At 53.5% G+C, this 56284-nt stretch carries 57 protein-coding genes, 1 pseudogene and 1 riboswitch (2 of these 59 running past the window's edge); of the genes and pseudogenes, 40 read left to right on the top strand and 18 right to left on the bottom strand.

Going from position 1 to position 56284, the window contains the following annotated elements; translation table 11 throughout:
• From addA to purU, 11 genes are all read left to right on the top strand, one after another.
• Positions 1-2086, top strand: partial view of a helicase-exonuclease AddAB subunit AddA gene (gene addA, locus HP435_RS24300; RefSeq protein ID WP_173596766.1) — the 3' portion only. It extends 1727 nt beyond the left edge of the window; only the last 2086 of its 3813 coding nucleotides appear in the window; its start codon lies off the left edge, out of view; the stop codon is at positions 2084-2086.
• Positions 2087-2264: 178 nt separating this feature from the next.
• Positions 2265-2738: a DinB family protein gene (locus HP435_RS24295; protein WP_173598544.1), complete on the top strand. Its 474-nt coding sequence runs from the start codon at positions 2265-2267 to the stop codon at positions 2736-2738.
• 110 nt (positions 2739-2848) lie between these two features.
• Positions 2849-4255 (top strand): branched-chain amino acid transporter BcaP, encoded by a 1407-nt coding sequence (locus HP435_RS24290; protein ID WP_122964341.1) that lies wholly within the window; start codon positions 2849-2851, stop codon positions 4253-4255.
• A gap of 107 nt (positions 4256-4362) precedes the next feature.
• On the top strand, positions 4363-4881 hold the full coding sequence (locus HP435_RS24285) for a ribonuclease FAU-1 family protein (RefSeq protein WP_122964342.1): 519 nt from the start codon (positions 4363-4365) through the stop codon (positions 4879-4881).
• A 249-nt stretch (positions 4882-5130) separates the two neighbouring features.
• Complete coding sequence (gene pyrH / locus HP435_RS24280; RefSeq protein ID WP_122964343.1) at positions 5131-5865, top strand: UMP kinase; 735 nt, start codon at positions 5131-5133, stop codon at positions 5863-5865.
• Positions 5866-6151: 286 nt separating this feature from the next.
• Positions 6152-8350, top strand: a complete 2199-nt coding sequence (locus HP435_RS24275) for a DNA topoisomerase III (RefSeq protein WP_122964344.1) — start codon at positions 6152-6154, stop codon at positions 8348-8350.
• Positions 8351-8624: 274 nt separating this feature from the next.
• A complete protein-coding gene (locus tag HP435_RS24270; protein ID WP_173598543.1) occupies positions 8625-9815 on the top strand; it encodes an HlyD family secretion protein in 1191 nt (396 codons plus the stop codon).
• Positions 9812-10570: an ABC transporter ATP-binding protein gene (locus tag HP435_RS24265; RefSeq protein ID WP_122964346.1), complete on the top strand. Its 759-nt coding sequence runs from the start codon at positions 9812-9814 to the stop codon at positions 10568-10570. Before HP435_RS24270 ends, HP435_RS24265 begins: the two co-directional genes overlap by 4 nt.
• Positions 10567-11706 (top strand): ABC transporter permease, encoded by a 1140-nt coding sequence (locus HP435_RS24260; protein WP_122964347.1) that lies wholly within the window; start codon positions 10567-10569, stop codon positions 11704-11706. Before HP435_RS24265 ends, HP435_RS24260 begins: the two co-directional genes overlap by 4 nt.
• A 17-nt stretch (positions 11707-11723) precedes the next feature.
• Complete coding sequence (locus tag HP435_RS24255; RefSeq protein WP_173598542.1) at positions 11724-12395, top strand: TetR/AcrR family transcriptional regulator; 672 nt, start codon at positions 11724-11726, stop codon at positions 12393-12395.
• 112 nt (positions 12396-12507) lie between these two features.
• Positions 12508-13404 (top strand): formyltetrahydrofolate deformylase, encoded by an 897-nt coding sequence (gene purU, locus HP435_RS24250; RefSeq protein WP_122964349.1) that lies wholly within the window; start codon positions 12508-12510, stop codon positions 13402-13404.
• 149 nt (positions 13405-13553) lie between these two features.
• Here purU and HP435_RS24245 read toward each other — a convergent pair whose 3' ends face one another.
• The 3 genes from HP435_RS24245 to HP435_RS24235 form a co-directional block, all read right to left on the bottom strand.
• Positions 13554-13868 carry a DMT family transporter gene (locus HP435_RS24245; protein ID WP_122964350.1) on the bottom strand — a complete coding sequence of 105 codons (315 nt, stop codon included), beginning with the start codon at positions 13866-13868 and terminating at the stop codon, positions 13554-13556.
• Complete coding sequence (locus HP435_RS24240; RefSeq protein WP_063230881.1) at positions 13868-14206, bottom strand: DMT family transporter; 339 nt, start codon at positions 14204-14206, stop codon at positions 13868-13870. The genes HP435_RS24245 and HP435_RS24240 overlap by 1 nt, the downstream gene beginning before the upstream one ends.
• A 61-nt stretch (positions 14207-14267) precedes the next feature.
• Complete coding sequence (locus HP435_RS24235) at positions 14268-14837, bottom strand: TetR/AcrR family transcriptional regulator (RefSeq protein ID WP_122964351.1); 570 nt, start codon at positions 14835-14837, stop codon at positions 14268-14270.
• A gap of 321 nt (positions 14838-15158) precedes the next feature.
• Here HP435_RS24235 and HP435_RS24230 point away from each other — a divergent pair, with 321 nt between their 5' ends.
• Positions 15159-15548: a hypothetical protein gene (locus tag HP435_RS24230; RefSeq protein WP_122964352.1), complete on the top strand. Its 390-nt coding sequence runs from the start codon at positions 15159-15161 to the stop codon at positions 15546-15548.
• Positions 15549-15578: 30 nt separating this feature from the next.
• Positions 15579-16091, top strand: coding sequence for a hypothetical protein (locus HP435_RS24225; RefSeq protein WP_173598541.1), 513 nt, complete (start codon positions 15579-15581; stop codon positions 16089-16091).
• A gap of 81 nt (positions 16092-16172) precedes the next feature.
• Here the strand turns inward: HP435_RS24225 and HP435_RS24220 are convergent, their stop codons facing one another.
• Positions 16173-17093, bottom strand: a complete 921-nt coding sequence (locus tag HP435_RS24220; RefSeq protein WP_173598540.1) for a LysR family transcriptional regulator — start codon at positions 17091-17093, stop codon at positions 16173-16175.
• Between the two features lie 125 nt (positions 17094-17218).
• On the opposite strand from HP435_RS24220, the gene HP435_RS24215 reads away from it, so the two are divergent.
• Positions 17219-18439, top strand: a complete 1221-nt coding sequence (locus HP435_RS24215; RefSeq protein WP_173598539.1) for an MFS transporter — start codon at positions 17219-17221, stop codon at positions 18437-18439.
• On the opposite strand, the gene HP435_RS24210 is transcribed toward HP435_RS24215, so the two are convergent.
• From HP435_RS24210 to HP435_RS24200, 3 genes are all read right to left on the bottom strand, one after another.
• Positions 18402-19097, bottom strand: coding sequence for an alpha/beta hydrolase (locus HP435_RS24210; RefSeq protein ID WP_122964356.1), 696 nt, complete (start codon positions 19095-19097; stop codon positions 18402-18404). The genes HP435_RS24215 and HP435_RS24210 overlap by 38 nt on opposite strands.
• Positions 19098-19287: 190 nt before the next feature.
• On the bottom strand, positions 19288-19944 hold the full coding sequence (locus tag HP435_RS24205; RefSeq protein ID WP_173598538.1) for a CoA transferase subunit B: 657 nt from the start codon (positions 19942-19944) through the stop codon (positions 19288-19290).
• A gap of 48 nt (positions 19945-19992) precedes the next feature.
• Positions 19993-20685, bottom strand: a complete 693-nt coding sequence (locus tag HP435_RS24200) for a CoA transferase subunit A (RefSeq protein WP_122964357.1) — start codon at positions 20683-20685, stop codon at positions 19993-19995.
• Between the two features lie 326 nt (positions 20686-21011).
• Here HP435_RS24200 and HP435_RS24195 point away from each other — a divergent pair, with 326 nt between their 5' ends.
• The 5 genes from HP435_RS24195 to HP435_RS24175 all read left to right on the top strand — a co-directional run bounded on the left by HP435_RS24195 (position 21012) and on the right by HP435_RS24175 (position 27973).
• A complete protein-coding gene (locus tag HP435_RS24195; protein WP_173598537.1) occupies positions 21012-22250 on the top strand; it encodes an efflux RND transporter periplasmic adaptor subunit in 1239 nt (412 codons plus the stop codon).
• Positions 22243-25500 (top strand): efflux RND transporter permease subunit, encoded by a 3258-nt coding sequence (locus tag HP435_RS24190; protein ID WP_173598536.1) that lies wholly within the window; start codon positions 22243-22245, stop codon positions 25498-25500. The genes HP435_RS24195 and HP435_RS24190 overlap by 8 nt, the downstream gene beginning before the upstream one ends.
• 245 nt (positions 25501-25745) lie before the next feature.
• Entirely contained in the window at positions 25746-26252 is a 507-nt protein-coding gene (locus tag HP435_RS24185) for a VanZ family protein (RefSeq protein WP_173598535.1), read from the top strand.
• 60 nt (positions 26253-26312) lie between these two features.
• Positions 26313-27431 carry an acetate/propionate family kinase gene (locus HP435_RS24180; RefSeq protein ID WP_122964361.1) on the top strand — a complete coding sequence of 373 codons (1119 nt, stop codon included), beginning with the start codon at positions 26313-26315 and terminating at the stop codon, positions 27429-27431.
• 128 nt (positions 27432-27559) lie between these two features.
• Positions 27560-27973, top strand: coding sequence for a S1 RNA-binding domain-containing protein (locus HP435_RS24175; protein WP_063230894.1), 414 nt, complete (start codon positions 27560-27562; stop codon positions 27971-27973).
• Between the two features lie 265 nt (positions 27974-28238).
• Here HP435_RS24175 and HP435_RS24170 read toward each other — a convergent pair whose 3' ends face one another.
• Complete coding sequence (locus tag HP435_RS24170) at positions 28239-29285, bottom strand: aliphatic sulfonate ABC transporter substrate-binding protein (RefSeq protein WP_173598534.1); 1047 nt, start codon at positions 29283-29285, stop codon at positions 28239-28241.
• Positions 29286-29314: 29 nt separating this feature from the next.
• A pseudogene (locus HP435_RS24165) lies at positions 29315-30658 on the bottom strand (LLM class flavin-dependent oxidoreductase).
• Between the two features lie 391 nt (positions 30659-31049).
• Between HP435_RS24165 and HP435_RS24160 the strand changes: the two are divergent.
• From HP435_RS24160 to ssuE, 5 genes are read left to right on the top strand one after another with little or no spacing between them, the layout of a single operon-like run.
• Positions 31050-32228 (top strand): LLM class flavin-dependent oxidoreductase, encoded by a 1179-nt coding sequence (locus HP435_RS24160; RefSeq protein ID WP_173598533.1) that lies wholly within the window; start codon positions 31050-31052, stop codon positions 32226-32228.
• Positions 32225-32998 carry an ABC transporter ATP-binding protein gene (locus tag HP435_RS24155; RefSeq protein ID WP_173598532.1) on the top strand — a complete coding sequence of 258 codons (774 nt, stop codon included), beginning with the start codon at positions 32225-32227 and terminating at the stop codon, positions 32996-32998. Before HP435_RS24160 ends, HP435_RS24155 begins: the two co-directional genes overlap by 4 nt.
• A 15-nt stretch (positions 32999-33013) precedes the next feature.
• Positions 33014-33868: an ABC transporter permease gene (locus HP435_RS24150; RefSeq protein WP_173596678.1), complete on the top strand. Its 855-nt coding sequence runs from the start codon at positions 33014-33016 to the stop codon at positions 33866-33868.
• Positions 33869-33885: 17 nt separating this feature from the next.
• A complete protein-coding gene (locus tag HP435_RS24145) occupies positions 33886-34044 on the top strand; it encodes a hypothetical protein (RefSeq protein WP_173598531.1) in 159 nt (52 codons plus the stop codon).
• Positions 34029-34601 (top strand): NADPH-dependent FMN reductase, encoded by a 573-nt coding sequence (gene ssuE / locus HP435_RS24140; protein ID WP_173598530.1) that lies wholly within the window; start codon positions 34029-34031, stop codon positions 34599-34601. Before HP435_RS24145 ends, ssuE begins: the two co-directional genes overlap by 16 nt.
• Before the next feature lie 155 nt (positions 34602-34756).
• On the opposite strand, the gene HP435_RS24135 is transcribed toward ssuE, so the two are convergent.
• Positions 34757-35191 (bottom strand): rhodanese-like domain-containing protein, encoded by a 435-nt coding sequence (locus HP435_RS24135; RefSeq protein ID WP_173598529.1) that lies wholly within the window; start codon positions 35189-35191, stop codon positions 34757-34759.
• A gap of 118 nt (positions 35192-35309) precedes the next feature.
• Here HP435_RS24135 and HP435_RS24130 point away from each other — a divergent pair, with 118 nt between their 5' ends.
• Together HP435_RS24130 and HP435_RS24125 are read left to right on the top strand one after the other, a co-directional pair.
• Complete coding sequence (locus HP435_RS24130; protein WP_173598528.1) at positions 35310-36200, top strand: LysR family transcriptional regulator; 891 nt, start codon at positions 35310-35312, stop codon at positions 36198-36200.
• Positions 36201-36205: 5 nt separating this feature from the next.
• Complete coding sequence (locus HP435_RS24125; protein ID WP_173596768.1) at positions 36206-37033, top strand: alpha/beta hydrolase family protein; 828 nt, start codon at positions 36206-36208, stop codon at positions 37031-37033.
• Positions 37034-37043: 10 nt separating this feature from the next.
• Here the strand turns inward: HP435_RS24125 and HP435_RS24120 are convergent, their stop codons facing one another.
• Both HP435_RS24120 and HP435_RS24115 read right to left on the bottom strand, forming a co-directional pair.
• Positions 37044-38867: a sensor histidine kinase gene (locus tag HP435_RS24120; RefSeq protein ID WP_122964372.1), complete on the bottom strand. Its 1824-nt coding sequence runs from the start codon at positions 38865-38867 to the stop codon at positions 37044-37046.
• Between the two features lie 5 nt (positions 38868-38872).
• The gene (locus HP435_RS24115) at positions 38873-39883 is read right to left on the bottom strand and encodes a BMP family ABC transporter substrate-binding protein (protein WP_173596683.1); all 1011 of its coding nucleotides are present in this window, start codon (positions 39881-39883) and stop codon (positions 38873-38875) included.
• A 189-nt stretch (positions 39884-40072) separates the two neighbouring features.
• Here HP435_RS24115 and HP435_RS24110 point away from each other — a divergent pair, with 189 nt between their 5' ends.
• Positions 40073-40267: a hypothetical protein gene (locus HP435_RS24110; protein WP_122964374.1), complete on the top strand. Its 195-nt coding sequence runs from the start codon at positions 40073-40075 to the stop codon at positions 40265-40267.
• A gap of 122 nt (positions 40268-40389) precedes the next feature.
• On the top strand, positions 40390-40743 hold the full coding sequence (locus HP435_RS24105; RefSeq protein WP_122964375.1) for a response regulator: 354 nt from the start codon (positions 40390-40392) through the stop codon (positions 40741-40743).
• A 48-nt stretch (positions 40744-40791) separates the two neighbouring features.
• Here HP435_RS24105 and HP435_RS24100 read toward each other — a convergent pair whose 3' ends face one another.
• Complete coding sequence (locus HP435_RS24100; RefSeq protein ID WP_122964376.1) at positions 40792-41778, bottom strand: ornithine cyclodeaminase family protein; 987 nt, start codon at positions 41776-41778, stop codon at positions 40792-40794.
• 505 nt (positions 41779-42283) lie between these two features.
• On the opposite strand from HP435_RS24100, the gene HP435_RS24095 reads away from it, so the two are divergent.
• The 3 genes from HP435_RS24095 (at position 42284) to ald (ending at position 45431) form a co-directional block, all read left to right on the top strand.
• The gene (locus HP435_RS24095) at positions 42284-42838 is read left to right on the top strand and encodes a helix-turn-helix domain-containing protein (RefSeq protein WP_173596684.1); all 555 of its coding nucleotides are present in this window, start codon (positions 42284-42286) and stop codon (positions 42836-42838) included.
• A 94-nt stretch (positions 42839-42932) separates the two neighbouring features.
• A complete protein-coding gene (locus tag HP435_RS24090; protein WP_173596685.1) occupies positions 42933-44177 on the top strand; it encodes a PucR family transcriptional regulator in 1245 nt (414 codons plus the stop codon).
• Positions 44178-44306: 129 nt separating this feature from the next.
• The gene (gene ald / locus HP435_RS24085) at positions 44307-45431 is read left to right on the top strand and encodes an alanine dehydrogenase (RefSeq protein ID WP_122964379.1); all 1125 of its coding nucleotides are present in this window, start codon (positions 44307-44309) and stop codon (positions 45429-45431) included.
• Positions 45432-45501: 70 nt separating this feature from the next.
• Here the strand turns inward: ald and HP435_RS24080 are convergent, their stop codons facing one another.
• Genes HP435_RS24080 through HP435_RS24070 form a run of 3 tightly spaced genes read right to left on the bottom strand, consistent with a single transcriptional unit; the run spans position 45502 to position 49146 of the window.
• Complete coding sequence (locus HP435_RS24080) at positions 45502-46677, bottom strand: Ger(x)C family spore germination protein (protein WP_122964380.1); 1176 nt, start codon at positions 46675-46677, stop codon at positions 45502-45504.
• Positions 46674-48056: a spore germination protein gene (locus HP435_RS24075; RefSeq protein ID WP_173598527.1), complete on the bottom strand. Its 1383-nt coding sequence runs from the start codon at positions 48054-48056 to the stop codon at positions 46674-46676. The genes HP435_RS24080 and HP435_RS24075 overlap by 4 nt, the downstream gene beginning before the upstream one ends.
• Entirely contained in the window at positions 48046-49146 is a 1101-nt protein-coding gene (locus tag HP435_RS24070; protein WP_173596688.1) for a GerAB/ArcD/ProY family transporter, read from the bottom strand. The genes HP435_RS24075 and HP435_RS24070 overlap by 11 nt, the downstream gene beginning before the upstream one ends.
• Positions 49147-49293: 147 nt before the next feature.
• Between HP435_RS24070 and HP435_RS24065 the strand changes: the two genes are divergently transcribed.
• The 6 genes from HP435_RS24065 (at position 49294) to HP435_RS24040 (ending at position 53852) form a co-directional block, all read left to right on the top strand.
• The gene (locus tag HP435_RS24065) at positions 49294-50385 is read left to right on the top strand and encodes a quinone-dependent dihydroorotate dehydrogenase (RefSeq protein ID WP_173598526.1); all 1092 of its coding nucleotides are present in this window, start codon (positions 49294-49296) and stop codon (positions 50383-50385) included.
• A 151-nt stretch (positions 50386-50536) separates the two neighbouring features.
• A riboswitch (cobalamin riboswitch) is annotated at positions 50537-50733 on the top strand.
• Positions 50734-50880: 147 nt separating this feature from the next.
• Positions 50881-51645: an energy-coupling factor ABC transporter permease gene (locus tag HP435_RS24060; protein ID WP_063230911.1), complete on the top strand. Its 765-nt coding sequence runs from the start codon at positions 50881-50883 to the stop codon at positions 51643-51645.
• On the top strand, positions 51642-51926 hold the full coding sequence (locus HP435_RS24055) for an energy-coupling factor ABC transporter substrate-binding protein (protein ID WP_063230912.1): 285 nt from the start codon (positions 51642-51644) through the stop codon (positions 51924-51926). Before HP435_RS24060 ends, HP435_RS24055 begins: the two co-directional genes overlap by 4 nt.
• Complete coding sequence (gene cbiQ, locus HP435_RS24050; RefSeq protein WP_173596690.1) at positions 51923-52714, top strand: cobalt ECF transporter T component CbiQ; 792 nt, start codon at positions 51923-51925, stop codon at positions 52712-52714. The genes HP435_RS24055 and cbiQ overlap by 4 nt, the downstream gene beginning before the upstream one ends.
• 4 nt (positions 52715-52718) lie before the next feature.
• Positions 52719-53573, top strand: coding sequence for an energy-coupling factor ABC transporter ATP-binding protein (locus HP435_RS24045; protein ID WP_122964385.1), 855 nt, complete (start codon positions 52719-52721; stop codon positions 53571-53573).
• Between the two features lie 114 nt (positions 53574-53687).
• Positions 53688-53852: a hypothetical protein gene (locus HP435_RS24040; protein ID WP_167470292.1), complete on the top strand. Its 165-nt coding sequence runs from the start codon at positions 53688-53690 to the stop codon at positions 53850-53852.
• 52 nt (positions 53853-53904) lie between these two features.
• Here HP435_RS24040 and HP435_RS24035 read toward each other — a convergent pair whose 3' ends face one another.
• A complete protein-coding gene (locus HP435_RS24035) occupies positions 53905-54042 on the bottom strand; it encodes a hypothetical protein (protein ID WP_167470293.1) in 138 nt (45 codons plus the stop codon).
• A 183-nt stretch (positions 54043-54225) separates the two neighbouring features.
• On the opposite strand from HP435_RS24035, the gene HP435_RS24030 reads away from it, so the two are divergent.
• Positions 54226-54720, top strand: a complete 495-nt coding sequence (locus tag HP435_RS24030) for a hypothetical protein (RefSeq protein WP_122964386.1) — start codon at positions 54226-54228, stop codon at positions 54718-54720.
• Positions 54721-54738: 18 nt separating this feature from the next.
• Complete coding sequence (locus tag HP435_RS24025) at positions 54739-54915, top strand: hypothetical protein (protein WP_173596692.1); 177 nt, start codon at positions 54739-54741, stop codon at positions 54913-54915.
• A 424-nt stretch (positions 54916-55339) separates the two neighbouring features.
• On the opposite strand, the gene HP435_RS24020 is transcribed toward HP435_RS24025, so the two are convergent.
• Positions 55340-55540 carry a hypothetical protein gene (locus tag HP435_RS24020; RefSeq protein WP_122964387.1) on the bottom strand — a complete coding sequence of 67 codons (201 nt, stop codon included), beginning with the start codon at positions 55538-55540 and terminating at the stop codon, positions 55340-55342.
• Positions 55541-55875: 335 nt separating this feature from the next.
• Between HP435_RS24020 and HP435_RS24015 the strand changes: the two genes are divergently transcribed.
• Positions 55876-56284: the 5' portion of a helix-turn-helix domain-containing protein gene (locus tag HP435_RS24015; RefSeq protein WP_122964388.1), read on the top strand. It continues 320 nt past the right edge of the window; only the first 409 of its 729 coding nucleotides appear in the window; the start codon lies at positions 55876-55878; its stop codon lies off the right edge, out of view.

The following is a 56284-nucleotide window of genomic DNA, read 5'->3' as shown; positions in this document are numbered from 1 at the left end:
ACTGGAGGCGCGGCTGATCGCCAGCCGCATTCGCCGCTGGATGGAACCGGGAGAGGGAGAGTCTCCCCTGCTTGTCTTTGATAAAAAAGCAGGCGGAATGCGTCCGCTTGCGTACCGGGATATCGTCATCCTGCTGCGTGCGACCTCTGGCTGGGGGCAGACGATGCAGGATGAGTTGCACGCTGCGGGGATTCCTGTCTACGCCGAACAGACGGCAGGGTATTTCGCTGCGACAGAAGTAGAGACGATGCTGTCGCTTCTGCGCGTGATTGACAATCCTTTGCAGGACATTCCGCTCGCGGCCGTTTTGCGTTCGCCGATTGTCGGTCTGCGCGAGGAACAGCTTGCGCACATCCGCATCGAGTATCCAACGGGGCCGTTTCACCTGGCTGTCATTCAGTATGCAGAGGAGCGGGCGGCGCAAGAAGCGTGGGAAAAACGGCTGCGCCACTTTTTCTACAAGCTGGAAGGCTGGCGGACGCATGCCCGCAGAGGGGCGCTGTCCGAGCTGTTGTCCGTCTTGTATCGCGAGACAGGCTACCTCGACTATGTGGCAGCGCTGGAAAACGGGCAGCAGCGGCAGGCCAATTTGCGCGCGCTTTACGATCGGGCACGCCAGTACGAAGCGGGCTCTTATCGCGGCTTGTTCCGCTTTTTGCGCTTCGTGGACAGGCTTCAGGAAGCAGGCAATGACATGGGCGAGGCGCGCACGATCGGAGAAAACGAGGATGTCGTGCGGATCATGACGATCCATAAGAGCAAAGGGCTGGAGTTCCCTGTCGTGTTCGTGGCAGGCATGGGCAAGCAGTTCAACACGATGGATTTGAAAAGCGCCTTTTTGCTGCACAAGGACTTGGGCTTTGGCCCGATGGCCGTAGAGCCGTCCATGCAGCTTCGCTACCCGAGCATCGCGGCATTGGGTATTCGCCAGCAACTGCGCCGGGATATGCTCGCGGAAGAAATGCGCGTGCTGTACGTCGCTTTGACGCGCGCCCGCGAAAAGCTGATTCTCGTCGGCTCGGCGAAAGACTTGGCCAAAAGCGTGACGGATTGGGGCAGGCAAGGCGACGGGGAGCGGCTCAGCGATGAAGATTTGATCCAGGCCAAAGGATATTTTGACTGGGTCGGCCGTGCCTTGCTGCGGCATCCGTCAGCGGGAGACTTGCGCGCTTATCCGCAGACGCAAGGAGCAGGAGAAGCAGTACGGGTCAGAACGATTATCGACGACTCAGACTGGTCTTTTCATTTTTACCAGGCAGACGAGCTAAAGGCACAACAGGAAGCTGCCAGCGACGACATGAATTTGTGGGAGCGAGTGACGAGACGGGAAGCAATCGCGGAGCGGCCTCGCGACGAAGCGTTGCGAGAGTTGGTACAGTCCAGGCTCGGCTGGTCTGACCCGCACCCGATCACTCCCGGAGTAGCAGCCAAGTGGAGCGTCAGCGAGCTTACGCGAATGGCCAAGGTCACGAAAAATGGTCAGCCGTTCGCCTTGCCTTCCATTACGGAAAAGCCGAAGTTTTTGGCTGAACAAAAGTCGAATCGTTTGACGGCGGCTGAAAAAGGGACGATCACGCACCTGGTCTTCCAGCATCTTGACTTGCAGCGAGCGCTGGATGAGGCGGATATTCGCGAGCAAGTCGCGGAGCTGGCGGCGCGCCGCTTTTTGACGGAGGAGCAGGTACAGGCGGTAGACGTTGCCCAGATTGCCCGATTTTTTGCCGATCCGCTTGGACAGCGCATGAAAGCGGCCAAGGCTGTCCACCGCGAGCTGCCATTTACCTTGGCGCTTCCAGCCCATGAGGTAGAGCCACAGCTTGCCGAAGCTGCTGCCGAGAGAATCATCGTCCAAGGGGTGATCGACTGTCTGTTGGAGGAAGAGGACGGCGGTCTTGTTTTGATCGACTTCAAGACAGACTGGATGGCGAAGGAAGCTTCAGCGAACGCGATGGAAGAAATGAAACGAAGATACAATGGGCAAATCAGTCTCTACATTCGGGCGATCAAACAAATTATCAACCCTTCCCGGGAAGTGGAAAGCCATCTGTATTTGCTGTCAGGAGGCTACTCGATCCGTTTTACTTAGCCGCAGGATGAAGGACCAGAGGCTCAGAGGCTCAGAGGCTCAGAGGTTCAAAGGAAAAGCACCGTTTTCAGTCGAAAGCGGTGCTTTTTTGCAGGCTTATCCGTTACCGATAGCACAGATGCGAACATATGTGCTAATATGAATGGAATGGAAACTTTTCTTGCGGGAGGTATCGGGGATGAAAGAGCTGTTTGCCTACAACTGGCTGGTGCGGGATGAATGGTTTGCATGGTGTGCCAAGCTGCCGGACGAAGAATTGCTGCAAAAAAGAGTCGGCGGAGCGGGGAGCATCCTGTACACGCTGTTTCATGTAGCTGATGTGGAGTATAGCTGGCTGCGCGGTGTACAGGGGAAGCCCGATGTCCAGTTGTCCTACGAGGAGCATCAATCGCTTGGGCAAATCAAAGCGCTGTCAGACGAGTGGCGAGAAGAGCTGCGCGAGTTTCTGGACAGTTGGACACAAGCTGGCGAGACGGAGCCTGTGCGTGTGGAATGGAGCGCAGAGGAATACGTCAAAGGTGAAATCTTGCGCCATGTGATCGCTCACGAAATTCACCATATGGGGCAGCTGTCTGTTTGGGCAAGAGAGCTTGGACGTCCTCCCGTCTCTGCCAATTTCATCGGCAGAGGGCTTATGCGCAGCAACGGCTAAGCGCTGAGCGCAATCCCGCTTGGGAAAGCATGCATAATTTTCCTCCTGCCTGCTCATACTCCAACTGTTTCGATTGCAACTGGAATGTCCGGGCGGGAGGTACGCACAATATGGCGTTAAAAGAACAGTTATTGAGGAAAAAGTCGATTGAAAGCTTGCTCGCGCAGGTAGAGAGCAAGCATGGAGCGCTGAAAAAATCGCTGGGCGCGTTTGATTTGACCATGCTTGGCATCGGGGCGATTGTCGGTACAGGCATTTTTGTGCTTACAGGAGTGGCGGCGGCTGAGCACGCTGGCCCTGCACTGGTCTTGTCCTTTGTCTTGTCCGGGCTTGCCTGCGTGTTTGCCGCTTTGTGCTACGCCGAGTTCGCCTCGACGGTTCCTGTATCGGGGAGCGCCTATACTTACAGCTATACGGCTTTTGGCGAACTGGTAGCCTGGATGATCGGCTGGGACCTGATCTTGGAGTACGGGGTAGCTTCGGCTGCGGTGGCGAGCGGCTGGTCGGGATATGCGCAAGGACTGCTTGCCGGTTTTGGCATTCATTTGCCTGTAGCCTTGACCAATGCATTCGACACTTCCAAAGGCACGATCATCGATTTGCCAGCGGTCGTCATTATTTTTGTCATTACGCTTTTGCTTATGAAGGGGACGCGAGAGTCAGCCAAGTTCAACACGGTCATGGTGCTGATCAAGGTGGCGGTCATTCTCCTGTTTCTCATTGTCGGGATCGGCTACGTCAAGCCGGAAAACTGGAGTCCGTTCATGCCGTTTGGCTTTGCCGGGGTAGCGACGGGCGCTGCTACTGTCTTCTTTGCTTTTATCGGATTCGACGCAGTTTCTACGGCTGCCGAGGAAGTGCGCAACCCGCAGCGCGACATGCCGATCGGAATCATTACTTCGCTTCTGGTGTGCACCTTGCTCTATATCGCCGTCTCCCTGACGCTGACAGGCATCGTGCCGTATGACATGCTGAACGTGAAAAATCCGGTAGCTTTTGCTTTGAATTACGTCAAGCAGGACTGGGTGGCTGGCTTCATTTCACTCGGGGCGATTGTCGGCATTACGACGGTACTGCTGGTGATGATGTACGGGCAGACCCGGCTGTTTTTTGCCATGAGCCGTGACGGCTTGTTGCCCGCTGTGTTTTCACGGGTGAACCCAGAGACGCAAGTGCCGCAAAAGAGCACAATCATCGTCGGCATTCTCGTCGCCATTTTCAGCGGATTGTTGCCGCTGAACAAGCTGGCTGAACTGACGAACATCGGAACGCTGTTCGCGTTTATTCTCGTTTCCATCGGTGTGGTTGTGCTGCGGAGGACGAATCCGGAATTGCGGCGCTCGTTTCGCACGCCGCTTGTTCCGCTCGTTCCGATTTTGGCAGTGCTGTTCTGCGGCTATTTGGTGTATAGCTTGCCGTCTATTACCAAAATCGGCTTCATCGCCTGGCTGATTGCTGGCGCGATCGTCTATTTTTTGTACGGACGCAGGCACAGCCATTTGCGGGATGGCAAATAGCGACAGATGAGGCATGTTCTTGCGGGAACATGTCTTTGTTTGCATCTGACAAAACCATCCAATTCGTGGTAGAGTAAAAGGAACCAAAATGACGAGGAGCACTGGCCATGAAGCGAAAACGAGCAGACCGACCTGGATGGAGACGCGTCAAGCGAATGGGCTATCAGGAAAAGTGGGTAGAGGCTTTGTCTTTTTCCGGGTATGCTGTTCGTTTGACTCTGGACGAAGTAACGGAGCCTGCCTACATGCCTGTTGGGGAAAAGCTGCTGTGCGTAGGCGACAGAGGGTATGTGTACCTGCAATACTTTCCACATGAAAAGCCTTATGCCGTCACGAAGATGATGGACGAGCTGGGAAATACCGTCCAGTGGTACATCGACATCTGCAAGGCGCATGGCAAGGACGAGAGCGGTCATATCTGGTATGACGATCTTTACCTCGACATTGTGGTGCTGCCGCAGGGCGAAGTGTATTTGCTCGACCAGGATGAACTGGATGAAGCGCTGCAAAAAGGTGTGATTGACAGCGACGAGCACAGCTTCGCTACCGAGGTTGCCGATCAGCTCCTGCGGGATATTTTGGCTGGTAAGCGAGATGCTTTTGATTTTCCGAATTTCTTTGCATAATGGGCAAGACGTGCATAAAATGAGGATGAGTTCCAGACCATTTTACGATGAAGATGAAGGAGGGGGAATCCGAATGACAATGCCAATGCAAAGCAAGCAAGTCCAATTCCCCTGTATTTTGTGAAGAACGAAGGCTGTCATTGCTTTCGTTCTTTTTTTGAGCCGTAAAAGGGGATGGAGGCGAGCAGGGCATCTATCGCTATCGCTTGTTTGGAAGCAAAAGAAAAAGCGGATTGAGGAGGAGACGCCATGAGGTATAAGCGGGTGTTGGTCAAATTGAGCGGTGGAGCGGTTGCGCAGGAGAACGGGTTTGGTTTTGATCCGGTTCAGTTAGAGCATATCGCGGGGGAAATTTATTCTTTGCTGGACATGGGCGTCGAGGTCGCAATCGTCATTGGCGGCGGCAACATTTTCCGGGGAAACATGGCGGACCAGTGGGGGATCGAGCGGGTCGAGGCAGACAACATCGGAACGTTGGCAACCGTGATCAACAGCCTGATGCTTCGCGGGGTGTTAAAGGCTCGCGTCAATACGGAAGTCCGGGTCATGACAGCTGTGCCGATCAATGCGGTCGCGGAACCGTATATCCGCCTGCGCGCCGTGCATCATCTGGAAAAGGGCTACGTAATCATTTTTGCTGGCGGAAACGGTCAGCCGTACGTAACGACAGACTATCCAGCGGTGCAACGCGCCCTGGAGGTGGAAGCAGATGCGTTGCTGGTGGCAAAGCATGGAGTAGATGGCGTGTACACGGCCGATCCGCGCAAAGATGCGACCGCACGCCAATATGTGGAAGTATCGTTTGACGAGGTAGTCCGGGAAGACCTGCGCGTCATGGACCAGTCCGCGATGATTTTGGCGAGAGATTACGGCTTGCCGCTGCACGTCTTCAATTTCAACGAGCCTGGAGCGATGGCGCAAATCTGTCGCGGAGAGCAGGTCGGAACGTTTATCAGCAAAGACGGCAGAGCCGTTTACAAGTGATAGGCAATATAGGGCAAAACGAAGTAAGGCCGCTCCTTTTTAAAAAAGGGCGGTTTTTTTTAGTGAGGCAGTTTCTTTTGTTTTGCGAATGAACAGGAAGCATGGAAGGTGATGACGTGGAGAAAAGCACTTTTTACTACTGAAAATTGAGCTTAGCGAACTATCAGATGAAGAAGAAAGCACCGGAAATGACCCCCTTAGGAAAAATAACCAGCAGATAAAGTCCTCTCGGGACGGTTTTTTGTTTAGAATGGAAAGATAGCGACTGATTGAAAGGGTGTCACAGATGAGCAAAACACTTGTGCTGGCGGAAAAGCCGTCCGTCGGGCGAGATATCGCGAAAGTATTGCAATGCCAGAAAAAAGGGAACGGTTTTCTGGAAGGTGATAAATATATTGTGACGTGGGCGTTGGGGCATCTGGTGACGCTGGCCGATCCGGAGGTTTACGGGCAGCAGTTCAGCTCCTGGCGCATCGAAGATTTGCCGATCATGCCGTCGCCTTTGAAGCTTGTCGTCATCAGGGAGAGCAACAAGCAGTTCCAGACTGTGAAGCAGCAAATGCGGCGCAGCGACGTCTCGCAAATCGTCATTGCAACCGATGCCGGGCGCGAAGGCGAGCTTGTCGCCCGCTGGATCATCGAGATGGCCCATGTGCAAAAGCCGATCAAGCGTCTGTGGATTTCTTCCGTGACCGACAAGGCGATTCGCGATGGGTTTCGCAATCTGAAGGACGGCAAGCAGTATGAAAATCTGTACGCCTCCGCAGCCGCTCGCGCAGAAGCGGACTGGCTCGTCGGCATCAATGCGACCCGCGCCTTGACAACCAAGCACAACGCCCAGCTGTCGTGCGGCCGCGTCCAGACGCCTACGCTTGCGATCGTGGCTTCCCGAGAGGAAGAAATTCGCCGCTTTACGCCCAAGCCTTTTTACGGCCTGAGAGCTGTAACAGACCAGGCGATCTCGCTCCAATGGCAAGATCAGAAGACGAAAGACATCAAAACGTTTTCCAAAGAGAAGGCAGACCAGCTGCTCGCCTCCTTGAAGCAGGAAAAAAGCGCGGAAGTAAGCGAAGTCACCCGCGCACACAAAAAGACGTACGCTCCACAGTTGTACGATTTGACTGAACTGCAAAGGGACGCCAACCGGATGTTCGGCTATTCGCCAAAAGAGACGCTGTCCATCATGCAGAGCCTTTATGAGCATCATAAAGCCGTCACTTATCCGCGCACCGATTCCCGCTATCTCTCGGCAGATATCGTAGAGACGCTGCCAGACAGGGTCAAGGCGGTGCAGATGAAGCCGTACGCGCCACTCGCAGCCAGAATTTTGCGGTCGCCGATCAAAGCGGCGAAGTCGTTTGTCGATGACAGCAAAGTATCTGACCACCATGCGATCATCCCGACAGAGCAAGCGGTGTTTCTCGGGGATTTGAGCGACAAGGAGCGCAAAATTTTCGACCTGGTCGTCAAGCGCTTCCTTGCCGTGCTTTTGCCGCCGTTTGAGTACGAACAAACCACGATCCAGGCAAAAATCGGCGGAGAGTGGTTTGTCGCCAAAGGAAAAACGGTGCTGGCCCAAGGCTGGAAAGAAGCGTACGACCACGATGTGGCAGACGAAGAAGGTCAGGATGAACTGAAAGAGCAATGGCTGCCCAAGATAGAAAAAGGCGATCGCTTTCAGATTCAAAATGTGGCGCAAACAAAAGGCGAGACGAAGCCGCCGGAGCCGTTCACAGAGGCAAGCCTGCTGTCCGCGATGGAAAATCCGGCCAAATACATGGCAAACGAGAGCAAAGAGCTGATCAAGACGATCGGAGAAACGGGCGGGCTTGGTACGGTCGCCACGCGCGCAGATATTATCGAAAAGCTGTTTAACAGCTTCCTGTTGGAAAAGCGGGGCAAGCATGTGTTTGTGACGGCGAAAGCCAAGCAGCTACTGGAGCTTGTTCCCGACGAGATGCAATCGCCTACTTTGACCGCCCAGTGGGAGCAAAAGCTTGCCGCAATCGCCAAAGGCAGCTTGAACAAGCGAGCGTTTATCGAGGAAATGCGAACGTACGCCAAAGAAGTGGTGCAGGAAATCAAAAACAGCGACAAAGCCTTCCGCCACGACAACCTGACGAGAAGCAAATGCCCGGAGTGCAGCAAGCTTTTGCTGGAAGTCAACGGAAAGCGCGGCAAAATGCTCGTCTGCCAGGACAGGGAGTGCGGCTATCGCAAAAACATTTCCAAGCAGACAAACGCGAGATGCCCGAAATGCCACAAGCGGCTGGAGATGCGCGGTGAGGGAGAAGGGCAAATGTTTGTATGCGCGTGCGGGCACAAAGAGAAGCTGTCTACTTTCAAGGATCGCCGGGACAAGGAAAAGGGTAGCAAGCTGTCCAAAAAGGAAGTGGCCAACTACTTGAAAAAGCAGGAGCATACCGACGACGATGGCATCAACTCTGCGCTGAAAGACGCTTTGTCCAAATTCAAGTTCGAGTAATCGCAGCACAACTCGCAAACGCCCAGGTCGCATATGGACCGGGGCGTTTTTTCTTTGAGTAGCGAAAAAAAGCGATTGCATGTCGGGCGGAAGGGGCATATACTCAGAGTATAAAAGTGAGTAATCACTCGCTTTTATGTTTTACAAAATGATAACCAGCCATCATGGATAAACGAATCCCCCATGAACATGCAAAAGCAAGCGAAAACGCGCTCTTTTTTTACACATCAGCAAAAGTGAGCGCTCACTATTATACGAAACGAGGAGATGTTGCATGAAGCGTATTTTGCGCACGGTATGGATCGGCAGTCTGGCTCTTGCCTTGTCAGGCTGCGGGTTGTTCGGCGAAAAGCAGCCGTCTTTGTCCGGAACGATTGAAGCAGATGAATGGCCTGTCGTGGCAGAAGTAGGCGGGACGGTGACGAGGGTGATCGCCGAGGAAGGAAGCACGGTGAAAAAAGGCGAAGTGCTGGCGGAAATCGATCAGCGCAGCTACCAGATCAGCGTCGCAGAAGCGAAAGCAGCATTGGAACAGGCGAAAGCCAAACTGGAGGAAGCGAAGGCAGGCTCCCGCGACCAGACGATTCAGAAGGGAGTGGCAGCCGTCCAGCAAGCGAACGCCAACATCCGCTTGGCACAGGCCAGAAGCAGTCAGGCCGAAGCGGGGATTGCCAGAGCGAGACAGCAGTTGGCGCAGGTCGAGGCGCAGCGCGAGGGAGCGGAGGAGACGCTGCATTTTCAGCAAAAACGGCTTCAGGAAGTGACGGCTCTGTACGAAAAAGGCGCGATCTCGCAAAAAGACCTGGACATGCAAAAAGAAGCGGTGAACCAGGCGACGACGCAGCTGAACCAGTGGACGGCCCAGGTGGCGCAAGTCAAAGCGGCGTACAGCTCGGCAGAGGAGGAGGCAGCTGCGGCGGTAGCCCAGATCGGCACAGCCAAGGCGCAGGAGCAAGGGGCGCAGGCAGAGCTTGATTTGGCCCGGGAAGGCAGCACGGTCTATACGATCCGCGCTTTGCTTGCCGCGCAGGAGCAGGCTCAGGCCAGGCTCGACCAGGCGATGCTGCAACTGGACAAGACCCGGGTAGTCGCAGCAGAGGACGGCGTGTTGTTGCGGTCCTCCGTCGAGCAGGGCGAAGTGGCGAAAACCGGAGCTACGCTGTTCACGATGATGAAGGCCGATCAGCTCAAACTCGTCGTCTACATCCCGGAAGCGCAGCTGAATCGCGTGCAAAAAGGGCAGGAAGTCGGCATACAGGTGGACGCGTATCCGAACGAGACGTTTAAAGGGACGATCAGCCGGATTTCGGAAAAGGCGGAATTTACCCCGAAAAATGTGCAGACGCAAGATGAGCGGACGAAGCTCGTTTTTGCGGTGACGATTGACGTGGCAAAAGGGCAGGAGAAAATCAAGCCGGGGATGCCAGCAGACGTGCTGTTGCCAGAAGGAGAGAACGCCCAATGAACGTCGCCATTGAGTGCCAGCAACTGACAAAGCGTTTCGGAGAGCGCACCGCCGTCAACCAGCTGACTTTGACAGTGCCAAAAGGTTCGATCTACGGCTTCCTCGGCCCGAACGGCTCGGGCAAGTCGACGACGATTCGCATGCTGTGCGGGCTGATGACGCCCACGACTGGCAGCGGCACGGTGCTTGGCTACGACGTGATGACACAGAGCGAGGAGATCAAGCAGCGAATCGGCTACATGTCGCAAAAGTTCAGCCTGTATGAAGATTTGACAGTGGAAGAAAATCTCGATTTTTACGCGGGCGTGTATCAGCTTGGCGCAGCAGAGCGCAAGCAGCGAAAAGCCGAGCTGATCGAGATGGCTGGTTTGACAGGACGCGAGAAGCAGCTGGCAGGCTCGTTGTCCGGCGGCTGGAAGCAGCGTCTTGCCTTGTCCTGCGCTTTGCTGCACAAGCCGGAGCTGTTGATTTTGGATGAGCCGACCGCGGGAGTCGATCCGGTGTCCCGGCGCATTTTTTGGGACGTCATTCACGAGCTGGCGAAGCAAGGAATTACTGTGCTCGTGACCACGCACTACATGGATGAGGCCCAGACGTGCGACTGGATCGGCTTCATTTTCTTTGGCAATTTGCTTGCCGAAGGAACTCCCGGGGAATTGATTGAGCGCATGGAAGCGAACAATCTGGAGGACGTGTTTATCGAGCTGGTACGGCGGGAGGAAGCGAGGCAGGCAGCAGAGGGGGGAGCGCGATGAAGCGGTTCGTCTGGGAGCGCTACTGGTCCGTCGTCAAAAAAGAAGTGATCCAGATCAAGCGCGATCGGCCCAGTCTGGCGATTGCCCTGGTCATGCCGCTAATGCTGCTGTTTTTGTTCGGCTACGCCGTCAATACAGACGTGAGCGACATCAAGATGGCAGTTTGGAACCAAAGTCCTTCTGCGGCAAGCCGGGAGTTGGTCGAGCAGTTTGTCCACACGGAAATTTTTCAGGCAACAGCCAGTGTCAGCGGGTACCGCGAGCTGGAAGCGATGCTCGACGAAGGCACGGTGGACGTAGGCTTGGTGATCGGGCCGGACTACACGCGCAAAAAAGATCGGGGCGAGCCAGCCCACATCCAGCTGCTCATTAACGGCTCTGATCCGAATATCGCGCGCACCGCCATGTCCAACGCCCAACTGATCGTGCAGCATCAGGCGATCGCGCTCCAGGAAAAAAATCTGCAAAAACAAGGGCTGGGCGAGCTGCAACTGCCGCTTGAGCTGGATACACGGGTGCTGTTCAACCCGAATATGGAAAGCATCGTCTTCAACATCCCGGGCTTGATCGGGCTGATTATGCAAAATGTCACGATGATCTTGACCGCCTTTTCACTCGTGCGCGAAAAAGAACGGGGAACGATGGAGCAGCTCGTGGTGACGCCGATTCGTCCGTTGGAGCTGATGCTGGGCAAAATTACGCCGTACGTCGGTGTCGGCCTGTTTTCCTTTTGCCTCGTGCTCCTGGTCGGAACAGCCTGGTTCGGAGTGCCTGTCAAAGGCAGCATCGGCCTGTTGGTCGCCTTGTCAGTCCTGTTTCTCGTGACGACGCTGCTCCTCGGGATTTTTATCTCTACGGTAGCGAAGACACAGCTGCAAGCGATGCAGATGGCTTTCGCACTCATTCTGCCCAGCGTGCTTTTGTCCGGCTTCATGTTCCCGCGCGATTCGATGCCTGTCGTGATACAATGGTTGGGCGGGCTGGTCCCGTTGACTTATTTTCTGGAAATTCTGCGCGGAATCTTTTTGAAAGGCGTGGGCGCCGAGGCGCTCTGGAAAGACATCGTCGGGATGGGGGCATTCAGTCTGCTGATTTTGGCTGTCGCCATCGGAAGGTTTCGCAAGAAGATTGAATAGAGGAGCGTACGTGACGTATGAACAAGCCGCCATCGTTTGAAGAGGGCCTGTTGCAATATGTGGAGGAGCTGAAGGACGAGAGCGAGATGACGGAGAAGCAGCGCAATATTTTGCGAGCCTCTGTCAAGCTGTTTGCGGAAAAAGGATTTCACGCCAGCTCAACCGCGGAGATCGCCAAAGAGGCAGGAGTGGCCGAAGGAACGATTTTCCGTCATTACAAATCGAAAAAAGACATCTTGCTTGCGGTTGTCGCCCCTGTACTGGTGAAGTTCGCGGCACCGTTCATCTTGAAGGACTTGCGCGAGATTTTCCGGGAGCAGGCGCAAAAGCCGTTCGGAGAAATCGTGGCGGAGCTGTACCGCAATCGCTTGAATCTGGTCGATGCCAACGAGAAGCACATCCGCATCTTGCTGCAGGAGGCGTTTTTCCATCCGGAGATTCGGGAAGCGCTGATCGCGACCGTATTTGAAGACGCAAAAGCAATGGTGCAAAAGCTGATCGAAGCCAAAATCGACGCGGGCGAGCTGCGTCCACTGCCGAGCCAGGCTGTGTTTCGGGTCGTGCTGTCTTCCTTGATCGGAATGGTGCTGTTCCGCCAGGTGCTGGACAAGGAAGATTACGCCTATTATAGCGATGAAGAACAGATCGCTTTGACCGTAGATATTTTGTTGAACGGAATTGGCAAATGAGATTTTATCGATAAGGGAACGTTTTCTCTCTAATTGGCTGTAACAGAAAGGCCGCAAAGTGGTATAATTGCAAACAACTTTTTGCTGTTTGCTTTTGGAGGAGAGAGAAACCATGCATTTGTTATCAGAGAGAGACTGGCTCGCGTATCGGGAAAAAAACAAAGACCGTGCGCGCATGCTCATTTCCTGCCCGGACCGCGCGGGAATCGTGGCGGCTGTATCGAACTTTTTGTTTCAGCAAGGCGCGAATATCGTTCAGTCTGACCAGTACACGACAGACCCGGAAACAGGCCGCTTTTTCATGCGGATCGAATTTGATCTGATCAACCTGGAGGAGCGCTTTGAAGCGATCAAGGCCGAGTTCAGTCAAGTAGCGGAAAGCTTCAGCATGGACTGGTCGCTGGTGGAAGCGAACAAGCGCAAAAAAGTCGCGCTGTTTGTTTCCAAGGAAGATCACTGTTTGCTGGAGCTGCTCTGGCGCTGGAAGTCCGGCGAGCTGCACGCAGACATTTCGGTGGTTGTCAGCAATCACCCGGACATGCAGGAGACGGTGGAGTCTTTTGGCATCCCGTACCGCTGCATCCCGGTGACGAAGGACAACAAGCCGCAGGCTGAGCAAGAGCAGCTTGAGGCGGCGGAGGGCGTCGATCTGATCGTCCTGGCCCGCTATATGCAGATCTTGTCTCCGCGTTTTCTCACAGACTACGCGATGCGGATCATCAACATCCATCATTCGTTCCTCCCGGCCTTCGTGGGAGCGAAGCCGTACGAGCAGGCGTACCGCCGCGGCGTGAAGCTGATCGGGGCGACGGCGCATTACGTCACCGAGGAGCTGGATGCGGGGCCGATTATCGAGCAGGACGTGCAACGCGTATCGCACCAGGAAGATGTAGAAGCGCTGAAGCAGCTCGGACGCCAGGTAGAGCGCACCGTATTGGCGCGGGCTGTCCGCTGGCATCTGGAAGATCGCGTACTGGTTTACGGCAACAAGACGATCGTTTTCCCGTAACAGGTTGAATCGATTAGGCGTTCAGCAGGATCAACAGGAAAAAGCTTCCCCAGGCAGGGAAGCTTTTTTGTTTGGCGCGTTAAAGGCGATGTCCAAAGGGGGAAGAAGTCTCGCTTCGACGACCGTTTCTTTTAGGCTTAGGACTTAGGTCAGGACACAAGCTTCAAGCCAGTCACGCCGACGATAATCAGGAGCAAACTGGCGATACGGGCCACGCTTCGCGATTCGCCGAAGAAAATCATATTGAGCAAAACAGCGCCCGCCGTACCGATCCCGATCCAGACGGCATAGGCCACGCTCAGTTGCAGGTAGTTGAACGCCTGGTACAGAAAAGCGAAGGACAGGGCGAACCCGCCTGCAAACAAAGCGGTATGGAGCGCGTTCTTCTTTTGACTGAACAGCTTCAAGCCTACCACTCCGACGATTTCACAACTAGCAGCGAGAAAGACAAACAGCCAACCCATTATTGATGCACCTCTTTTTCTCCTCGATTGTCAGCCAGCTTCAAGCCGATGACTCCCAGCACGAGCAGCGCGATGAAGAGCAGTTTCAGCACGTTCATGCTGCCGCCGAACAAAAAGAAGTCCATGAGCACGGTTCCGACAGAGCCAGCGCCTGCAAAGATCGCGTATACGGTACCTGTCGGCAAGCCTTCACACGACTTGGTCAAAAAGTAGAAGTCGACAATAATCACGGCCACCAGCAGTGCCCACTGCCACAAAAACTGGGCGGTACTGAAGCCGTACACCCAGACCATTTCCAGCAAACACGTCATCATCACATACATCCAGTATTTTCTCATCTTCTATACACCTCGAAAAATGAATGATATTCAGTCATTTTCCCTCAAAAGAAAACATACTTTACGGCCGCAAAGCATGTTCCAGGAGGGTCAGCAATTCAGCTTTTTGTTTGGCCTCGTTATCAGCGTCGTACCCCGCGTACAGGTAGACTTGCTCGGCCGCAGACTCGATCAGTCCGATCAGCAGCTTCGCGGCAAGAGCCGGATTCAGCGTGTCGCGGACAAGCTTGCGCTTTTTGTCCGCTTCCAGCATGGAAGCCACCAGATCGTACAGGGGAGTGTAGATCGTCTCCCACTGGCTGATGTGTTCCGTCGTAGACAGGCCCGCGTAAATTAGGACGGAAACGTCGCGGTATTCAGCGGTAACCTGGAAAATGGCATCTACGAGTTGGCTCAGCTGCTCTTGCAAGGGAGCTTCGGGAGCAATCGCCGCCTCGATCTTTTTCATGAATTGCACGACCATCTGCTCGGCGATGGCAGGCATGACAGACAGTTTGGAAGGGAAGTAAAGATAAAACGTTCCATGCGCGATGCCCGCTTTTTGGGCAATGTCGGCGATCTTGGTTTTTTCGATGCCTTTTTCCTTGAACGCTTCGATGGACGCTTGAATGATCTTTTCCTTTTTATCCATGAGTCCGACTCTCCAATCGAAAATGACTGATTATCATTCATTTTAGCGGAAGTGCTTTTTGAAAGTCAAGTATCTGAAAACAGATGATCGGGAGAAAGAACCTAATCATAAAGAAGTAAGCTACTCTCTAATTTTCAATATTAGTTAAGTATTTGATGAAACAAAATTTTAAAAAAGGGCGTCAACTAATTTAGAAGGAGTATTTAAATCTGGGAAAAGATTGAAAAATACAAAATTAATATTTTTATTGATTTGATGCTAAATTGACAATAAAATTTACATATAAAACCATTTTTGTAACAATAAGAGGTGTGAAGTCTAATGAAAAAGATAGCAGCTTGGGTATTGAGTTTAGTTTTTATTTTCTCAGCTACTTCAGCTTTTGCTTCGTGGGGAAGTGACACTAGAACAAAGTGTGGAAAGACAGGTGGATACCCAGAATTTTATTGCAAGGGAATAACTGACTCTGAAGACGATGATTTGTGGGGGAAATCATATATTGAAGTTTATCGTGATGGGAAATATATTGACAATGACTCTTCAGCGAAAGTTAGCATGAAATATGGAAACGAAGCTGAGGCAATGGTTGAAGCAGCGAAATCTTCCAAAGGTGATAACTTTATCGAAGGATATACCACGCATAAATGGTATAGATCTAAAACTGAAGGAGCATTCGATCAACTTGACACTCGGGATTACTATCCGCATTAATAAAATTTTGAAAAAAGGTGATGATACGAAATGAAAAGAAAAGCAATTGTTTCTTTGTTAGTTGTGGCGGGGATTGCTGGCGCTCTTGGATCTTTTGCTCTGGCTGGTGAAAAAGCTACTCCCAGCAAGCCGCAAAAATTTGTAGCTGCAGAAAGCACCCGACCTGCTGAATTGAATGAAAAACTTCAGAAATCATGGGAAGTATCGATTAACAAGTTTGATATTGATACCGACCAATATACTGCTTACGATTATTTCGATAGAAAAGTCATTTTAGAGCAATTACCGGCAGAAGAGAGAATGAGTTACTCTGATGCTATTCTCCAAGCTGTTAACAGTGTGCGAAAAGAAGGCGACTTGATGCCCATGCTTCTAGTTAAAGATGATTTAAGCGAAACGATTATCGTCTTTCAACGAAAAGATGGAACGGGAACTTCTGTTGAATTAGTCTTGAAAGAGCAGGACAGCAATAAAAATAAAAGCCTGAGGTCAGAAAGTGAACAGCAGCGATCTTGGGCTTTAACATCTGTGGAGGAAAAGTAGACCAGCATCCTCAATAAAGGAACGTTTAAGCCACAGCAATAGCCTTAATCCAATCAAAAGCTGATCCATTACAGTAGCTTTTTACTGAGGATCAGCTTTTTTATTTGAAACGGCGCCCTTCCCCAATACCATCTCCAAAAACCGCTCCACCACAGGACGATGGCTGCTTTCCCCTGCACGCGTGCAGATGTAGACCGGGCGCTTGATCTCGACGCCGGGCACGGTTACGCGCCCGATTTCGTTGCGCTCGACCATTTCCTCGACAGCAAGCGCCGGGGCCAGCATCGTTCCGTACCCTGCACGCACAGATTGGATCGACTCGATCAGTCCGTGGTATTGCAGCCCGACCCGCGGGCGTCTGACGCCGTGCTCGCGGCAGAGGGAGAACAGCCATTCGCGCGTGGAACTGCCTTGTTCGCGGAGCAAAAAAGGTTCCTGAACGAGCTGCTCGATGCTGATTTCTTTGCCTGCCAACGGATGGGCTGCGGGGAGGATGAACCAGTAGAGCACATCTGTCATGTGGACGCGATCGATGGGCAGATTATCCTCCCACGCTTCTTTGATGACGATGGCGAGATCGACCTGGCAGCTCAGCAGTAGCTCAATCGATTGCAGCGAATTGCGGGTGCGGATTTCCACGTCGACATGCTCGTAGTGCTGTTTAAATTCAGCCAGCCACTTCGGGACGAGGTAGTTCGAGGGCAAGTAGGTGGAAGCGATGCGCAGCTTGCCTTTTTCGCCCTGTCTGATCTCGGCCAGCTGGGATTCGATTTCCCGTTCCCAGTCGTAGATGCGGCGCGCTTTTTCAAACAGAAACCGCCCTTCATCGGTGAGCGAAATTCCCCGCCCGTCGGGAGCGAGCAGCGATAAGCCCAGCTCGTTCTCCAGTTTGCGGATTTGGGCGCTTACGGCAGGCTGGCTGATCGCGAGCGCTTCTGCCGCGGCAGTGACACTTTGGCGTGAGGCGACTTCGACAAAAATGCGCAAGGCATGCAGGTTCATTTGGCTGCTCGCTCCTTCATTCATAATCATTACTTATGAATCGTGTATGAATATGTATTAGATCGGATGAATGATTCCTTGTATGGTAAGCGATAGAAGGCAAGGAGTAAAGGAGCAAACAAAAGATGAGAGAAATCAGCGGGAGAACGCAAGTCATCGCTGTGGCTTTGATCACAGCGCTTTGCATGCTGGGGGATTCCATGCTGTACGTGGTTTTGCCGCTCTATTGGAAGGAGGCCGGGTTGGACTCGCTGTGGGAAGTAGGCGTGCTGTTGTCGATCAACCGCTTGATCCGTGTTCCGCTCGGCCCGCTGATCGGAAAATGGTACGAACGGACAGGCGGGCGTGCCGGGCTGGTGGTGGCGGTCATTTTGGCTTTTGTGACGACTTTGTCGTACGGCTTTCAAGGTTTTTGGCTGTGGCTGGCGATGCGCTCCTTGTGGGGTGTCGCCTGGACGTTTTTGCGGCTGGGGGCTTACTCGTTGATTGTGACGGTGGCGGAAAGACATAACCGCGGACAACTGATGGGGTTGTACAACGGCTTGTATCGTCTGGGCAGCCTTGGCGGGATGCTCGCCGGAGCGCTGTTCGCCACCTGGTATGGCCTGTTGCCTGCTGCGCTCGTGCTCGCCTGCTGTTCGCTTGTTGCCCTTGTGCTCGTCTTCCTGTTTATTTGCCCGAGCTTCACCAACCAAACGGCGGTAGATGTGGAGGAGACAGGGGCGTCACCGTCACGAAGTTTGTGGCGGCAGGCAAGCATACAAAAGACCATGCTGACCGCGCTTTTGGTCACCATGGTGTATCAAGGGATGTTTGCCTCGACATTGAGCAGGCTCATCGAGCAGCGAACACCGCTGCTTGTGCTTGGGGGCTTGGTGCTGGGAGCCGCTGTTCTTTCCAGTCTGGCCCAAGGCGTTCGCTGGTGCTGGGAACCGTGGGCAGCCCCGGTAGTCGGCAGGCTGGCGGACCGATACGGCCGGAGAAAAATGTTCGTCGCGACTCTTTTGACAGGCTCGCTCCTGTTTGCCTGCATTCAGGGCGGTCTGCCTTTGGAGGCGTGGCTCGCGGTTTTGCTCGGCATTCAGTTGACGGCGACGATCATCACGACCGTAATGGATACGCTGGCGGCCGACGAAGCAGCCGGACAGACAAACATCACGGCCGTGATGACCTGCTACTCCGTCATTACCGATCTCGGAGCGGCGTTGGGTCCGCTAATTGCGTTTTGGCTGGATGAGCACGCGGGCCTGCCCGTCATGTACCTCGGACTCTCGATTGCGCTCTTCCTGATCGCGCTGTCTTGGAGCGTCAGACGAGGGCAGGGGAGTCAGGGAAGCGTTCCTTGAGCGTCGCGAGCACATCGTGAATCGCCGCTTCCTTGTCCGGGCCGTGCAAAAGCATGTGATTCGAATGCTCGTACCAGGTGATTTGCGGCGAAGCGGATTGGTCCACGCTGGTTGCGAGCAGTTGCGCACTGACGGCGTGGACCGTATCGTCGCGCATCGCTTGCAACAAGTAATACGGCGTCTTCACCTGGCGCAAAAGCGGCTTTGTTTCGGACAACAGTCGGCGAAACTGGAGCATGCTGCTGACCGGGATGCGGCCGATGCTTCTTATGTAGCGGCGCGAATGGGTGGGGAAGTCTTCGCGCAAATAGTGCAAGGCTTCTTTTACATCCCAGTATTTATATGGTGTGTTGATGGTGATTAACAGCTCGACAGGGTAGCGGGTCGTCAGATGAAAAGCGAGCAGGCCGCCCATGGAAAAGCCGATGATGACGATCGTCTCGGCGCGCATGGACAGGCGCTTGTAGCCTTCTTCGGCAGAGCGAAGCCAGTCGTTTCGCGTGCTCCGTGCCATTTGGCGGCGAGTCGTCCCGTGTCCTTCCAGAGTAGGGCATTCCACCTGGTAGCCAGCCTCGCGCAGCACTTTGGCGAGCGGCAAAATGTCGTTGATGTCTCCTGCGAATCCGTGGATGAGAAGACAACCGACTGTTCCTGACATCTTGATCTCTTCCTCTCAAATGTTGGGAATTTGGTTTTGTGTACGTATTATATACCGAATGAGGGAAGGAAGCGACTGCGCGGGTGCAGCTCTCAAAGAAAAGACCCCGTCACCTGTGCGGTAGCCGGGGCCGAGGGTATGGCGATGATGCATCTGCGCTTCATTTTCCGGCGCAGGAGAGCAGACAAGATTACAGACCGATCGTTTTCAGCTCAGGCGAGATGATCAGCTTCGGCTCGGTGCATGCCTGGATGTCTTCCGCGGTGTAGCCTTCCGCGACTTCGACCAGAACGAGTCCATCCGGTGTGACATCGAGGACGGCTCTGTCCGTGATGATGCGGTTGATCACTTTTTTGCCTGTAAGCGGGAGCGCGCATTGGTTCAAAATTTTCGTCTCGCCATGCTTGTTGACATGGTCCATGATGACGACGATTTTTTTCGCCCCATGCACCAGATCCATGGCTCCGCCCATGCCCTTGACCATTTTGCCCGGAATCATCCAGTTTGCCAGGTCACCCTCGGCGGAAACTTCCATCGCTCCCAAAATGGCGAGGTCGATGTGGCCGCCGCGGATCATCGCAAAAGATTCCGCGCTGGAAAAGTAAGCAGCGCCCGGTATCGCCGTAACGGTTTCTTTTCCGGCATTGATCAGATCAGGATCAAGTTCGTCTTCGGCCGGATAAGGCCCGATGCCGAGCAACCCGTTTTCCGATTGCAGGACGACAGTTTTTCCTTCCGGGATGTAGTTGGCAACCAGTGTAGGCATCCCGATTCCCAAGTTTACGTAAAAGCCATCCTCGATTTCTTGTGCAGCACGAGTGGCGATTTGCTCACGAGTAAGCGACATAATGGTTTCCTCCCTAAAAATGAGCTTGTATGTGATCCGATCGTCAGGTCAGGAGCGGACCGTGCGGCGCTCGATCCGTTTTTCAAACGAAGGAGCGAGAATCAGACGCTGGACGTACACGCTTGGCGTATGGATGTGATCCGGGTCCAGCTCGCCTGTTTCCACGATTTCTTCCACTTCGACAATCGTGATTTTTCCGGCGGCAGCCATCATCGGATTGAAGTTTTGCGCCGTTTTGCGGAAGACGAGATTCCCCATCTTGTCAGCTTTCCACGCTTTGATCAGCGCAAAATCGCCCGTAATCCCATGCTCAAGCAAATACTCCTTGCCGTTGAAGGAACGCGTTTCCCGTCCTTCGGCAATCGGGGTGCCGACGCCAGCCGGAGTGTAGAAAGCAGGGATGCCTGCGCCGCCAGCCCGGATGCGCTCTGCCAGCGTACCTTGCGGGGTCAGTTCTACTTCAAGCTCTCCCGAGAGGAATTGACGCTCAAATTCTTTGTTTTCCCCGACGTAGGAGGAAACCATTTTTTTGATTTGCTTTTCGCGCAGGAGCAGGCCGAGGCCCCAATCATCCACGCCGCAGTTGTTGGAGACGACAGTCAAATTTTTAACGGCCTTGTCGCGAAGCGCGATGATCAGATTTTCCGGAATGCCGACCAGCCCGAAGCCGCCTACCAGCAGTGTAGCTCCATCGTGAATATCAGCCACGATGTCCGCATAAGAAGAATAAATTTTTGCCATGACGATCACTCCCACCATGAAAAAATGTCGTTGACGCGAGAAAAAGATTTTGTAAGCGCTCACAAGCAAGTGGACAGTTGCTTGAATATTTCCGCCCTTTCATCATACAGGATACGAGTTACAAACAAGTGACGAAAGTTCGGCCGATAATAAAAAAATATAAAAAATGACAGAAAAGTGATACAACTGTTTTTATTTTCTGTAAAATATATTTTGTCAATTATTTTTCTTAATGATTGCTCAGAACCGTTGATTTTTGCCGAAGGGTCAGCAGGGGCTACGCTGCCACCAGGAGGCGCATTACGCAAGGGTGCAGGAGTGAAAGTATGAAAAAATGGATTAGCCTCTCGATCGTTGTCCTGCTTTTGACAGGCTGCGAAAAGCTGGATCAAAGAACCGGAGAACTTAAACGGATGGAAGAAGAGACTGTAATCAAGGTGAAAACGGTAAGTGCTTACACAGTGGTAGAGAACCAGGAAGCGCGAATGCTGGAGACAGCAGGCGTGGTCATGCCGAAGCAGGAGCTGGGGCTTTCGTTTGGCACCTCCGGGAAAATCGCGAGCATTCTCGTCCAGAAAGGGGCGAGCGTGAAAGCGGGCCAAACTTTGGCGACCTTGGATCAATCCAGTTTGCAAGCGGGGATTCAGGCGGCAGCCGGGCAAGTAGCCAGTGCGAATATCCGGCGCAGCAAGGCACTGTCAGGCCCGGAGAGCCACGAGATTCAGACGAGAAAGCTCCAGGTGGAAAAGGCGAAGGAGCTTGCGGCGAAGGCGGAGCGGGAGTATGCGCAAGCGACTGTTCTGTTTGCAAACGGGGCGATCGCCAAAGACGAGCTGGACAGGCTGGCTCTGGCACAGAAGCAAGCCAAGCTCAGCCTGGAGGAAGAGGAGATCGCGTACAACAAACTGATGAAGGGCGCAGACCGACTGGATGTCGAAGAGGCACAGGTCGGTGTGAGCCAGGCCAACGTTCAGCTCAGCCGCGCGAAGCAAGAGGCTGCCGATGCTGTACTGAAAGCGCCTTTTTCCGGTGTCGTCGCAGCCGTCTCGCAGCTTTCGTCCGAACAAACCGGACCGGGCAGCGAGGTTATTCGCCTCGTCGATACGAGCAGTTGGATCGTCAAGCTTCAGGTAGACAGCGAGCAGATCGGCTTGTGGCAAACCGGAGCAACGGTGCAGGTCAAATCGGCAGATGGCAGCGAGGCGGAAGGGAAAGTGACTTTTGTTTCACCTGTCATGGATCAAAATGTGGGGGCTTATCCGGTTGAAGTGACCGTCGACGGAAGCGCTGTGAACTGGAAAGGCGGCATGACCGTGACTTGCCACTACCCGGTAGCCGGAAAAAATGCGCCGATCGTTCCGGTCGCAAGCATCGGCATCTCCGATGAAGAATATTACGTAATGAAAATCAAGGAAAACACAGTGGAAAAGACGCCTGTAAAAGTAGGGGCGCTGCACGGTACGTTTTATGAAGTTCTGGAGGGACTTGAGCCGGGCGACCAAATTGTAGGGGCGGGTCTTTCCTATGTGGTGGACGGCGAGGCGGTGAAGGTGGCGGATGAATAACAAAACGTTTTTAGCCATTGCGCCTGCTCTGGCCCGCTGGAAGGCCGTGCTTCTCTGTCTGCTCGCGATTGGCGCCTTGTTCAGACTGGATGTGGCGACGTTTCCCGACAGGGGATTGCCGGAGTATACGATTCACCTGACTGCGTCAGGACTGACAGCGGATCAGGTAGAGTCATCCGTAACGCGGAAGGTAGAGGAGGCGGTACGCGCGCTGGGCAGTGCTGTGCAGATTTCCTCTGATTCTCGTGCCGGATCGGGAACGATTACGGTCAAAACGACAGAAAATCTCGGCTCTGACTACAAGGACCGCCTGGAGCAGAAGGTGTCCGAGATCATGAAGACACTGCCTGTCAAGGAATACAGCATTAGCCAGGAGAAGCTCGGAGACAATTTGGTCGGGTTTTACTTGCTTCACGGCAGCGATGTTCAGACGCTCTCCGATGTGGCGCGGTATACCGTCTATGAAAAGTTAATCCAGGCGCAGGGCATTGCTCGCGTCGAGATCGACGGTCAAGCCGTCCGGGAGCAGATCGAGATCGTTTTTCGCCCGTCGATGCTGCTGGCGTACGGTTTGACTCCTGAGGATGTGCTGGGCCAGCTTCCGCAGGATGTGATTCGCGAACAAATCGGGACGGTTGGCAAGACGGCGGATCGCACAGCTTTTACCTGGACGAGTCAGACAGAAGGGCCGCAGGGGCTGGGCAAGCAACTGATTTCTACAGGCAAAGGGTATGTGCCGCTGAAAACGCTCGCTGATATTCGCGACACAAGAGGAAGCAAAGGCGAGGAGATAAGCGTTTATCAAGGTTCTCCGGCAGTCGGCATATCGGTTTACGCTTCGGAAGTGGGGCAAGTTCCTGCCATCCGGCAAGAGACTGCGAAGATGATGGCGGAGCTGAATACCGATGCAGGCGGCAAATACGAGCTGACACTGTTCGACGATCGGGCGCAGCCGATCTCTGCGGCGGTTGCTCAGCTGACATTGCTTGTCGGCGTGGCGGCTGTTCTCATCGCGCTTTATCTGCTCGCTTCCTTGAAAAGGATCGGCCCTGCCGCCTTGTCGCTTTTGGCTGTATTCATGGCAAGCGGAACCGTTTTGGGGGCGCTGTGGCTCTTTGGAATGAAGTTTACCTTTTCCGCGTTGGGGCCGCTGCTTGTGTTTGTGCTTGTTTACCTCGTCGCAGGCGCGACTTTCTTTTCCCGCCTGGACAGGCTTGGCGCCTATTCGCTCCCGGGAAGCCTGAAAACAGCCTGGACGGTCGTGAAGCCGCTGCTGCTCGCGCTCGTGGTGATGGCAGCGGCCTGGTTCACCATCGTCATGACAGACATGCTCAAAGCGGAGGATAAAGCCGTCCTGTTTGACGCCTGGCCTGTCATCGCTCTCGGCGCAGCGAGCTTTGCCCTGGTGTATGGCTGGATCATCCCGGTACTGACAGCGACATGGCTGGCGGAACCGGAGCCAGCTGACGCAGGAGAGAACATCCCTCGAACGCCGGGAAAAGTGACGCGTGCTCTGACGGTCCGCTGGGAGAAAATGGTGCAGCAAGGCTACTTGCCGTTTGGACTCACACTCGTCGCATCTGTAGTTTTTGTTTTGCTTTTGCAATCGTTTGTGCTAGTCGATCCTTTTGCCCAAGTAGCGCCAAAAGAGAAGACACTGTCGCTGCCGATGGTTCAGGAAAGCAACATCGACGATGCCATCAAAGCGGCGAAAAGTGCGGAGGAACGGCTGCGCCAACTGCCGGAAGTAGCTGATCTGTATACGGATGCCTCCCGCGAGCGCTTGACCATGCATGTCAAGCTGACAGACAAATCCAAGTGGACTCGCTCCGTATACGATCTGGAAAAGGAGCTGGACAAGCAGCTCCGCGACATTCCGCAGACAGACCCGTTCGCGCTCGTCGTCAACAGCGAGCAAAAGACGCGCCTGGAGTTCACGGTCAAGGGACCTTCCATGGAGACGACGCAGCATATTGCCAAAGAAATTCTCGTTTACTTGCAAAAAATGAGCTGGCGGGACAGAGACAATCGGGAAATCGTCACAGATGAGCGGATCGGTCCGGCGCAAAATACCGCGTTTATCGATATTCGCCCGAAACCGGACATGCTGGCGCGCTATCGTGTGAGTGAGGAAGAAATCAAACGCCAGCTGCAAAGCTATCTCGGCGAAAAACAGGCGGGCAGCATTTTCGTCAACGACCGCAATATTTCAGTCATTGCCCGCTTTCCCGACAAGTGGATGGACCATTCCGAACAAGTCAGACATATTTTGATTCGCACGCAGCAAGGGGCGGTTCGCCTGTCTGATCTGGTCGACTGGTCGAGCGGGGAGCAGCCGCAGGTTTATCAGCGGGAGGACGGCATGTACGTGTTCAAGGTCAGCAGCGCCATCGCAGATGCAAGATGGATTGACAGCATGGCGTACAATTTGCCGCTGGCCATGCAAGAAAAAATCACGGTTCCAAAAGGCTACACCATACTGAACGAGGATGAGCTGAAGAAACTGCGTGAAGAGCAGTCCGATGACAAAGACTGGAGCGGACGTCTGATCGTCATGCTCGCCATGGTCGCGCTTGTGCTCTTGACCAGCCTTCTGGTGCAACGACGGGCGCGGGATGGCTGGTTTGCTCTCCTCTTGCTGCCTGTGTTGTCGGGCGGCGTCACGCTGGGACTGCTTTTGCTGGATCATCCGATGAATTTGATGGGCTTTTACGGAGTGGCTGCCGCTTGCGCTGTGCTTCTCTCGCTGGCCTTGGTTCAGCTCGATGACATGTTTGCAGCAAGCAGCGAGCAGTCGAGTATTTGGAACGGAGTGCGCAGCGGCATGCAGCGCTCGTGGGCCACATCCGCAGCGATAGCGATCGCCATCGTGCTGGCAAGCTTGCCGATTGCCGCAGGCTCGCTCGCGGATGGGCAAACATTCGTATCGTTCGCCAGTGCCTTGTTGTTCGGGACAGTGTTCGCGCTGTTTGCCACTCTTGTGCTTGTGCCTGGCATGCAGCATGCGGCTGAATGGCGAGAGGCCGCCCAGTCGGATGTGTCGATTCCCGTCCTGGTGCGCCGCATTCGGGACTGGCAGGAAAATGAGCGGATTCGCCGCAGTGACGCACGAGCGCGGAAAAAGAGACAGCAGCAACTGGCGCAAGAAATGCGCAAGGAAGCGCAGGATGGTTCCGCAAACAAGAAAAGAGAGTTGGCAAAAGAGGACTTCTTGCCGTTGCCAACGGGAACAGACGACGTCAAGCCGTAACGGCTGGCGTCTTTTTTTGCTGTGAAAACAGCTCAGCGGCATTCGTAAAGCAGCTGCGTCTGCTTGCGGTCAACGCTTTTGCTACCGAAGAGAGGGAAAGCCGCCGCGACCGCCTGCGCCCACCACTTTTGCTCCCGAAAAGAGGAAAAACCGCCGCGACGGTTTTGTTCACAGGCTCGGCAAGGACTTTTCGGGAAATCTCGGGTAAGATGAGAAGAGAACCGAGTGTAGGAGGGAAACCTGGCTTGCGCCGATTGAAAAAGCTTTTGGATTATCTGCTGTTGGCTGCGATTTTGGTGGGACTGTTCCTGTCGTCCTCCCAGCCATACTACAAACAAGATTTGCGGGGTACGATATCCAAGGTAGTCGATGAACAAAGCTGGAATGAGCGGATGGAAGGGGTATCCGTTCCGTATGCCGGCAAGGAAATCAGCGCCGAGAACAAGGGAGCGGCGGGCTTTATCGAGTTTTTTATTCGCAAGGGAACGCATTTTACCGTGTTCGCGCTGTTGGCTTTCAGCTTCTATCGCGTTTTTTCCCACCGTCTTTCGTTTGCGGTCGCCCTGCCATGGAGCGCCTTTTGCAGCCTGCTTGTGGCTGTTCTGGACGAGTGGCATCAGACTTTTACCCCGGATCGGACAGGTATGGTGAATGACGTCTTGCTGGATTTAGCCGGATCTGTCACGATGTTGTTGATAATTCTTCTCAATTACATGTATTCACGAAGAACATATCATTATAAAATGAAGTGAGCGGCAGCCATCCTGACCGGGGCAGCTGCTTATTGAACGATTAGGGAGTGGATGAGATTCGTGTCAGACAAAAAGAACGTGCTCGTACTGAACTGCGGCAGCTCCTCGGTTAAGTACAAGCTTTACTCCATGCCGGGCAAAGAACTGATTGCCCAGGATTACTTGCAGCAAATCCAACGCGACGAATACGAGGATGCGATTCGCAGCGTGTTTGAAACATTAAAGCAACATCAAATTGATATTATCTCCCACCGGGTCGTGCACGGCGGAGAAGCATTTAAACAGTCTGTCGTCGTGGACGATCGCGTGAAAGCGGAGATTCGCAGCCTGTCCCGCTTTGCACCGTTGCACAATCCGATCAACCTGCTCGGGATCGAAGTCGCCCAAAGCATCTATCCCGACGTGAAACACGTAGCTGTTTTCGATACAGCGTTCCACCAGACCATGCCTCCATCCTCCTATCTATACGCGCTGCCATACGAGTATTACGAGCATTACGGAATCCGCAAGTACGGCTTCCACGGCACGTCTCACCGCTATGTCATGAGCCGCGCCGAAGAGATGTTGAACCGTCCGAAAGAACAGCTGCGGCTGATCAGTTGCCACATCGGCAGCGGGGTCAGCATTACCGCGATTCGCTACGGAGAATCGTTTGATACGTCGATGGGAATGACGCCTTTGGCGGGACTGTCCATGGGAACCCGCAGCGGCAACATCGATCCGGGGATCATTCCGTATATTGAAGAAATCGAAAAAACGGATACAGCCGGGGCGATTACGATTTTGAACAACAAGAGCGGACTGATGGGCGTATCCGGTGTGTCCAACGATTTGCGCGACGTTATGGAAAAGGCAGAAGCGGGACATTATCGCAGCCAGCTTGCCCTGGAATTGTTCACAACGATTTTGCATAAACATATTGGGCTGTATTTGGCGCGACTGAATGGCGTAGACGGGATTATTTTTACAGCAGGTGTTGGAGAAAATAGTTCTACCGTACGCGAAATGGTTTGCACCGGACTGGAATTTGCCGGGGTCAATCTGGATCGCGAAGCCAATCGCAGCAGCAAAGGTGAAGCATTTATCAGTACGGAATATTCTCCGGTCAAAGTCATGGTAATTCCTACCAACGAAGAGCTTGTAATGGCTACAGACGCGTACCAGCTGTCTTTTCACTAGCATGAAGTGCGTCATCTAGAAAGAATAGGCTTTTCAGTATTGGAATTTCTCTGCTATACTAGGAGAATGAGGCTTCTGGTTTGAGGTTCTCACCATTTTTCTGAAATAATAAAAGGAGTGCAAACTGGATGGCAGTACAAGTGGGAAGCATCATCGAAGGAAAAGTGACAGCGATTAAACCGTTTGGGATGTTCGTAGCAGTCAGCGAAACCGAGCAGGGGCTGGTCCACATTTCCCAAGTAGCAAACGGTTTTGTAAAAGATATCAATGATCACTTTACCGTGGGGGCACAAGTAAAGGTAAAAGTTCTCTCCATTGATGATGCAGGTAAAATCTCGCTTTCGGTTCGCGCCGCACTCCCAGCGCCTGAGCGTCCGGAGCGTGAAGAGCGCCGTGGTGGTGGATATCGTGGAGGCGATCGCGGAGGAAATGCAAAACGCGACAACGCAGCTTCCTTCGAGGACAAATTGAAAAAATGGTTGAAGCACAGCGAAGAGAACCTTGCGACTATCAACAAAAAGAACGCAAAACGTGGCTACTAAGCCTTGTGATAACAGAAAAAGGACGGGACATCCCGTCCTTTTTTTTTACGAGGTTGACACTAAAGCAAAAAGACAGGGAGCTTCCCTGTCTTTTTTGCGCATTTTTGAACGAACAAATTGCGAGAGATTCATCTTATGCGCATCACCACGCTCGATGACGAAGTGCCTCCGTCTCATCTCCCTTCCCGCTGAAAATCCCTAAAGTCATTTTGCATCGTAACGTGTTTGGAACTCCAATCTCGCCTAGCATTGCACGGCAGCAGGGTTAGTTCCCGACTTCCTTCAACGCCTGCTCGACGAATTTGCTCTCCAATACTTGGGAAGTGTCGAGCTTCTTTTTGATCGCGCCCACGGAGAAGAGAAAATCGGCCTGCTCCTGATGCGCTTTGGCAAATTCCGGCGTGATCGGGGAGAGGATGGGACTTGAATTTTGCAAAACCTTGCTGATGATCTCCCGCTCCAGCTTCTTGGTTTTGACAAATTCGTCCGTTACTTCGTCGAGGTGGCTGACGTAGTAGCGGCGCACTTCTTCGTACGTTTTGAGAAACAGGACCGTCAGCTCGGGGTGGTCTGCGGTAAAGCCAGTGCGCGCGATCAAAAATCCGGGAGCGAAAATGTTCAGATCGTCGCCTGTCACGAGCGTCTTGGCCTGCGTCTGCACGACAGCGGTCGTCACGTAAGGCTCCCAAGTCGACCACGCATCGATAGCTCCGGTGTCAAGGGCGGGTCGCGCTTCATCCGGCTGAAGGTGAATGATTTCCACGTCCTTGTCGTTCAGCCCGGCCCGATTCAGCACCATGTACAGGAAGTTGTAGGCGCTGCTGCCTTTGGCGACGGCGATCTTCTTGCCCTTGAGCTGTTTAATGTCGGCGATCGGGCTGCCTTTCGGAATGACGATCGCGTTGTTGCGCTTGCCGTCGCTCGTTACGGCGATCGCTTTGAAATCGACACCTCCGGTTTGTGCAGAGACGACCGGAGTGCCGCCTGTCGCGCCGAAGTCGAGCCGCCCGGAGGCAATCGCTTCGAAATGGGGAGGACCGCTGGCAAATTCATGCCACTTTACTTCGGCTCCGGCTTGGGCAAAAGCTTTTTCAAAAATGCCCTTGTCCCTGGCGTAGGAGAAAATCCCGGTGCTGCCTTGAATGCCGATGTTTACGACGACTTTTTCTTTTGCCTCTGCACTGGCGGCAACGGTCTGCTGTTGCTCGGGTGCTGCTGCTTTGCCGCAAGCGCTGAGCAACAGCAGGGACAGGACGACGATCAGACGAAGCCAGCCGATTGTTTTCGGGGAAGACTGCATATGTTTGTTCATCCTTTCTTTTCTGTAGGTCTATGGGTGTCCTAATGGACTTGTGGCGCACTGGCAAACTGGTTGGCTGGAACATCCAGCCCGTAATGCTCGCGCAAGGTGTGCCCGGTGTACTCTGTGCGGAACAGCCCCCTTTGTTGCAGCTTCGGCACGACCTGGTCGATGAAGTCCTCCAGCCCTCCGTTCGTCAACTGCGGCATGATGTTGAAGCCGTCTGCCGCGCCTTGGGTAAACCACGCCTCCAACTCGTCCGCCACTTGCTCGGCAGTGCCTGCGATCGTCCGATGGCCGCGACCTCCGGCGAGACGAAGCAGCAGTTGGCGAAGCGTCAAGTTTTCCCGCTCGGCCAAGTCCCGGATCAGCTGGGCGCGGCTCTGATGCCCGGCGATTTGTTCCGTTGCGGGAAGCTCGGGCAGCGGGCCGTCCAATGGGTAGGAGGACAGATCGTAGCCGATGCGATTGGATAGTTGCAGCAGGCTGTAGGCGGGATGCGTCAACTCGTGCAACTGCGCCTCTTTTTCTTTTGCCTCTGCCTCGCTCTCGCCGATGATCGGGCAAATGCCAGGCAGGATGACGACTTGTTCAGGGGAGCGTCCGTAGCGGGCGACGCGCGATTTGACGTCCGCGTAAAACGCCTGGGCGTCCGCCAGCGATTGCTGTGCGGTGAAAATGGCTTCGGCATACCGGGCGGCGAAATCTTTTCCGTCCTAGGAAGATCCGGCCTGGACGAGCAGTGGCCGTCCCTGGGGAGAGCGCGGCAAGTTCAGCGGGCCGCGCACGGCAAAATGCTTGCCTTTGTGGTTGAACTCGTGCACCTTGCTGTTGTCTGCGTAAATGCCCGAGGCTTTGTCCTGGATTAGCGCGTCGGCCTCCCAGCTGTCCCACAGCTTGAGAGTGACATCGAGAAATTCTGCCGCCCGTTCGTAGCGAAGGTGATGCTCGGGGATTCGCTCGCAGTTGAAATTTTGCGCCTCGCCATCTGTTCCGGACGTGATGATGTTCCAGCCCGCCCGGCCTTTGCTGAGATGGTCGAGGGAAGCAAAGCGGCGGGCGAGGTTGAACGGTTCGTTGAAGCTGGTGGAGACCGTAGCGATCAACCCGATCCGGCTGGTCACGACGGCGAGAGCGGACAGGAGGGTGAGCGGTTCCAGTCCGCTGATCGCCCCGTACTTGACAGCTTTGCGCGAGGTGGCGTAGCGGTCGGCCAAAAAGAGGGAATCCAGCTTGGCTTGCTCCGCTTTTTGCGCCAGCCGCTGAAAGTGGGAAAAGTCGATGATATCCTCCACGCGCGAGGAAGGATGGCGCCATGCCGCCTCATGATGACCCAAGCTCGACAAAAACAAGTTCAGGTGGAGCGTGCGTTTTTGATTGCCCATGTGTATCACCTCATAGAAAAATTGGGAGTGCAGGACGCACAAAAGGCCTCGTCCCAAACAGCAGTCGTTCGCTGTTGGAAGGAGACCTCCAGTGGTCTGGTCGGTAAAAGGATAATTCCGAGTTGCAAAGTATGAAATGGATGATAGCAACAAATGGGAGAAGAGTCAATCCCAATATGCAATATAGTAAGAATAGCCGGAATAGCGGAGCAAATTTCTTGTTGACCCTATTGACAGCCGCTGGAAGCCGATGATACGATTGCGCACAATACCGACTAATCAAGTGTGAATTATTGGGTTTTGCCAACCAGAAAACTGGAGGCACAGTTGCGGAGATGACCGCGGCTGTGCCTTCTTTTTCATTCCAAATCAATTCAAAGGAGTGGAGCAGATGGGGAAATCAAAGCAACAAGCCGAATTTGGCTGGTTTATTCCAACGACGGGAGACGGCAAGTATATCGGCGTCGAGCCGGAGCGCGAGTCGACTGCTGACTACATGGTTCAGGTGGCGCAAACAGCCGAGCGGGCAGGCTTTACTTTTGCCTTGATTCCGACTGGCGGAGCTTGCATCGATTCATGGATCGTCGGGGCTACGATCGCTGCCAATACACAGGTGCTCAAGCCGCTGGTCGCTATGCGTCCCGGGCTGATCGCCCCTGTGTTGGCTGCGCGGATGGCTGCTTCGCTCGATCAGGTGTCGGGCGGCAGGGCACTGATTAATGTCGTGACAGGCGGCAGCCCGCCAGATTTGCTCGCCACGGGTGACCCGCTCGCCCACGATCACGACGGCCGCTATGAGCGCACGCGGGAGTTTCTGGAGATTGTCAAAAGCGTCTGGACAAATTCGCACGCCCAGCCGGAGCGGTTTTTGGCCAGCAACCAGACCGCTCAGCAGGGAGCGCAGCCGCTTCACTATTCCGGTCGCTTTTATGAGATCAAGGGAGGGGCGAGCTTGCCTGCTCCCGTGCAGCAGCCGCACCCGCCGCTCTACTACGGGGGAAGCTCGCCCACAGGCAAACGGGTTGCGGTTCAGACAGCCGATGTCTACTTGATGTGGGCGGAACCGCTGGAGTGGATTCGCCAGCAGATTGCCGAGGTGGAGGAGCTGAAGCGAGAGCTTGGCCGCGACCGCGAGCTGCGCTACGGACTTCGCGCCCAGGTGCTGGTGCGCAAGACGGAGGAAGAGGCGTGGAAAGAAGCGTGGGAAATCATCAGCAAGGTAGATCCGCAGGCGCTCCAGCAGTCCGGCCAGCGGTTCAGCCACACGGATGCCATCGGTCAAAAACGGCAAAATGAGCTGCGGGAAGGCTCCAAAAAAGACAACTACGTGATTGGTCCCAATCTGTGGTCTGGCCTGTCGACCGTGCGCGGCGGCGGTGCCGTCCTGCTGGTAGGTACCCCTGAGCAAGTGTCCGACCGCATTTTGGAATACATCGATCTGGGCATCTCGTCTTTTATTTTGTCCGGGTACCCCCATCTGGAGGAAGCGGCGATTACTGGCGAGCTGTTGCTGCCTGTCGTCAAACAGAAGCTGGAGCAACGACAGCAGGCAAAAGGAGTCGGCGTATGACAGCGCTGCTAGAGATCACTCGACTCGACAAGACATTTGAGACGTCCAAAGGAGCGACGCAGGCGCTCCGCGACATTCGGCTGACTGTAAAGGAAGGCGAGTTCCTCACCGTCATCGGGCCGAGCGGCTGCGGGAAGAGCACACTGCTGAAAATCGTCGCGGGACTGGACACGGAATACGCCGGGAGCGTCCAGCTTGCCGGACAGCCAGTGAGCGGTCCCGGTATCGACAAAGGCTTCATTTTTCAGGAGCCGCGGCTTTTTCCCTGGCTGACAGTGGAAAAAAACATCGCCGCCAACCTGTCGCTCAAAAATCCGGCGATTCGCGAGCGCGTAGATGAGCTGATCCAGCTCGTCCGGCTCGGAGGATTTGCCAAGTCGTATCCGCGCGAGCTGTCTGGCGGCATGGCGCAGCGGGTGGCGATCGCCCGTGCGCTCTTGCGCAATCCCCGGGTGCTTTTGCTGGACGAACCGTTCGGAGCGCTGGATGCCTTTACCCGCTCACACATGCAGGAAGTCCTGCTCGACATTTGGCAGGAAAACAAGACGACGATGATCTTCGCGACACACGATATCGACGAAGCGATCTACTTGGCCAACCGGGTCGTGATCATGAACGCACACCCGGGCTCCATCAAGCGCATCGTTCCTGTCGATCTGCCTTTTCCCCGGAAAAAGGCAAACCGTTCCTTTCAGGAGCTGCGCCATCTCGTCTTGAACGAGTTCGAAAAGGTAGACGAACTGGAATTGGTCGATAGCTCAGGGATTTGACGGAGGTGAAAGAAAATGAGCAATCAAGCAGAGGGAATCTCGGTCGCCGCGACTGCTTCGGCCAAACCCGTCCTGCCGACGAAAGCAAAAGCCAGGGCGGGCAACAGCACCAAACTGGCGATCTGGTTAAAAGGCTTGATCCTGCCCGTCGTTGTCCTGATCGTCTGGCAGACGGCAGGCGAATTGGGAATGGTGTCGGCGACTATGCTGCCGACGCCGCTGCAAATTTTGACTGCGGCGGGCGAGCTTTTGGCGAGCGGGGAGCTGCTTGGACATTTGCAAATCAGCATCATGCGGGCGGCGACAGGCTTTTTGCTCGGCGGAGCGATCGGACTGCTGGCAGGACTGGCGGTAGGCTTTTCCAATCGGGTGGAGCATTCGCTCGATCCATCGGTGCAAATGCTCAGGACGATTCCGCATCTGGCGGTGATTCCGCTGTTTATTTTGTGGTTTGGCTTCGGCGAGCTGTCCAAGGTGCTATTGATTGCCAAAGGAGCATTTTTTCCGCTCTACGTAAATACATTTCTCGGGATACGCAGTGTTGACGCCAAGCTGTTTGACGTCGCCCGAGTGTTGCAGTTCAGCCGCTGGAAGCAAATTACCAAGCTGATTATCCCGGCAGCGCTGCCGAATATTTTGCTCGGTGTCCGGCTGTCTCTGGGTGCTGCCTGGCTGGGACTGGTCGTGGCAGAATTGATGGGTTCGAGCGAAGGGGTCGGCTACTTGATTATGGATGCGCGCCAATTTTCACAAACGTCCATTGTGTTTGTAGGAATCGTGATCTTTGCGCTGGTCGGCAAGGCGACGGATTCGCTGGTGCGCTACCTGGAGAAAAAATGGCTCAAATGGCGGGATCATTACAGCGGGTAAAAAGCCGCAGGGCTGGCATGGATTCAGCGCAACAAGAACGGATCGGGGAAAAGGAAGCGGGCCAAACGCCCGATGCGGCACAGGAACTGAGGAAATCGACAAACTTGCGCGGCAGGCAGGGACATCGCTGCTTGCCAAATAAAAAAGGAGAGATCAAGCTATGGCAAAACTCGTGATTGTATCAGGAAGTCCCTATGCAGGCTCCAGACTGGACACCGTCCTGACCTACATAGATCGATTGTTGCTGGAAGCTGGACACGAAACAGACTGGGTTCATGTGCGCGACTTGCCTGCGGACGATTTGCTGCACGTTCGTTTTGACAGTCCCGCTATCGTACAGGCCAACGAGCGGATCGCCGAGGCAGACGCGCTCGTCATCGCGACCCCGATCTACAAAGCGGCGTATTCCGGTGTGCTGAAAGTGTATTTGGACCTGCTGCCGCAAAAAGCTTTGGAGAACAAGGTGATTTTGCCCGTGGCAATCGGCGGGACGATCGCCCATCTGCTGGCGATCGATTACGCTCTCAAGCCAGTCTTGTCCGCACTGGGCGCAAGACATTTGCTGGCGGGTGCCTTTATCCTCGATTCGCTGGTGAAAAAAGGCGAGGACGGGGCAAACTCGTTGGAGGAGGAAGCGGCGCAGCGGCTGCAAGATTCTGTGGAGCAGCTCGTGCAGGAGCTTTCCTGGCAAGCGGAGCGCAGCAAAGTCCCCAACGTCGCCAACGTCAACTAAAACCAAAGCCAAAGCCTAAACAAAGCAAGGAGCCCTTCGTGCAGGAGGGCTCTTTTGCGCTGTTACTTGTCCGCTTCCACGCTTTGCACCTGTAGCTCTTGGACAAGGTGACAAAGGTAACGATTCCCGGCGTGTGATGCCAAATGCTTGCTCGCCTATTCACTAAAAAGCGGACGGGGAGGATTTTTTTCCGGCAAAATGCTTCCTTCTATCCGATTCCCCTCACGCTGCCAATATTCCATCCCGCCGAGCATCTCCTTGACGGAAAAGCCAAGCTCCGCAAGCTTGGCGCACGCTTTTGCCGCACCGTTGCACGCAGGGCTCCAGCAGTAGACGACCAACAGCTTGGAGCGATCCAAAAACGCAGTGGTTTCCCCGCTGATAAGCGCGTGGGGCAACGAGATGGCGCCAGGTACGTGGCACTCCTGATACGCTTTTTCGCTGCGGGCATCGACGATGATATAATCCGCCACGCCGTTTTGCAGGTCATTCCAGACATCTGATACGTCTGTTTCCAAAGAGAGCTTGGCGAGAAAATGGCGATGGGCTTGCGCCGGGGGCGCGGCCGGAATTTGCAATACGACAGACACGTTCATTCCTCCTTGATTCGGGATGACTTCAGCTTAGCATTGATCGAATCATCACAGTTATCTATACTATTTGATAATAAACATCAGTGATTTCTATGATTGAACAGGAGGTGTGCCGATGGAGCTGGTGTATTTGCATACGTTTCGCGAGGTAGCCAGATGGGGCAGCTTCACGCGGGCGGCGGAGGAGCTTGGCTATGCGCAGCCGACAGTGACTGCCCAGATGCAAAAGCTGGAACAATCTTATGGAGTGCCGCTGTTTGAGCGCTACGGACGCAGGCTGCGCATGACTCAGGCGGGAGAAGCACTGTTGCCGTATGCGAGGGAAATGATCCGGCTATATGGGGAATCTAAAGACATCGTGAACCGTCAGGCGAGCGGCCCGCTTGCGATTGGCACGATTGATACGCTTGCTGCTTTCTTTTTGCCCCCGTACTTGCAAAGCTTCCGTGAGCAATATCCGGCGGTCGATCTCGTGCTGCGGACGGCGAGTGAAGAGGTGATTTTGCAGCAGCTTCGCGATGGTTACCTGGACATCGGGATCATTTTCGATCGCCGCTGTACAGACAAGGAGCTGGTAGCAGAGGTCGTTCGTCAGGAGGAGCTGGTGATCGTCATGCCTCCCGAACATCGGCTTGCGAGCTTGCCTGTGCTGACAGCCCGCGATTTGGCGAGCGAATCGCTTATCCTCACCGAAGAAGGCTGCACGTACAGAGGGATGCTTACGGAGGTGCTTGGCGAGCAAGGAATAACGCCGCGAATCGCCTGCCAGTTCAGCAACCCGGAAGCGATCAAGCAGTGCGTGCGCTGCGGTCTGGGAGTGGCACTTTTGCCGTCCATGGCTGTGAAAAGAGAACAGGCGGAAGGCTTGCTGGCTGCCGTGCCTTTTCGCAGCGACAAGCCTCCGTTTTTCATTCAGGTGGTGCATCATAAAAAGAAATGGCTGTCGCCGTCCATGCAGTTCCTTGTGGAAAAGCTGGCGCCGGGGCAGCAGAGAGAGGAATCGTGAGCAGGATGCAGGTTGATTTTGCCCCCTTTGTCGCTTTTGCGCCGGAAGAGAGCGTCGTCTCAGGGGTCGCGCTCTATACGGTCAGCTATTATAGCGACGATCTGCTGGTCAAAGCGCTTTTGGCGGTGCCGGAACATTTTCTGGCGGAAGAGACAAGGCTTCCCGCGCTGCTTTATTGCCGCGGCGGGATCAAAGGAATCGGACGGGTCAGACCGGAGCGGATCAGCCAGATGGCTGCCTTTGGCTATGTCGTTCTCGCCCCGCACTATCGGGGGAATGAAGGCTGTGCGGGACGGGACGAATTTGGCGGGGCAGATCGGCAGGACGTCTTTTCAGCCTACGAGCTGCTGCGCAAGCTGAACATCGTCGATTCCCGGCGGATCAGCGCGTACGGCTTTTCCCGCGGCGGGGTGATGGCTTTGTTTGCGGCGATGGAATGCAAAGGCTTGCTGTCTGCTGTCGTTTGGAGCGGGGTCAGCGACATGTTTTTGACGTACGAAGAGCGGGTGGACATGCGCAGAATGTTGCGCAGGCTGATTGGCCATCCCGACAAGCAGGAAGCAGCGTACCGCGACCGCACCCCGCTGTATCGCGCAGGCGAGATCGCTTGTCCGGTGTTGATCATCCACGGCACAGAGGATGAAAATGTGAGCGTCGAGCATGCCCACAGGCTGGCAGCCGCGTTGCAAAAGGCTGGCGTCTGGCACGAAAAATGGCTGGCGGAAGGGGCCAGCCATCTGTTCGTCGGAGAAGAAATCGAAAAGTATACGAGAAACATGTTCGCCTGGCTGGACGAGCGCGGTCAGGAGCGGATCGCGCCAGCTAACGCGTAAACAGCGTAACTCAGTCCACTTTTGGGTCGAGGGGCAGCGTGATGATGATTTCTGTTCCTTGCCCCAGCTTGCTTTTTACTTGCAGGTCGCCGCCGTGGTTTTCCACCATGCGGCGCGAGATCGGCAAGCCAAGTCCGGTGCCGTCTTCTTTCAGCGAGAAGAACGGATCAAAAATCCGCACGAGAAACTCCGCCGGAATCCCTTCACCCGTATCTTTTACATGAATATGCACGGCTTTATCGTCCAGGTGGCTTTCGATCAAAAGAATGCCGCCTTCTTTCATGGCCTCAATACTGTTTTTCATCAGATTCAGCAAAATTTGTTTCAGCTGCTCCACATCGACGTGCAGGCGAATATTGGGCGCACAGCGGTCGACAATCTGGATGCCGTGCAGCATGGCTTCGGCATTCATCAGCGGCAGAATCGAGTGGACGACACCTGCGAGATTCACTTCGCGATAGTCCGGCTTGGACGGCTTGGACAGCATCAACAACTCCGTCACAATCCGGTTGACCCGCTCAATTTCCTGCAAGATCAGCGGCAGGTAGTAGCGATCCCGCTCCTGATCGGACAAGCGCTGTTCGAGCAATTGAATGAAGCCGTAAATAACGGTGAGCGGGTTGCGGATTTCGTGCGCTGCTCCGGCTGCAAGCTGCCCGACCATCGCCAGTTTTTCCGATTGGTTCAAGTATTCTTGAAGTTGTTCTTGCTCCGTAATATCGAGAAAAGCGACCATCCAGCCCGAGTCTTGATCGTGCTTTTGGTTGTGCAGCGGCACATACGAGACGAGAGCGGTAAACGGCGAGTCATCCTGCTTGTACAGCGTCATTTTGCGATTGACGAACCAGGGGGCATCCTCGCTGTCTGTTGACGCCGTGAACGAAGCGGCTTTGGACATCGGATACCCGGCCTCGTCGACTTTGACCAGATGCTGTGCCAGTTTGTTGACGTGGATGCTCGCCCCGGCGTGCGGCTGTGTGATGATCCCGACAGGAAGCGAGTTGAGAATTTGCTCGCGAATATTTTTTTCTTCCGTCAAAATTTGACGCTGCATGGCGTCCTGGGCGAACAAATTGGCGATATTGCTCGACATTTTGTTGAACTCCTGGGCCAACTCGCTAAATTCGTCATGATGGGTATAAATAATTTGCTGGCCAAACGTCCCTTTGGACACCTCGCGTACTTGCTTCATGAGCGACTCGATCGGACGAAGCAGCTCGTTGCGGAAGTAAAAGGTGCAGAAAAACCCGAACAAAATCGCAGCTACGGAAACCGTGTAAGTAAGAATCAGCGATACGCGAATGCTTTCGTTTGTATGCTGAAACTCTTTGTTTGTCTTGTACTCCAGTTGATTGAGCGAGAATGACAATTCACGTTCCAGCTGGTTGATCAACGGCTGGACTTCCTGGCTGAGCACGTAGCTGACAGCGGGCACATTGTTCGCCTTGAGCAGCGGATTGATTTTGTTCAAAAACAGAAAATCCAGCTTGGAAATCGATTCAATAATGGAGAACAAGCCGCTGTTTTCCTCTGTTTTCGTCAGCGAGGCGAAACGGGATGTGTCGATCAAATTGGTGTAATACTGGTCGAGATAAGACTCGTCGCGGGTCAAAGTGTACATGTTCAGGGCGAATGTCTTGGTGTATATCTGGTTTTTGACCTCTAAAAGAGCGCTCGTTTGCGGCAAAACGTTTTGAGTCAGGTGCACTTCGTCGGAAGTAACCTTTGTCATATGGTAACTGAACAGGGTAGTGACGCAGCCGATCAGCAGCATCATGACGAGATAGCTGAGCATCATTTTTTTCTGAAATCCAAGATTGCTGAACAGGGACATGCCAATTAACCTCCAAACGAGCCACGGGAAGAAATAAAGTGCTGCAATTCCCGTTCAATATCTGCGCGAACCTCCGGGGGCACCATCGGGCCAAACGGACTGAAGTGGTTCACGCCTTCGGCCAGACCGTAGACAACCTTGCCGCTCGGGAGTCTGTCTGCCATGTACTGCTCGAAAATAATGCGATAACATTGCCGCACGTCTTGCACCAGGGAAGCGAGCACATAGTCCGGCGCGATGTAGCGCTGGTCGGCGATATAGCCGATCGTATACACCTTGGAGCGCTGTGCTTCGGTAATGACGGCGAGATTGAAGCTGTCTCCGGTGGTGTAGATGACATCGACACCGTGAGCGATCATCTCGCGCGTTTTTTGTACGGCATTTTCAATGTCATTGAAGTCGGATACTTTCCCGATCACGATTTCCGCGTTGGGCGCAGCTTTTTTGACTCCTGCGCGAAAGCCTTCCGCCTGAGCCATTTCCGGCGGCTTGTCGACCAGAATATAGCCGACTTTGCCCGTGCGGGACATTTTCGCCGCCAGCATGCCGACGAGCTGACCGGCAGGCTTCATGTCGTAGCGAATCGTCGTCTGGTTGGAATGCGGGGCTTCACCGTTGAAGGAGATGAAGCGGGTCTGCGGATACTTGCGTGCGACACTGGTAAACGGCTCGGAGAAAATCACCCCATGCCCCAAAATGAGATCATAGTCGTTTGCTGCGTATTTTTGCGCCACATTCGTGATTTGATCGGCTTTGATATTGTTGGCAATCTCCAGTGAAAAGCCGAACCTTTTCTGCATCTCCGTAATGCTTTCCATCGCGCTGCTGTTCCAGCCCTGATCGTAGGTTGGCCCTTCCAGCAACAAGGCAACGCGCAATATTTCAGAAGAAGGCCCGCGGTCATTGATCACTTCGTCCAAATGTTTCATGCTGGTAAAAAACTGACTGGTAATGAGCAGAAGCAGCCCGACAACCAGGAAGGTAAACAGGGCGAAAAAAGGCTTCAGCTTTGGCATGGAAAAATTTCCCCTTTTAAAAAACAAGCGTTCGATCGTGAGACGGTAAACAAGTGCACTCCTATTATATCGGAAAAGTAGCGCGATGAAAAAATGAGGAAAATAATGACGGGAGTGGGGGTGCATGGAAAGGCAAGATCAGGACAGCCTATTAAGGCAAAAAGCAGAGAAAAAGGGAGGCGTTTTCGCATGGAGAAGGATTTCGTGGAAATCCCGCAGCCGGATATACCGGATGAAGTACGGCAAGTCGATTTGCCAGAGATCACAGAGACTACTCCTCATCCCAAGCCCGAGAGTCCGCAGGCAGCGAAAGTAGTAGCGGGGCAAGCAACAGGTGAACAAGGCTCAGGCGAAACCACGGAGCCGATCGGTTTTCGTCCGTAAACGTCGAAAACGCCGAATGTTCATTTCGACAAAAGAAGTCATTTTCTCTCGTGGACAAGGCTTGCGATTTCTGCAAAAGTAATAGAGAGAAATGCGAGCGAGATGTGAGGGGATAGGACACCATGGCCCGGTTGCTGATTGTAGACGACGCAGCCTTCACGAGAAGGATGTTGACAGATATGCTAGGCGAGCAACACGAGATTTGCGGAGAAGCGTGCAATGGTTTGGAGGCTGTTGAGAAATACAAGGAACTGAAGCCGGACATTGTGACGATGGACATCACGATGCCGCACATGCATGGAATTGAGGCCATGCGCGAGATTCTCGATTACGATCAGGATGCCAAAGTGTTGATCTGTTCGGCAGTCGGGCATCGGCAAAAGGTTTTGGAGGCCATGAAGACTGGCGCGAGCGACTTTGTCGTCAAGCCTTTTCAGAAAGAGCAAATACTCGATGCCATCACCCGCCTGCTGTAAGCAAAAAAGCAGCCGCCAAGCTTGAAGCGCTTTGGCGGCTGTACGGTTCTATAACGAGACTGCAGTGCCGATTCCGGCAGCTTTTGCCCGCTCGTACACGGTCTTGGCTACCGCTGTATCCAGGTAAGCGACTCCGACCGATTTGTAGAGCGTGATTTCTGCGTTATTTTCCCGCCCCGGCTTTTGCCCGATCAAAATTTCTCCCAGTTCAGCGTGCAATTGAGCAAAGCTCCACTCTTGTTCCGCGATTGGAATGAGCAAATCGCCAGCTTCGTGCTCGGCACCTTCCAGCGTATCGACGACGACTTTGCTGGTTTGTACGGTGGCCGAATCGACTTCCCGCATGTGCGGCAGGAACGCGCCGATTGCGTTGATATGGGTACCAGGACGCAGGCTGGAAGCGGCAAACAGCGGCTCGGTCGCCTTGGTGCTGCAAATGACGATCCGGGCAAGCGAGACGGCTTCGTCGGCGTTTTCCACCACCGTGATCTCTCCGTGCCAATCCGGATAGAGCGCCAGCAGGCTTTGTTTCATTTCATCAGCTTTGGCTCGCGTCCGGTTGTACAAGTAAATATGGCGCAGCGCCCGTACTTCCATGACAGCCTGGATTTGCCCGAGCGACTGGGCACCGCAGCCAAGCACCGCGCAGCTGTCCGCATCCTCTGCGGCTAAATACTTGGTGGCGACACCGCTGCTCGCCCCGGTCCGCATGACGGTCAGCAGGCTGGCATCCATCATGGCGACGTGCTGCCCCGTTTTGGCTTCCGTCAGCACAATGACGCTTTGCAAAGACTTGATGTTGTGTTTATGGTTTTGCGGAAAAATGCTGATGATTTTCACCGCGACGTAATCATCGCTCGCCAAGTAAGACGGCATGTACAAGCTGGTCGCATCGTATTTGGGATGGTCAACCGCGGTGCGCACCGGAGTCGTTACGTTTCCTTGCATATGCTCGCGAAAAACGTGTTCCACGTCTTCCAGGCAATCTTTCATCGTGTAGATTTGCTCGATATTTTCCCGGCTCAAAATGAGCATGACTCTCATCCTTTCGGTCAGGATTTGTCAAAATCCAAATCCTTTGTTTCATCAATGCCGTTGCGAATCCACAGTCCCACAAACACGAGTGCAACGCTCAAAATGAACGGAACGCGCCAGCCCCAGGCCAAAAACTGCTCTTCAGGAAGCGTGCTACCATTCGATGGAGCTGCCCATCAAACTGGCGATCAACGCCTTGTTTTGAACCTGTTTGGAAACTCCCGCTTGTGGTTGAAGTGCCATCAGTTGCAGATCCTCCCTTGGTGTGTAAATGACGATGCTTTGCAGAATGGCGTTGGAGTGCGAGTAGCAGCGGGCGGGGGACACCTTCGTTTCGTGAATTGAAGCGTCACTTCAATTTCCGCTCATAAAAAAAGTGAAAACGCTTTTTGTCTGATAATAGTAAAGATTATAAAAGATAAAAGGATTCATCGCAACAGCGTTTTGCACCATTTTCCCGCAAGCGGTATGATAGACCTATCTTGCGAGATTTGAGGTATAGCGGATGGAACCAACGATTGGCGTCTTGATCAAGTCACTGCGGCTTGGCAAAAAAAAGACACTGAAACAAATATCTGAAAAAACGGAACTCTCGATAAGCTTTTTGTCCCAGGTGGAGCGGGGAAAATCGTCGATTACGCTGGAATCGCTGAAAAAAATCTCCGAGGCGTTGGAAGTGAGTCCGAGCTATTTCTTTTCGGAAAAGCATTCGGCACAGAGCGATCGCGTGCGCAGAGGCGGACAAAAGCCTGCGATGCCGAGCGGCTTTCCTTTCGTGTATGAGGACTTGTCTGGCGATTTGGCGAACCGCTTGCTGGAACCGATCCTCGTCACATTGCAGCCCCACGAGGACAGCGGGACGCCTTTTGTCCACAAAGGGCAGGAGTTCGTCTACGTGCTGGAAGGGGTATTGACGCTGTTGCTCGGAGAGGAAGAGCACGATTTGCATCCGGGCGACAGCATTCACATGGACTCGACTACACCGCATAACTGGCTGAATCGTACCGGGGAAGTCGTCCGTTTTTTGTGCGTCAATTCCGCTGCGGAAAAAGACCAGTAGCGCGAGCGTCCGGCAAGCGGAAAAAGTGCGCCCTGCTTACGCTTTCTTGTATAATAAAAGGACACGTACGAATGCGCGGTAAAGAGGTGGAAATGTGTCCGTTGAGCCTAACTATTTTCAACAGTATCAGCATGCCGATATAGACGAACTAGCCGATGTGATTGGAGAGCTTTTGCAAAACCCGATTACGGTTGAAGATGCGGATCACAAATTGATTGCCTACAGCTCCCACGGAGACAGCACCGATCAGGCGCGCTGGTCGACCATCATGGGCAGGCGGGTGCCGGAAAAGGTGTTGACCCGCCTGTGGAAGGACGGCGTGTTCCAGGAGCTGTTGACGCAAGACGACCCTGTACATATTCCGGCCAAGGATGAGGTCGGCCTGGGCAAGCGTGTGGCGATCGCGATCAGGCGCGGCAGTGACGTGCTCGGGTACATATGGGCGCAGGAAGTGAATCGGCCGATCACGCGCGAGGATGACGAGATTTTGCGTCAGGCGGCACGGGTAGCCGTCTCAAGGCTCATGCAGCGGCAAGGGAAGCGCAAGGCGGAGGAGCAGCGGCGCAAGGAGTTTTTGTGGGAGCTGTTGCTCGGCAACCACAAAAGCGAAAGCACGATCCGGCAAAAAGCTGACAGCCTGCAAATGCAGCTTCCGACCGCTTATTTGATTTGCATTATTGAAGCGGCAGGTGCGCGGCTCGACCAGTATTTGTACCCGTTGCTCATGCGCGACAAGCTGTTGTGGGTTGTCGACGGTTCGCAGATCATTTTGCTGATCGGCCTTGACGGCAGTGTCAAAAAAGATGTGCGGGAAGTCCTCGTCCGCAAAGTCGAGCAGTTTCTCGCCGACTCGCTCGGCAAGCTGGAAGCCCATGTCACAGAAGGACGACAGGTGATTGCAGGCTACGGACTCGGCTATCAGTCGACGTATACAGAGATTGTGAAAAGCTACAGGGAGGCGCTGCACGCGCTCAAGATCAAGAAGCTGTTTCCCAAGGAAAACGAAGGCATTTACGGCTATCACGAGCTGGGCATTTACCGTTATCTCCTGCAACTGAAGCAGTGGGAGGCGGAGCAAGGCTATGAAAACGAGCGCTTGGAAAAGCTCAGGCAATACGACCGGGACAATCAGACGGCGATGTTGCAGACATTGGAAACGTTTCTGGACGCGGCAGGCAAGGTGAACGTGACCGCCTCGCGTCTGCACATCCACATCAACACATTGAGCTACCGATTGCGGCGGATTGAGGAGATCATGCGGGTCGATCTGGAGAACATGAACCAGCGGGCCGCCCTCTACCTGGAGTTGAAAATGGCGAAGCTCGATCAGGAACAATAGTTCGTTTGTGGATTTTCACAAACAGAAGGATGGCAAAATTAAAGGAATCCCCAAGGAAACGCCCCGTGTAAACGCTGTACAATGTTAGTATTCTCATTAAATCGGCGTTTCCAAGGAGGACTACCTATCATGATCGTTGGCATTCCAAAAGAGATTAAAAATAACGAGAATCGCGTTGCCATCACGCCAGCAGGCGTAGCAGCCCTCGTACAAAACGGACACTCTGTTCGCGTAGAGACAGGTGCAGGACTTGGCAGCGGTTTCACCAACGAAGACTACACAGCAGTAGGCGCTGAGATTGTCGCGACCGCAGCAGATGCGTGGGCCGCTGACATGGTCATGAAAGTAAAAGAACCACTTCCTGCCGAGTACGGCTACTTCCGTGAAGGTCTGATCTTGTTCACGTACCTCCACCTGGCTCCAGAGCCTGAATTGACTCGTGAGCTGCTCGATAAAAAAGTAATCGCAATCGCGTACGAAACTATCCAGCTCGACAACGGCGCATTGCCGCTCTTGATGCCGATGTCCGAAGTTGCGGGCCGCATGTCCGTACAAATCGGTGCGCAATTCCTGGAAAAACAATACGGCGGCAAAGGCGTGCTGCTCGGTGGCGTACCTGGCGTGCCAAAAGGCGAAGTCGTTGTCATCGGTGGCGGTATCGTAGGTACGAACGCTGCGAAAATGGCGCTTGGTCTCGGTGCAAATGTAACGATCATCGACGTGAACGCAGATCGTCTGCGCCAATTGGATGACCTGTTCCAAGGCCGCGTACAAACTTTGATCTCCAACTCTTTCAACATCGCAAGCGCAGTGAAAAAAGCAGACCTGCTCGTAGGCGCTGTTCTGATCCCTGGCGCACGCGCTCCTCGCCTGGTAACAGAAGCGATGGTAAAAGAAATGACGCCTGGTTCCGTGATCGTAGACGTGGCAATCGACCAAGGCGGTTCCATCGAAACGATCGACCGCATCACAACGCATGACAACCCGACTTATGAAAAACACGGCGTGATCCATTACGCAGTAGCGAATATGCCTGGTGCGGTAGCTCGCACTTCCACTCTGGCGCTGACGAACGTAACGGTTCCATACGCTGTTCAACTGGCGAACAAAGGCTACGCACAAGCGATCCGCGACAACCACGCTCTGGCGAAAGGCGTAAACGTCATCGACGGAAAAGTGGCTTACAAAGCGGTTGCAGATGCTCACAACCTGCCATACGCTTCTGTAGAAGAAGTATTGCTGGTGAAAAACTAATCGCGCTTCCATAAACGAAACTGCTTGCCAGAAATTTTGGCAAGCAGTTTTTTTGTGGGCAAATCCTTACTCACTCAGGGCCGAGCGGGTCGGGGTATTTGGAGGAGTTCATCTTCATTTTGCCTGAGTCGCTCAAATGCACCTGTATATGAATCGAGGCAATCGAATCTGCGGTCGGCGCCGTACGATGCTCTTTTTCATACGCCCGCCAGGCCCGGTAGTCTTTTTTGAACAACTCTTTTTCCAGGCCGTACAAGTCAGTGCCCTTTTTCAATCCTTTTAAAAAGGTGTCCCTGATTTGCTCCCGGACCTGTTCTTCCGAGTTTTTCTGAATGTGCGCAGGGCTGACCGGACTCATTAGCTCGCGAACAAAGCCTAGCAGATGCACCTTCAATTTATAGCGGGGAATCGGCCCGGTGGTGAGCGGGACGATTTGCAGTCCTACGTGCTTGATGCGGATTGTCGCTTTGGGAGTGTTGTTTTCGCGGATGATCAGGCCGGCAAACTCGGTGTCTTTGTTCATCCAGCGCAAGCCCATCAGATCGCGGCTGGGAAAATAGCCTTTCCAATTGCCGCGATGCAGCGCGTGCACCCCGTCTATGGACAGGCGCGAGGTGTAGTGATTGTTCTCCTTCCACGAGTGGGTGTAGATGGTGACATTGGGCAGCAGCACGGTATTCGAAGGGTCCCAAAAGTTGCTGATGAAGCGGTAAAACTGGGTCGGCTCGATAAAGGAGCGCTGCTGATACACGTCTTTTGGCTGATGCAAAAGGGACGTCAGCGGAGAGAAGCCAGTCAGGGCGTGATTGCCAAGAATTTTGTCGACCGGCTCCCTCGTCGCGAACACCCATTTTGTATAGCGGATCAAACCGTAGCGGTTCAAGATGTCATGCGTCGTGATTATGCCTTTTTGCAGGATGCGCTCGTGAAATACGAGAGACGAGACGAATCCGAGGAACAGCGGCACTTGCGAGTTTTTTTGCAGGTTGTCAAAAGCGGACATCAGCGTCTTACCTCTCCCGATGGAAATAGCAGCGGGAGGCGAATCCGGTTGACTTCCCGTTTCCTGTTTGGCGACGCTGGACAGGTCGACAGACTGGGCGTAGAGGACGTATTCGTCGTTGATAAAGTCAACGCCAAAAGCAGACAAATAGCTCAAATCCTGAATCGATTTCTGATCCCAGCAGCCGCTCAAAAGCGTTGTGGCAAGCAGCAGCAAAGCGCAAGCGATGCGGGCGTATTTCATTTGGTGTTCCCGTCCTTTTCAGGCTTTTTGCGGAAAAAGTAAATCAGCGGCTGGAACAAGACCAGATACAGATTGGACAGCACGTTGGACGAGCCCATCAACACGTAGGGACGGCCAAACGAGGTCAAAGTGGACAAGTAGTAAATAATCGCAATCATTCCGATGACGAATCCGTACATGCCGATCGTCGACGACAGGAGGAAGACAACAAAACGGGTGACCGTGACAGCACCGCTCAGCGCCTGGTTGACGAGAGTGAACGAAGCGACGACTGTCAGCGAGCCTACGAACAGCATCGAGGGCGAAGTCAACCCGGCGCGAATGGAGGCGTCTCCGATGATCAACGCGCCGACAAGCGCCAGCGTTTGCCCGACGTTTTTCGGCAGACGTGCTCCCGCTTCCCGCAGAAACTCAAAAATGAACAAAATCACGAAAAGCTCCATCGGGGCGGAAAAGGGCAAGCCTTTGCGTCCTTGGGTAATCGTGGCGAGCAGCTGGAACGGAAACTGCTCGACATTGTAGGCAGACAAGGCAATCCAGAACCCGGGCAGAAAAGCGGCAATCCAAAAACCGCCGAGACGCAGCATGCGCTCCAGCCAGACGTACGTGATCGGATACTGATCGTCCTCCGGAGACTTGATCAGCTCCAATAGCGACACGGGAGCGATCAGGGCGAGCGGAGAGCCGTCCACCATGATGACCGCTTTTCCTTGCAGCAACAAATAAATCGCAAAGTCGGGACGCCCTGTATAGTCGACTAGCGGGAACAACGAATTGCGATTGTCGCTCAGCATTTTTTCCAGCAGCGCACTGTTGATTATTTTTTTGTTTTCGCAGGCAATCAGCCGATCGCGAATCATCTCAAGCAGGTCGGGAGGGACCGTGTCTGTCAAATACAACAGGGCAATCCGGCTGCGGGAACGGGTGCCGAGAATAAAAGGCTCATAAGCGAGTGTGATCGTTCGCATGCGTTTGCGGATGAGGGCCACATTGGTCGACAAATCCTCCACGAAGCCGTCTCGCGGGCCTTTGATGGAAATTTCCGTGTTGGCTTCTTCTGTACCCCGTTGCGGCCGATTGGAAATGTCCCAGGAAAAAGGCGGCGAATCCCCCAAAAAAATCAGCAAGTCTCCCGCGAAGAGCCGTTCAGTCCACAGCTCCGGATTGGTGAACAAAGGGACGAGCGGAAGCGAGCGCAGATCGCCAGAATTTACGCAGTGCTCCAATTGAGGCAAAGCCGTCTCCTGCAAATGCCGTACGTCCGCCAAACCTTCGCAGTACAGCATGAGCACAGACTGATCGTTCGGGGTGACAGCCCGCAGGAAGACGACATCAGCACAATGCGCAAATCTATCACGCAGCTCCTCTTCAAGGGTCATGGCTCACATCCTCCAATCTGGTTGGTTTTCGCAGCGACAGCAGGAACAAGATGAGTGTGACGACTACCATAACCAGCAAGTAAAAAGGATAGTAAATCTTCGAGAGAAACGTCACGAATTGCATGTCGCTGTAAGGAAGACTGGTCAGGGCGATCATGCTGGCGCCAAGGACGAACATGACGTATTTTCTTTGCTTTTTCGTGCGCAGGACGAGCAGCTCCCCGAGCAGCAGCAAGCAAAGCGTAATGCGGATAAACGACCCGGACAGCCACTGGAAAATCGAGAAAAACTCCATGTTCTCGATGTCTTTGCCGATCGTCAAAAGCCGCCATTGCTCAAAGGCGGGAAACCGCTGGCGCGTCGATTCCACAGGCCCGAACTCGGCGATGGCTCCTGTAAGCGGACTGAGGGTCAGTACCAGGACGATCGCGATCATGATGATATAGTGGACGGCGCGAAGCGGTTTGCGAATGTGGTGTTGCAGCAAAAGCAACAGGAACAGCTCGGTAAATCCTCCTCCTACAAACACCATGGCGTGCAGGGTGGGCATAAGCCCGTTCTGGAACAGCGGCAAAAGCTGGGTATAATCTTTTTTGGGAATGTTGCCAAACGCGACGAACATGCCCAATAACGAAACGGCAGGCAGCAGGATGCCGGAAGTAATGCCGACAGAGGCTATGCCGCCGTAAGAGGCGAACACGCACAAAATGATCAGGGCAAGCGCTGTCACCCATTCCGGTGTCTGCGGCAAATAGTTGACGGTAGTCCATGTTTGCGTATCGATTAAATTGACGAGGGCCATCAAGTACAGGCAAAGGATGATCGGGGCGAGGAGCAGATGCCGGACGGTTTTTCCAGATCGCAAAAGAAGCCACTGGGACAGCGACATCTGCTTGATCCGTCTATTGATGAAAAACAGGGCGTATGCCCAAACGGCAAAGGGGATGGCGCCAATAATGACGCTCAGCCAGGCATCGCGCCCAGCTTTGCTGAGCAGCAGAGGAATAAGGGTAACATGGTTGGTTATTCCGATTGAGAGCATCATGACCATGATCGCTTGGCCAATCCCGATTTTTCCGTCTGCTTTCATGAAACATACGTCCCCTTTTAAATCGCTGGTTTTGTTATAGTTTGTCTGCTCGACTGGAAATATGTATCGCGTATAAAGGTTAGCCCACGAGAAACAAAGTGTGGTATTCTACAATGAGGTAAAAATGGAGTAAGGAGTGCAGCCGGGATGTATAAGCTCATAAGAAAATATCTGTTCCAGATGGATACGGAAGAGATTCATGAAAAAACGGTTGGTGCCTTGAAGCTGATGGAAGATTCTGCTCCGGGAAAAAGCTTGCTCAGAATGATGTTCCAGTTGAAGGACGAGCGTCTGGCGACAAAGCTGTGGGGAATGACTTTTCCCAATCCGGTAGGACTCGCCGCCGGTTTTGACAAAAATGCCGAAGTGTATCATGCGCTCGGTGCGCTCGGGTTCGGCTTTGTGGAAATCGGGACTTTGACGCCGCAGGGACAGCCTGGCAATCCGAGGCCCCGCTTGTTCCGTTTGCCTGAACACGAAGCAGTGATCAACCGAATGGGCTTCAACAACCACGGTGCGTATTTGGCTTCGCAGCATCTGGTAGATTACGCTTATTCCGATGTTCCGATCGGGATCAATATTGGCAAAAACAAAGTCACTCCTAATGAGGAAGCGGCTTCTGACTATATCAAGTGTCTGGACATGCTCTATGCGTACGGCCATTATTTCGTCATTAACATCAGCTCGCCGAACACGCCGAATTTGCGCGACTTGCAGGAGACAGAAAGCATGCGCCAGCTGGTGCGGGCGATACGCGAGAAAGCGGCTGAGCTGGAAGCGCGCGGCATTCAGAAAAAACCGATTTTGCTCAAAGTAGCTCCAGACATGTCTGACGAGCATATGCGCGATGTCGTGCAAGGGGCTGTGGCGGAAGGTATTTCCGGGATTATTGCCACCAATACGACACTGTCGCGGGAAGCTGTTCAAGGGCATCGGTACGGCGAGGAAGCGGGCGGTTTGAGCGGAAAGCCGCTGACAGAGCGATCGACAGCGTGGGTGAAAGAGATTTATCAGGAAGTCGGAGGCAAAGTGCCGATTATCGGTGTCGGAGGCATTTTTACCGGAGAAGACGCCTATCAGAAAATACGCGCGGGCGCCAGCCTGGTCCAGGTTTATACTGGCATGATTTATCAAGGGCCTGGCATTTCGAAGCAGATCAACAAGCAATTGCTCAAGCTGATGCAGCGGGACGGTTTTTCCCACATCAGCGAAGCGGTTGGCGTGGACGCGAAAGCGTAGAATCAAAAACGTAGAACCAAAAACAAGGCTCGTGCAGTCAATGACATTCGCCAAAAGGTCATCGGTTGCAGGAGCCTTTTGATAATAAGCTTTACGCTGGATTGGGCGATTGAGTATAATAATGTAGGACAAGCAAGAACTGTCAAACAATTGGATATTGTCGGCAATAGGTGCCTTTGTGTGCATGAGCACGAAGGGTAACAGGGAATCGGGTGAAAGTCCCGAGCGGTCCCGCCACTGTAATCAGGGAGTTCTCTTTGATGAAGTTCCACTCATATTCATATGGGGAAGGACAAAGAGCGCATCGATCTGAAAGCCAGGAGACCTACCTACTTGCCACACCCTGGAGACCTTCGCGGAAAGGAGCGGTGAATACGGAGCAATTGGACAGAAGTTCATGTCTATTGTTTTGTGCGCATACCTCGTCTGCTATCGGATGGGGCTTTTTTGATTGGAAAAAACGGTAAAAAGAACAGCAAAGGAGGAGAAGTTGCCTTGAATCGATCACGCTTTGTCTCGACCTGTTTATTGATTGCGGGCTTTGTTCTTTACTTTCTCGTAAATGAACCGCAAACTTCTTACGCGATGCACATTATGGAAGGGTATTTGCCGCTGTCGTGGGCGTTGTTCTGGTGGGTAGTATTTATTCCGTTCTTCATTCTTGGCATTCGTTCGTTAAACAAAATCGTCAAAGAACACCCGCAAATGAAGCTGCTTATTGGCGTATCAGGTGCCTTTGCTTTCGTGCTGTCTGCTTTGAAAATTCCTTCGGTGACGGGAAGCAGCTCCCATCCTACCGGAACAGGACTTGGGGCGATCATGTTCGGCCCGTGGGTGATGTCTGTGCTGGGCAGTCTGGTGCTGTTGTTCCAAGCCTTGCTGTTGGCGCATGGCGGATTGACCACGCTTGGCGCCAACGCTGTTTCGATGGCGGTTGTCGGGCCGATGGTGGCTTACGGGGTGTACCGCCTGATTGTCCGTGCCAACGGAGGACAACGTTTGGCTGTCTTCGCTGCGGCAGCTCTTGCTGACCTGGCGACTTATGTAGTGACATCTGTTCAGTTGGCGCTGGCTTTTCCGGCTGAGTCTGGCGGGGTATTGGCTTCTTTCGCCAAGTTCGCTGGCATTTTTGCCATCACACAAATTCCGTTGGCGATCAGCGAGGGGCTTCTGACCGTGCTCGTCTGGAACTGGCTTCAATCTTACAATGCAAAAGAGCTGGCGGAGCTGCGCTTGCTGAAACGGGAGGAATCGCTGTGAAAAAAGGAATGAACTGGCTGCTGCTCCTGGGTGTCGTCGTGCTTGCGATCGTGCCGTTGCTTTTGGTGCAGGACTCGGAGTTCGGCGGAGCGGACGGAGCGGCAGAGGAAGCGATCAAGGAGATTGCCCCTGCGTACGAGCCGTGGTTCCAGCCGCTGCTTGAACCGCCAGGAGGCGAGACGGAGAGCTTGCTGTTTGCCGTGCAAGCGGCATTGGGAGCGGGCATTGTCGGCTATGCGATGGGCTTGTACAAAGGTCGGCTGGATAAAAACAAAAAATGAACTGGCAGCAGCTTGACTCTCTTTCGTATCAAAACCGTCTGAGATTTTTGCCGCCGGAACACAAGCTTCTGTTTGCGAGCGCGTTGATTTTGCTCGTTTTGACAGGACATGAGTGGTTGCAAATGGCGATTTGCATTTGGATGGGAGTATGGGTGATCGGATATGCCCGTATTCCCGTCCGTTTCTATTTCGGATTTCTTCTTTTGTCTCTCTCGTTCTTTGTTTTGGGTTTGCCTGCACTTCTGCTGGAAGCGACAAGGGCGGAGACAGCTCCTGTGACTCAGATGGCAGTGGCGTGGCATGTCGGCCCTTATTTGATATACGTTCCAATGAGCGCCATCAGCAAGGTGTGGGTGCTGTTTTGGCGAACGATGGCCAGCCTTGCCTGCTTTTCCTTTATTTTGTTTACGGTGCCGTTTGCCGAGATTTTGCAGGTGTTGCGCAAGCTGCGGCTTCCGGTCATCGTTACGGATTTGCTGATGATTATGTACCGCTTTATTTTCGTGTTGCTCGGCGTCTCCCATCAGTTGTGGATTGCTCAGCGCTCGCGTGGCGGACACCGGGGATTTCGCGCGACGATGCGCGACATCGGCGGTCTGGCTGCCCAGCTGTTCGTCAGGGCGATGCGCAAATACGATGCGTTGTACAAAGGGATGGCAGCCAGAGGCTTCGGGGAAAGCTTGCAAGTGCTTTCTTTGCACAGTCATTCCCGCTCCAGACGATATGAATGGGAGTCGATAGCAGGCTGTGTTCTGCTGATTTTGCTGGAGTGGTGGACAGGGGGATAATGCTTTGACATCATGGCTGTTGGAATTTGCTGACGTGCACTACGCCTATCCGGGTGGCCGCGGCCCTGTGCTGCGCGGACTGTCCCTGGGCATTCCAGAAGGGAAAAAATGCGCGCTGCTCGGACGAAACGGTTGCGGCAAATCTACTTTGTTTTTGCACGGGAACGGGATCATCCAGCCGCAGCAAGGGCAAGTGAGCTGGAAAGGGACGCCGCTCAGCTACAAACGCGCTGCCTTGCAGGAGATGACGCAAAAAGTCGGTCTTGTCTTCCAGGACCCGGAGCACCAACTGATCGCCAGTACCGTAGCGGAGGATGTATCCTACGGGCTGTGCAACCGGAACCTGCCGGCGGACGTGATTCGCCAAAAGGTACAGGCGATTCTTCAGGCGTTCGGGATGACCGAGCTTGCTGACGTGCCGATTCATCACCTGAGCCTGGGGCAAAAGCGTCGACTGGCTTTGGCCGGGGTCATGGTGCTGGAACCGGAGCTGTTGCTTTTGGATGAGCCTACGGCGTATCTCGACCGCTATCAGACGCGAAATCTTTTGCGCGAGCTTGATGCGATTCACCAAAACGGGACGACGGTGCTAATGGCGACGCATGACATGGATATCGCGTTTGAGTGGGCGGAATGGATTTGCGTGATGGACGCGGGCAAACTCGTATTTGCCGGAGAGCCGCAAGAGGCATTGGCACAAAGGGAGCTGCTGGAAAGCCTGCATCTCGGCATGCCGCTCATCGCTGACGTGTGGGAAGCTTTGCCGCAGGAATGGCGACAAGAAGCTGGCGAGCGCGTCCCTTGTTCGCTGGAGGAATTGAAAAAGCGTCTGCTGACTGGACAGGTTGCTGTCCGTTAGCGACGGAGAAGCGGTCGCGCTGGCGGCCGTTTTTGTTGTGCACGATTTCTTGACGCATGGCAAGAACAATCCAAGGGTATTCTATCCGTAAAATTCCTTTTGGAGGTATCCCTGATGGAGCACGATTCGTTGATGAGTTCTTCGCTTGCTGGCGAGGAGCAACAAGAGTTTCCCGAGAAGGTCAAAGATCAGCTCATGTTCAACGTGTTGGAAAAAGAAATGACGACCGAAGAAAAGGAAAAGAAAGCGAAAGACGAATATTTGACAGGAAAATCGTAGTCATTACCGAAAGGTCCTTCTCGGCTAACAAGAACGAGAGGGGCTTTTTTGCTCAGTTGTTGTTCCCTTTGTCTTCTTTTTCTTGCCGTTCTTTCAAAATGGACAAGAAGGCCAAGAAATCGCCCAGCAGAACCACAACGGCCGCCATCAACGCCAGGTCTTCCGCAGAAAAACCACTGTTCTGCTTCATGGTTCAGCCTCACTTCCATAGGTTATCTGTCCCTTGTATCATATGCGGAGCCGTTCGGACGGAAATGGGTATACGCACAACTTTGCCATCTTGAGAAATGTCGGCCGGATTTTGTAGGGAAACGTCTGTTTTTAGCGAATAAAAGAGAATGGACCTACTTAAAACGGGAGAAGTGGTGAGATTGTGATTTCAGCTTTGAATAAGACGCTCTGTGTTCAGCAGCTTGTGGAGAAATTGAGAGAAAAAGAGCTTGTCCACGTTTCCGGCTTTGACTTGAAGGAAACGAACAAAGCTTTGTATGAATATGTGCATCAGTTGAGCAGCTCCATCGCGATCATTCCAACCACGATCGATTCTGTGATTACAGGTGTCATCCGCTTCAAGGAGGGCTATTTCATCACGCTCGGCATGCTGATCTGGAAGGACGCAACCCAGAAAGGCCCGTTCAAGGAAGGGACTTTTCTGTTTTACAAGCGCGACGACAGCGATTCGCTGGACGAGTGTATCCATATCACCAACTCCATTGAAAACCATAACCTGATGGAAAGCTTGTTTTTCGCGTGCTGTGAGAGCAAGGGCGACGATCTGGTGCTGAAATATTCGCATATCGAGCATGCCATCCAATATGGAGAGACGTATCGGGAACTGAAGGAGCAGTGGAAAAAGGGATTTGCTTGATCATGGAGGTTAATGGGAATGTTGGACTTTGGTGCTGTCACTTTTGACTGGGTATCTTTTTTCTTGGATTTGATTTTGATTGGGGTGCCAGTTGGAATTGTTACTTATTTTGCCGTTTGGTCTAGTTTTCGCAAGAAGCTGGCTGAGCTGGAGAAACGGGTCGGAAGCTTGGAAAAAGCAGGGAAGAGTAACTGAGCAAAAGGCGAATGCGAGGAGCGAGCGTCAAAAAGTTTCTCTTGGATCAGGCGGAGGGACTTCCGCTGCGGTGTGTATTTTCCATTATTTATATATAAACGCCAGTTTTTGCGCAACCGATAAACATAATGTCATCTAGTATAAGTTCGCAATTGGGGATAGGCGTTCGACTAATCGTGCAGAATAGTCGGCGCCATTTTTTTTGCCGCGATAAGCTGGGTGGTCCGTTGGCAGATGGGGGCTGCGTTACTTCTTTCGTCCTCGCCTGTATGGGGTCGCGGTGTGAAAAGCAGCAGACAATCCTTTCTTTGTTGTTTGAGAGGCGAGGCGTCAGGATAAGGCATCCTATGCCCGAAAAATGGCGGATGTGTGTGGACGAATAGGGACTGCTGCCCTGATAAAAGAGCAGCAGTCGGATGCTAGTCTAGATGTGAGGGGACACGCCATCTGCACCGAAGAAACGCCTCAGGATGATGCGGTTGTGGGTCGAAGTCCGTTCGAAAACAAATGCGACCTGATTGCCGCGGGGCACGAGATAATAGTGGGTAAATCCTAGTCGCGTAAGCCCGTGGCTAAATTGCAACGCATCCTGAAGGTTGACGATGAAGTACAGATGCTGGGTCATGAAAATCACCTCCTTCCGCACTTAAAGGTAGCAGAAGCAGGTGGGTTTTTTGTCTAAATTTTCCATATGGAAGTGCTTGTGAATGCTGTGCTCGGAAATGGAAAAATGGCGTGGGGGTTGAGGGGGAAGTGGGGGGTTCTTGCTCTCGTTTGCGGATCGAGTCTGTTTTCGTCAATGCCAAAAAGCCCTTCCTGTTTTGTTGGGAAGGGCATTCTATTTGTAGCTTATCTACTATCAAAAGGTATTAATCGTGAATTTAGCAATAATAATGGTAACAGATGATTTTAGTTGGTTGCAGTTAGTTTCAGTTCTCGATAGAATGGGAGTGAGAGGTGATGTTTGTGTCATTAACAATGTTGGATGAAAGGCGAATAGAGACAAAACTTGAAGAACTGAAATCACCAGATGTGAATGTATCTGAGTGGTACAAACGCAGTTTGGTTGATGATGTGGAGTTTCGCACTTTGTTTATCAAAATGCTTATTCAACTTTTACCGAACACCGAAGAGATCAGGGCAAAATGGGACGATTTTCAATTCCTTTCAGATAATCCAGCAGCAAACGAAGTATTGTATTCCATTTATATGAAAGCGCTAAGAACCGCAAGAAGTAATGATGCCGTACTTTCGATTTCATCCAGAAGGTCGATGACGAAGGAATATTCGACTGGGGAACTTGCTACATTTTTTGGTGTTTCGCAAACCACGATTAACAAATGGATTGCTGCTGGACATTTTAACGGCA

The sequence above is a fragment of the Brevibacillus sp. HD3.3A genome, assembly GCF_013284375.2.
In the GTDB taxonomy this organism is placed as follows: Bacteria; Bacillota; Bacilli; order Brevibacillales; family Brevibacillaceae; genus Brevibacillus; species Brevibacillus parabrevis.
This window is presented reverse-complemented; position numbering and strand designations above follow the sequence as displayed.

What these genes read in the sequence shown, in the direction of transcription:
- HP435_RS24035 (WP_167470293.1), bottom strand. Translation starts at nt 54,042, where the DNA reads ATGAAGCAGAACAGTGGTTTTTCTGCGGAAGACCTGGCGTTGATGGCG.
- HP435_RS24230 (WP_122964352.1), top strand. Translation starts at nt 15,159, where the DNA reads ATGAAAAAGATAGCAGCTTGGGTATTGAGTTTAGTTTTTATTTTCTCA.
- HP435_RS24175 (WP_063230894.1), top strand. Translation starts at nt 27,560, where the DNA reads ATGGCAGTACAAGTGGGAAGCATCATCGAAGGAAAAGTGACAGCGATT.
- HP435_RS24025 (WP_173596692.1), top strand. Translation starts at nt 54,739, where the DNA reads ATGTTGGACTTTGGTGCTGTCACTTTTGACTGGGTATCTTTTTTCTTG.
- HP435_RS24115 (WP_173596683.1), bottom strand. Translation starts at nt 39,883, where the DNA reads ATGCCAAAGCTGAAGCCTTTTTTCGCCCTGTTTACCTTCCTGGTTGTC.
- HP435_RS24205 (WP_173598538.1), bottom strand. Translation starts at nt 19,944, where the DNA reads ATGTCGCTTACTCGTGAGCAAATCGCCACTCGTGCTGCACAAGAAATC.
- ald (WP_122964379.1), top strand. Translation starts at nt 44,307, where the DNA reads ATGATCGTTGGCATTCCAAAAGAGATTAAAAATAACGAGAATCGCGTT.
- HP435_RS24130 (WP_173598528.1), top strand. Translation starts at nt 35,310, where the DNA reads ATGGAGCTGGTGTATTTGCATACGTTTCGCGAGGTAGCCAGATGGGGC.
- HP435_RS24195 (WP_173598537.1), top strand. Translation starts at nt 21,012, where the DNA reads ATGAAAAAATGGATTAGCCTCTCGATCGTTGTCCTGCTTTTGACAGGC.
- HP435_RS24125 (WP_173596768.1), top strand. Translation starts at nt 36,206, where the DNA reads ATGCAGGTTGATTTTGCCCCCTTTGTCGCTTTTGCGCCGGAAGAGAGC.
- HP435_RS24235 (WP_122964351.1), bottom strand. Translation starts at nt 14,837, where the DNA reads ATGGATAAAAAGGAAAAGATCATTCAAGCGTCCATCGAAGCGTTCAAG.
- HP435_RS24275 (WP_122964344.1), top strand. Translation starts at nt 6,152, where the DNA reads ATGAGCAAAACACTTGTGCTGGCGGAAAAGCCGTCCGTCGGGCGAGAT.
- HP435_RS24040 (WP_167470292.1), top strand. Translation starts at nt 53,688, where the DNA reads ATGGAGCACGATTCGTTGATGAGTTCTTCGCTTGCTGGCGAGGAGCAA.
- HP435_RS24255 (WP_173598542.1), top strand. Translation starts at nt 11,724, where the DNA reads ATGAACAAGCCGCCATCGTTTGAAGAGGGCCTGTTGCAATATGTGGAG.
- HP435_RS24065 (WP_173598526.1), top strand. Translation starts at nt 49,294, where the DNA reads ATGTATAAGCTCATAAGAAAATATCTGTTCCAGATGGATACGGAAGAG.
- HP435_RS24150 (WP_173596678.1), top strand. Translation starts at nt 33,014, where the DNA reads ATGAGCAATCAAGCAGAGGGAATCTCGGTCGCCGCGACTGCTTCGGCC.
- HP435_RS24210 (WP_122964356.1), bottom strand. Translation starts at nt 19,097, where the DNA reads ATGTCAGGAACAGTCGGTTGTCTTCTCATCCACGGATTCGCAGGAGAC.
- HP435_RS24080 (WP_122964380.1), bottom strand. Translation starts at nt 46,677, where the DNA reads ATGAAATACGCCCGCATCGCTTGCGCTTTGCTGCTGCTTGCCACAACG.
- HP435_RS24260 (WP_122964347.1), top strand. Translation starts at nt 10,567, where the DNA reads ATGAAGCGGTTCGTCTGGGAGCGCTACTGGTCCGTCGTCAAAAAAGAA.
- HP435_RS24190 (WP_173598536.1), top strand. Translation starts at nt 22,243, where the DNA reads ATGAATAACAAAACGTTTTTAGCCATTGCGCCTGCTCTGGCCCGCTGG.
- purU (WP_122964349.1), top strand. Translation starts at nt 12,508, where the DNA reads ATGCATTTGTTATCAGAGAGAGACTGGCTCGCGTATCGGGAAAAAAAC.
- HP435_RS24240 (WP_063230881.1), bottom strand. Translation starts at nt 14,206, where the DNA reads ATGAGAAAATACTGGATGTATGTGATGATGACGTGTTTGCTGGAAATG.
- HP435_RS24245 (WP_122964350.1), bottom strand. Translation starts at nt 13,868, where the DNA reads ATGGGTTGGCTGTTTGTCTTTCTCGCTGCTAGTTGTGAAATCGTCGGA.
- HP435_RS24105 (WP_122964375.1), top strand. Translation starts at nt 40,390, where the DNA reads ATGGCCCGGTTGCTGATTGTAGACGACGCAGCCTTCACGAGAAGGATG.
- HP435_RS24225 (WP_173598541.1), top strand. Translation starts at nt 15,579, where the DNA reads ATGAAAAGAAAAGCAATTGTTTCTTTGTTAGTTGTGGCGGGGATTGCT.
- HP435_RS24295 (WP_173598544.1), top strand. Translation starts at nt 2,265, where the DNA reads ATGAAAGAGCTGTTTGCCTACAACTGGCTGGTGCGGGATGAATGGTTT.
- HP435_RS24145 (WP_173598531.1), top strand. Translation starts at nt 33,886, where the DNA reads ATGGATTCAGCGCAACAAGAACGGATCGGGGAAAAGGAAGCGGGCCAA.
- HP435_RS24220 (WP_173598540.1), bottom strand. Translation starts at nt 17,093, where the DNA reads ATGAACCTGCATGCCTTGCGCATTTTTGTCGAAGTCGCCTCACGCCAA.
- cbiQ (WP_173596690.1), top strand. Translation starts at nt 51,923, where the DNA reads ATGAACTGGCAGCAGCTTGACTCTCTTTCGTATCAAAACCGTCTGAGA.
- HP435_RS24160 (WP_173598533.1), top strand. Translation starts at nt 31,050, where the DNA reads ATGGGGAAATCAAAGCAACAAGCCGAATTTGGCTGGTTTATTCCAACG.
- HP435_RS24215 (WP_173598539.1), top strand. Translation starts at nt 17,219, where the DNA reads ATGAGAGAAATCAGCGGGAGAACGCAAGTCATCGCTGTGGCTTTGATC.
- HP435_RS24270 (WP_173598543.1), top strand. Translation starts at nt 8,625, where the DNA reads ATGAAGCGTATTTTGCGCACGGTATGGATCGGCAGTCTGGCTCTTGCC.
- HP435_RS24265 (WP_122964346.1), top strand. Translation starts at nt 9,812, where the DNA reads ATGAACGTCGCCATTGAGTGCCAGCAACTGACAAAGCGTTTCGGAGAG.
- HP435_RS24070 (WP_173596688.1), bottom strand. Translation starts at nt 49,146, where the DNA reads ATGAAAGCAGACGGAAAAATCGGGATTGGCCAAGCGATCATGGTCATG.
- HP435_RS24110 (WP_122964374.1), top strand. Translation starts at nt 40,073, where the DNA reads ATGGAGAAGGATTTCGTGGAAATCCCGCAGCCGGATATACCGGATGAA.
- HP435_RS24170 (WP_173598534.1), bottom strand. Translation starts at nt 29,285, where the DNA reads ATGAACAAACATATGCAGTCTTCCCCGAAAACAATCGGCTGGCTTCGT.
- pyrH (WP_122964343.1), top strand. Translation starts at nt 5,131, where the DNA reads ATGAGGTATAAGCGGGTGTTGGTCAAATTGAGCGGTGGAGCGGTTGCG.
- HP435_RS24285 (WP_122964342.1), top strand. Translation starts at nt 4,363, where the DNA reads ATGAAGCGAAAACGAGCAGACCGACCTGGATGGAGACGCGTCAAGCGA.
- HP435_RS24120 (WP_122964372.1), bottom strand. Translation starts at nt 38,867, where the DNA reads ATGTCCCTGTTCAGCAATCTTGGATTTCAGAAAAAAATGATGCTCAGC.
- HP435_RS24100 (WP_122964376.1), bottom strand. Translation starts at nt 41,778, where the DNA reads ATGCTCATTTTGAGCCGGGAAAATATCGAGCAAATCTACACGATGAAA.
- HP435_RS24020 (WP_122964387.1), bottom strand. Translation starts at nt 55,540, where the DNA reads ATGACCCAGCATCTGTACTTCATCGTCAACCTTCAGGATGCGTTGCAA.
- HP435_RS24200 (WP_122964357.1), bottom strand. Translation starts at nt 20,685, where the DNA reads ATGGCAAAAATTTATTCTTCTTATGCGGACATCGTGGCTGATATTCAC.
- ssuE (WP_173598530.1), top strand. Translation starts at nt 34,029, where the DNA reads ATGGCAAAACTCGTGATTGTATCAGGAAGTCCCTATGCAGGCTCCAGA.
- HP435_RS24075 (WP_173598527.1), bottom strand. Translation starts at nt 48,056, where the DNA reads ATGACCCTTGAAGAGGAGCTGCGTGATAGATTTGCGCATTGTGCTGAT.
- HP435_RS24095 (WP_173596684.1), top strand. Translation starts at nt 42,284, where the DNA reads ATGGAACCAACGATTGGCGTCTTGATCAAGTCACTGCGGCTTGGCAAA.
- HP435_RS24290 (WP_122964341.1), top strand. Translation starts at nt 2,849, where the DNA reads ATGGCGTTAAAAGAACAGTTATTGAGGAAAAAGTCGATTGAAAGCTTG.
- HP435_RS24155 (WP_173598532.1), top strand. Translation starts at nt 32,225, where the DNA reads ATGACAGCGCTGCTAGAGATCACTCGACTCGACAAGACATTTGAGACG.